At 36.4% G+C, this 57,671-nt stretch carries 48 protein-coding genes and 1 riboswitch (2 of these 49 running past the window's edge); of the genes, 42 read left to right on the top strand and 6 right to left on the bottom strand.

Features of this window, described 5'->3' with window-relative positions:
• Positions 1-774, top strand: a protein-coding gene (locus tag NST21_RS16015) for an IS3 family transposase (RefSeq protein WP_340888657.1) (it extends 560 nt beyond the left edge of the window). Within the gene, positions 1-774 belong to an annotated coding region that runs on past the window's edge; the region does not span the whole gene.
• Positions 775-879: 105 nt separating this feature from the next.
• On the opposite strand, the gene NST21_RS16010 is transcribed toward NST21_RS16015, so the two are convergent.
• From NST21_RS16010 to NST21_RS16000, 3 genes are all read right to left on the bottom strand, one after another.
• Positions 880-1,947, bottom strand: a complete 1,068-nt coding sequence (locus NST21_RS16010) for an AI-2E family transporter (RefSeq protein WP_340890162.1) — start codon at positions 1,945-1,947, stop codon at positions 880-882.
• A gap of 395 nt (positions 1,948-2,342) precedes the next feature.
• Complete coding sequence (locus NST21_RS16005) at positions 2,343-3,155, bottom strand: formate/nitrite transporter family protein (protein ID WP_057218929.1); 813 nt, start codon at positions 3,153-3,155, stop codon at positions 2,343-2,345.
• 624 nt (positions 3,156-3,779) lie between these two features.
• On the bottom strand, positions 3,780-5,048 hold the full coding sequence (locus tag NST21_RS16000) for an L-lactate MFS transporter (RefSeq protein WP_116820574.1): 1,269 nt from the start codon (positions 5,046-5,048) through the stop codon (positions 3,780-3,782).
• Positions 5,049-5,798: 750 nt separating this feature from the next.
• Between NST21_RS16000 and NST21_RS15995 the strand changes: the two genes are divergently transcribed.
• Positions 5,799-6,887 (top strand): branched-chain amino acid aminotransferase, encoded by a 1,089-nt coding sequence (locus NST21_RS15995; protein WP_056520638.1) that lies wholly within the window; start codon positions 5,799-5,801, stop codon positions 6,885-6,887.
• A gap of 51 nt (positions 6,888-6,938) precedes the next feature.
• Here the strand turns inward: NST21_RS15995 and NST21_RS15990 are convergent, their stop codons facing one another.
• A complete protein-coding gene (locus tag NST21_RS15990) occupies positions 6,939-7,625 on the bottom strand; it encodes a response regulator transcription factor (RefSeq protein WP_340890159.1) in 687 nt (228 codons plus the stop codon).
• A gap of 143 nt (positions 7,626-7,768) precedes the next feature.
• Between NST21_RS15990 and NST21_RS15985 the strand changes: the two genes are divergently transcribed.
• Positions 7,769-8,656 carry a R2-like ligand-binding oxidase gene (locus NST21_RS15985; protein WP_340890158.1) on the top strand — a complete coding sequence of 296 codons (888 nt, stop codon included), beginning with the start codon at positions 7,769-7,771 and terminating at the stop codon, positions 8,654-8,656.
• Between the two features lie 512 nt (positions 8,657-9,168).
• Here NST21_RS15985 and NST21_RS15980 read toward each other — a convergent pair.
• Entirely contained in the window at positions 9,169-9,426 is a 258-nt protein-coding gene (locus NST21_RS15980; RefSeq protein WP_340890155.1) for a small, acid-soluble spore protein, alpha/beta type, read from the bottom strand.
• Positions 9,427-9,779: 353 nt separating this feature from the next.
• Here NST21_RS15980 and NST21_RS15975 point away from each other — a divergent pair, with 353 nt between their 5' ends.
• The 8 genes from NST21_RS15975 (at position 9,780) to NST21_RS15940 (ending at position 21,553) form a co-directional block, all read left to right on the top strand.
• On the top strand, positions 9,780-10,511 hold the full coding sequence (locus NST21_RS15975) for a YqcI/YcgG family protein (protein WP_340890153.1): 732 nt from the start codon (positions 9,780-9,782) through the stop codon (positions 10,509-10,511).
• A gap of 277 nt (positions 10,512-10,788) precedes the next feature.
• Positions 10,789-11,430, top strand: a complete 642-nt coding sequence (locus tag NST21_RS15970; RefSeq protein WP_376183317.1) for an FMN-dependent NADH-azoreductase — start codon at positions 10,789-10,791, stop codon at positions 11,428-11,430.
• A 120-nt stretch (positions 11,431-11,550) separates the two neighbouring features.
• A complete protein-coding gene (pepF, locus tag NST21_RS15965) occupies positions 11,551-13,347 on the top strand; it encodes an oligoendopeptidase F (protein ID WP_340890151.1) in 1,797 nt (598 codons plus the stop codon).
• 245 nt (positions 13,348-13,592) lie between these two features.
• Positions 13,593-15,839, top strand: coding sequence for an AAA domain-containing protein (locus NST21_RS15960; protein ID WP_340890150.1), 2,247 nt, complete (start codon positions 13,593-13,595; stop codon positions 15,837-15,839).
• Between the two features lie 311 nt (positions 15,840-16,150).
• Positions 16,151-17,149 carry an LLM class flavin-dependent oxidoreductase gene (locus tag NST21_RS15955; RefSeq protein WP_340890149.1) on the top strand — a complete coding sequence of 333 codons (999 nt, stop codon included), beginning with the start codon at positions 16,151-16,153 and terminating at the stop codon, positions 17,147-17,149.
• A gap of 90 nt (positions 17,150-17,239) precedes the next feature.
• A complete protein-coding gene (locus NST21_RS15950; protein ID WP_340890146.1) occupies positions 17,240-18,262 on the top strand; it encodes an LLM class flavin-dependent oxidoreductase in 1,023 nt (340 codons plus the stop codon).
• A 105-nt stretch (positions 18,263-18,367) separates the two neighbouring features.
• A complete protein-coding gene (pabB, locus tag NST21_RS15945; protein WP_340890144.1) occupies positions 18,368-20,113 on the top strand; it encodes an aminodeoxychorismate synthase component I in 1,746 nt (581 codons plus the stop codon).
• 102 nt (positions 20,114-20,215) lie between these two features.
• On the top strand, positions 20,216-21,553 hold the full coding sequence (locus NST21_RS15940) for a D-serine ammonia-lyase (RefSeq protein WP_340890143.1): 1,338 nt from the start codon (positions 20,216-20,218) through the stop codon (positions 21,551-21,553).
• 43 nt (positions 21,554-21,596) lie between these two features.
• Here NST21_RS15940 and pdxR read toward each other — a convergent pair whose 3' ends face one another.
• On the bottom strand, positions 21,597-22,994 hold the full coding sequence (gene pdxR, locus NST21_RS15935) for a MocR-like pyridoxine biosynthesis transcription factor PdxR (protein WP_201185153.1): 1,398 nt from the start codon (positions 22,992-22,994) through the stop codon (positions 21,597-21,599).
• 374 nt (positions 22,995-23,368) lie between these two features.
• Here pdxR and pdxS point away from each other — a divergent pair, with 374 nt between their 5' ends.
• From pdxS to NST21_RS15780, 31 genes are all read left to right on the top strand, one after another.
• Entirely contained in the window at positions 23,369-24,256 is an 888-nt protein-coding gene (gene pdxS, locus NST21_RS15930; RefSeq protein WP_053346361.1) for a pyridoxal 5'-phosphate synthase lyase subunit PdxS, read from the top strand.
• A 1-nt stretch (position 24,257) separates the two neighbouring features.
• The gene (pdxT, locus tag NST21_RS15925; RefSeq protein WP_053346360.1) at positions 24,258-24,857 is read left to right on the top strand and encodes a pyridoxal 5'-phosphate synthase glutaminase subunit PdxT; all 600 of its coding nucleotides are present in this window, start codon (positions 24,258-24,260) and stop codon (positions 24,855-24,857) included.
• Positions 24,858-25,026: 169 nt separating this feature from the next.
• Positions 25,027-25,773 (top strand): SDR family NAD(P)-dependent oxidoreductase, encoded by a 747-nt coding sequence (locus NST21_RS15920; protein WP_340890141.1) that lies wholly within the window; start codon positions 25,027-25,029, stop codon positions 25,771-25,773.
• 173 nt (positions 25,774-25,946) lie between these two features.
• Positions 25,947-26,534, top strand: coding sequence for a TetR/AcrR family transcriptional regulator (locus NST21_RS15915; RefSeq protein ID WP_201185149.1), 588 nt, complete (start codon positions 25,947-25,949; stop codon positions 26,532-26,534).
• A gap of 425 nt (positions 26,535-26,959) precedes the next feature.
• On the top strand, positions 26,960-27,496 hold the full coding sequence (gene ssuE / locus NST21_RS15910) for an NADPH-dependent FMN reductase (RefSeq protein ID WP_340890140.1): 537 nt from the start codon (positions 26,960-26,962) through the stop codon (positions 27,494-27,496).
• A 331-nt stretch (positions 27,497-27,827) separates the two neighbouring features.
• A riboswitch (SAM riboswitch) is annotated at positions 27,828-27,936 on the top strand.
• A gap of 178 nt (positions 27,937-28,114) precedes the next feature.
• A complete protein-coding gene (locus NST21_RS15905; RefSeq protein ID WP_082527691.1) occupies positions 28,115-28,258 on the top strand; it encodes a YezD family protein in 144 nt (47 codons plus the stop codon).
• Between the two features lie 214 nt (positions 28,259-28,472).
• A complete protein-coding gene (locus tag NST21_RS15900) occupies positions 28,473-29,150 on the top strand; it encodes a phosphoadenylyl-sulfate reductase (protein ID WP_056528812.1) in 678 nt (225 codons plus the stop codon).
• A 28-nt stretch (positions 29,151-29,178) separates the two neighbouring features.
• Positions 29,179-30,327 (top strand): sulfate adenylyltransferase, encoded by a 1,149-nt coding sequence (sat, locus tag NST21_RS15895; RefSeq protein ID WP_053346356.1) that lies wholly within the window; start codon positions 29,179-29,181, stop codon positions 30,325-30,327.
• Between the two features lie 41 nt (positions 30,328-30,368).
• Entirely contained in the window at positions 30,369-30,968 is a 600-nt protein-coding gene (gene cysC, locus NST21_RS15890) for an adenylyl-sulfate kinase (RefSeq protein ID WP_201185142.1), read from the top strand.
• Positions 30,969-30,985: 17 nt separating this feature from the next.
• Positions 30,986-32,611 (top strand): nitrite/sulfite reductase, encoded by a 1,626-nt coding sequence (locus NST21_RS15885; protein WP_057218906.1) that lies wholly within the window; start codon positions 30,986-30,988, stop codon positions 32,609-32,611.
• 21 nt (positions 32,612-32,632) lie between these two features.
• The gene (locus tag NST21_RS15880) at positions 32,633-32,848 is read left to right on the top strand and encodes a DUF3906 family protein (protein WP_053346353.1); all 216 of its coding nucleotides are present in this window, start codon (positions 32,633-32,635) and stop codon (positions 32,846-32,848) included.
• A gap of 18 nt (positions 32,849-32,866) precedes the next feature.
• Complete coding sequence (gene cobA, locus NST21_RS15875; protein WP_053346352.1) at positions 32,867-33,643, top strand: uroporphyrinogen-III C-methyltransferase; 777 nt, start codon at positions 32,867-32,869, stop codon at positions 33,641-33,643.
• The gene (locus NST21_RS15870) at positions 33,643-34,404 is read left to right on the top strand and encodes a sirohydrochlorin chelatase (protein ID WP_340890138.1); all 762 of its coding nucleotides are present in this window, start codon (positions 33,643-33,645) and stop codon (positions 34,402-34,404) included. Before cobA ends, NST21_RS15870 begins: the two co-directional genes overlap by 1 nt.
• Positions 34,385-35,014 (top strand): NAD(P)-binding protein, encoded by a 630-nt coding sequence (locus tag NST21_RS15865; RefSeq protein ID WP_340890137.1) that lies wholly within the window; start codon positions 34,385-34,387, stop codon positions 35,012-35,014. Before NST21_RS15870 ends, NST21_RS15865 begins: the two co-directional genes overlap by 20 nt.
• Before the next feature lie 130 nt (positions 35,015-35,144).
• Entirely contained in the window at positions 35,145-36,044 is a 900-nt protein-coding gene (locus NST21_RS15860) for a sulfite exporter TauE/SafE family protein (protein WP_340890136.1), read from the top strand.
• 891 nt (positions 36,045-36,935) lie between these two features.
• The gene (locus tag NST21_RS15855) at positions 36,936-39,128 is read left to right on the top strand and encodes a helix-turn-helix domain-containing protein (protein ID WP_340890135.1); all 2,193 of its coding nucleotides are present in this window, start codon (positions 36,936-36,938) and stop codon (positions 39,126-39,128) included.
• Positions 39,129-39,305: 177 nt separating this feature from the next.
• Positions 39,306-40,871, top strand: a complete 1,566-nt coding sequence (locus tag NST21_RS15850) for a class I adenylate-forming enzyme family protein (protein ID WP_057218899.1) — start codon at positions 39,306-39,308, stop codon at positions 40,869-40,871.
• Positions 40,872-41,357: 486 nt separating this feature from the next.
• Positions 41,358-42,200 (top strand): YitT family protein, encoded by an 843-nt coding sequence (locus tag NST21_RS15845; protein WP_340890133.1) that lies wholly within the window; start codon positions 41,358-41,360, stop codon positions 42,198-42,200.
• A 390-nt stretch (positions 42,201-42,590) separates the two neighbouring features.
• On the top strand, positions 42,591-42,836 hold the full coding sequence (locus NST21_RS15840; RefSeq protein WP_340890132.1) for a hypothetical protein: 246 nt from the start codon (positions 42,591-42,593) through the stop codon (positions 42,834-42,836).
• A 659-nt stretch (positions 42,837-43,495) separates the two neighbouring features.
• Positions 43,496-44,170, top strand: coding sequence for a C40 family peptidase (locus NST21_RS15835; protein WP_056527327.1), 675 nt, complete (start codon positions 43,496-43,498; stop codon positions 44,168-44,170).
• A 762-nt stretch (positions 44,171-44,932) separates the two neighbouring features.
• Complete coding sequence (locus NST21_RS15830; protein ID WP_056527321.1) at positions 44,933-46,099, top strand: MalY/PatB family protein; 1,167 nt, start codon at positions 44,933-44,935, stop codon at positions 46,097-46,099.
• A 291-nt stretch (positions 46,100-46,390) separates the two neighbouring features.
• On the top strand, positions 46,391-46,909 hold the full coding sequence (locus tag NST21_RS15825) for a mismatch-specific DNA-glycosylase (RefSeq protein ID WP_056527318.1): 519 nt from the start codon (positions 46,391-46,393) through the stop codon (positions 46,907-46,909).
• A 32-nt stretch (positions 46,910-46,941) separates the two neighbouring features.
• A complete protein-coding gene (locus tag NST21_RS15820; RefSeq protein WP_056527315.1) occupies positions 46,942-47,682 on the top strand; it encodes an AzlC family ABC transporter permease in 741 nt (246 codons plus the stop codon).
• Positions 47,673-47,999, top strand: a complete 327-nt coding sequence (locus tag NST21_RS15815; protein ID WP_056527312.1) for an AzlD domain-containing protein — start codon at positions 47,673-47,675, stop codon at positions 47,997-47,999. The genes NST21_RS15820 and NST21_RS15815 overlap by 10 nt, the downstream gene beginning before the upstream one ends.
• A gap of 333 nt (positions 48,000-48,332) precedes the next feature.
• Positions 48,333-49,346 (top strand): glycoside hydrolase family 15 protein, encoded by a 1,014-nt coding sequence (locus NST21_RS15810; protein ID WP_340890130.1) that lies wholly within the window; start codon positions 48,333-48,335, stop codon positions 49,344-49,346.
• A 243-nt stretch (positions 49,347-49,589) separates the two neighbouring features.
• Entirely contained in the window at positions 49,590-51,530 is a 1,941-nt protein-coding gene (gene glgB, locus NST21_RS15805; protein WP_340890129.1) for a 1,4-alpha-glucan branching protein GlgB, read from the top strand.
• Entirely contained in the window at positions 51,530-52,696 is a 1,167-nt protein-coding gene (locus NST21_RS15800; protein ID WP_056527303.1) for a glucose-1-phosphate adenylyltransferase, read from the top strand. The genes glgB and NST21_RS15800 overlap by 1 nt, the downstream gene beginning before the upstream one ends.
• Before the next feature lie 17 nt (positions 52,697-52,713).
• A complete protein-coding gene (glgD, locus tag NST21_RS15795; protein WP_056527300.1) occupies positions 52,714-53,820 on the top strand; it encodes a glucose-1-phosphate adenylyltransferase subunit GlgD in 1,107 nt (368 codons plus the stop codon).
• A gap of 16 nt (positions 53,821-53,836) precedes the next feature.
• Positions 53,837-55,276 (top strand): glycogen synthase GlgA, encoded by a 1,440-nt coding sequence (gene glgA / locus NST21_RS15790; RefSeq protein WP_340890128.1) that lies wholly within the window; start codon positions 53,837-53,839, stop codon positions 55,274-55,276.
• Positions 55,277-55,388: 112 nt separating this feature from the next.
• Complete coding sequence (gene cls, locus NST21_RS15785; RefSeq protein WP_340890127.1) at positions 55,389-56,894, top strand: cardiolipin synthase; 1,506 nt, start codon at positions 55,389-55,391, stop codon at positions 56,892-56,894.
• Between the two features lie 74 nt (positions 56,895-56,968).
• Positions 56,969-57,671, top strand: partial view of an exodeoxyribonuclease III gene (locus tag NST21_RS15780; RefSeq protein WP_340890126.1) — the 5' portion only. Its footprint extends 53 nt past the window's final position; only the first 703 of its 756 coding nucleotides appear in the window; the start codon lies at positions 56,969-56,971; its stop codon lies off the right edge, out of view.

Here is a 57,671-nt window from a genome sequence, read left to right as displayed (position 1 = left end):
CCTTACCGTGAGCTTCGTGAAGAAGAGGATGAATTGGACATAGAATTGATCAGAAATATTTTCATCAGTAAAAAGGAAAAAGTAGGCGCCCTCCAAATCAAAATGATTATGGAGAATGACTACTCGGCCGTAATGAATCATAAGAAAATCAGACGGTTGATGACAAAATATAATCTCCTAGCGAAAATCAGAAGGGCCAACCCGTATCGGAAGATGGCCAAGGCAACCAAGGAGCACCTTACTTGTCCAAACCTCCTTAATCGTGAATTCAATCAGGAGGTGCCAGGGAAGGTCCTGCTTACTGACATTACCTATCTTTATTATGGGAAAGGCCAAAAAGCGTATTTATCCTGCGTAAAAGATGCCGCCACAAAAGAAATCGTTACGTACCATTTATCTACTTCATTAGAAATGGATATCGTTTACGAGACTTTAAATAAGCTAAAGCAGGCTGTGTGTCACGAGTTCCATCCGAGTGCAATCCTTCATTCTGACCAGGGGTTCCATTACACCCATCCGCTATTTCAACGCAAAGTGAAGGAACTTGGGATAACCCAATCCATGTCCCGCAAGGGAAACTGTTGGGATAATGCGCCAATGGAAAGTTTCTTTGGCCACTTTAAGGATTTGGCAGAATATAAAACATCTACTAATTTAACGGATGTGAAGGAAGAAATTGATCGAGTTATTGAAGAATATAATGAACATCGTTATCAATGGGGGCTAAAGAAAATGGCCCCGGTACAATACCGGGACCACTTATTAGCCGCTTAGGCACTTTTTTATACTGTCCGTAAAATGGGGCACAGTTCAGCTTTATGTATAGGCCTCTTTTTGTTTTATCAGTTGGAAAAGTTGATCAGATAGCAGATCTGTTAATTATGTATTCATCTTCCTTAACCTATAAAACTTTCTGAAGTTTCCTATAATCGTTTTAACCACAGAATAAGCAGGGATGGCTATAAGAATTCCAATGAATCCGTATATTGAACCGGCAGCAAGTAGCAATAAGATAATGGTTAATGGGTGAATATTAAGTCGTTTCCCCATAATATTCGGAGTAACGAGGTGGCCTTCTGCTTGTTGAACGACAGTAAGGACAATGAGTACTTTTACTGCCAACCCTACATCTTGCTGTAAGGCTATGAAAAGGGCTGGAATAACGCTGATTATTGGACCTAGAAAGGGTACAACGGTAAAAATCATTGCGAAAAGGGCTAATACGAGTGCATAATCGAGTCCAATAATTAGGTACCCCACATACATAAAAGCCCCTATTACGATTGAAACGATGAATTGGCCGATGATATAAGTTGAAAGGGTTTTATCTACATCTTTTAAAATCGCGTTCCCTTCAGGTTCAACTTCAGTCGGTATATACTTTAATAAAAACGGTCTTAGCTTATCTCCATCCTTCAAGAAATAAAATAAGATAAATGGTGTAATAACCAGTACAGTTAGAACACTTGTAATCGCAGAGAATATGGTATTAATATTTTCTATAAGTTTTTCAGAATAATTTTTAAAATGGGATATGCCATTTGCTTTCAAGTCTTTTATATTAACCATACCAAAATCATTTTGTTCTATCATGACTTCAGATTCCTTAGAGAATTCCTTGACTTTGCTTGGAAGGTTAGCAGATAATTTTTGGAATTGATCCATGACTACAGGACTTCCAAAGTAACTGCCTGTCCCGATTATTCCAAATATAACCAAGAAGACAATAAAAATGCTGACTGTCCTTGGTATAAATTTAGTTAAAAAGTTAACGACAGGTCGTAATATATAGTATAAGAGTCCAGCCACAATGATTGGGAAAAACATTGCTGTAATGATTTTTTGAATCGGCAAAAGAATATAATCAATCTTGCCTAGCAAAAAAATAATTAAAATTATTAAGATAATTCCACATGCATACTTAAAAAATGGTTTGTTTATCCACAAGACAATCCCCCCTAAATCTCATCTGCTACTTAATTCCCTTGTTTGGCTTAGAGTTAAACAATAATACCAACAGTAATAAATGATTAGGAGGGAAATAGATGTAATTTGACATTCGATGGTTCAATTACAGACTGTTTTCAAGCGAGATGTTGATTCTACCTTTAATTAGAATTCAAATATTTCGTAATTCGGAACAAAGGGTGTATTCTAAAGCAATTTCTAATTTAGGGCAGATGCATTCACCTCATTTACTTCACAGAATCATTGAAGTTCTTTAATAAACCAATATATTTCAAGTAAAGGGAAGCTGAGACCTCATATTAAAATACCAAAATTCCTTGGTTAAAATGAAAAACAAACCTCCATTGGAAAATGAAGGCCTTGTATTAAAAAAATTATGATGATTTTTTTATATACTTTATTTCTTCTACAACTTTTTTATCCTGACGTGCATAAGCTCCATAATAAAGACCACTTACGAGAATGGCACCACCAACAGCATTTCCAAGGAAGACTGGGATAAAGTTCATAAAATACTCACCCCAAGTAACGGCACCAACGAAAATTCCTGCTGGAATGACAAACATATTGGCAACAATATGCTGGAATCCAAGTGTAATGAAAGCACAAATCGGCAAGAACAATCCAATGATTTTTCCTGTAGTATCTTCAGCGCTATATGTAATCCAAATAGCCAGGGCTACCAGCCAGTTACAGCCGACAGCTGAAATGAATGCTTCGATAAAATTGGCATCCACCTTTGATTGTGCTGCAGCTATCGTTTTATTCAAAAAGATGTCAGTTTCGGTCAAACCAAGTAGATGTCCGAAAAAGTAAGCAACAAAAATGGCACCTGCGAAGTTGGTTATAGCAATTAAGATCCAGTTTATTGATAATTGTTTAACAGATACTTTTTTAGCAAGTGCAGCCATCGATACAGCCATCATATTTCCAGTTAATAATTCTCCGCCAGCAATAACAGTAAGTATTAAACCTAACGGGAATACTAAACCACCTATTAAGTTATTCAGTGTACCCCACTCATGTGGTAAGCCTGCGGTGACCCTTATGTTAAATAAATAGCCCAAAGCGATAAAGGCCCCACCTAGGAAACCTAGTATTATTAGACTAGTTAGCGGCAATGTTGCTTTCTTAGTTCCTGCTTTGATTGCAATTTTCGCCATTTGTTGCGGGTTATAATAACTCATATTGCTCCCCCTAGCTGATGTTTCAAAAAAATTTGTTAGAATGTGTTTCTTATTTAGTAGTAAAAACCCTTGGAAATACTTACTAAACAAAGATTACCAACAGTTATTATACATTAGTTTTAAAAATATGCTATAACGAAATAACTAATTTAGGATTTTTTAATAGAAAAACTAAGCCTTTATCACAGTTTAGGGTGGTTCAAAAATATATAATACAAAAAGAAAATGCTAATAATATAAAGCCTGAATTTTTAAAAGTGTAAATTATAGACTTCCTTCTAAATATGATAAAACGATTTTATTCCTTTGAGTTTGAGTTTGAGTGAGATAGGGGGAGTAGGGTAGCTAGTAATATGTATGAAAGGGAAGGGAGGGATTATGAATTTACTGAGTTTTCTAGAAGGAATAAAAGTACTTTTTTATTGAAGTTCCTGAAAAGTGCCCATACAGTAATTGTTTTCAATTTTTATAAAATATAAAGTCTGATGAAAATATAATAAAGAGTAAAATATAAAATGAAAAAGGCATTATCACAAGAAAATTCCCAATAAGGAAGTTACCTTGATAATGCCTTGATCTAATAGATTTATCTAACAAAATAGTCAGAAAAACTACTCTCTAAATTTATGATATTTTACTTAATTTATTAGTAAATCCTTGTTTCTGTTCTCTTTGCATTTTTTTGATATCTAAACGCAGCCAGATGGAAATCAAGAAAGCAATTGCAATTAATGCAGCGAAAACATAGAAAACTGGAATATAACTGTTTGTACTTTCTCTAATTGCGGTAACCAGCATTGGTCCACAAACTCCTCCAAGAGACCATGTTGTTAAAAGATAACCATGGATAGCACCAATTTCTTTTGTTCCAAATAAATCTCCAGCAAATGCAGGGAGATTTGAGAAACCTCCACCATAACAACTAACAACTAACAAAATAAGACCTTGGAACAATAACGAATTTGTAGTAGTTGGAAGTAAGAGGAACGCTCCGATTTGAATAATAAAGAAAATGACGAAAACATTTGGGCGACCAATATAATCAGAGGCTGCTGCCCAACCAAGTCTGCCTCCACCATTGAAGATTCCCATGATACCAACCAGAGTTGCTGCTCCAGCTACAGACAATCCAACTACGTCTTGAGCCATAGGAGAAGCCACAGAAATCATCATAATCCCTGCACTAGTATTAATTAATTTCATCGACCAAAGCATCCAAAAATGTTTTGTTTTAACCGCTTCTTTTGCAGTTAATTGTCTTAGATCTTTCTTAATTTCTTTTTTTCCTGACTCAATATCTTTTTTCATACCTTCAGGAATCCAATTCGCTTTTGGTGGTGCAATATATGAAGCACCTAAAAACATAAGAATGAAATAGCCTGCTCCTAAAATATAATAAGTAGAATAAATTCCAACGGATTCCATAAGGCTTGCTGCAACTGGGGCTGTAATAAGAGCTCCAGCACCAAAACCGAGTACAGCCATTCCTGTTGCTAGTCCTCTTCTATCAGGGAACCATTTGACAAGAGTAGATACTGGTGAAATGTATCCAATACCCATACCAAGACCACTTAATACTCCATATGTTAGTAAGTAAAGTGGAAGTGAATCGATCATGACAGCCAAACCAGAACCGGCTTGTCCTAAACCGAATAATACAGCAGCAACTAAGGCTGATTTTCTTGGACCATTCTTTTCAACAAATTTCCCAAAGAAAGCTGCAGAGGTTCCTGCAAGCGCCATCATAATTGTAAATGCTAAAGTTACTTCAGTTTCTGACCACCCCATAGTCTCAACTAAAGGTTTCTTGTATACGCTATATGCGTATGCACCACCAATGGAAAGGTGAATAGCAATAGCTGATAAAGCAATTAACCACCTGTTTTTTGTCATATTGTTACCCCTTTTCGTGAATTATAAGAGAGTGGCATGCGTTTTATCTATAATAATATGAGTTGCATGCATTTTATCTATCTCGTGGGATAAGTATATAAGATTATTATTTAGTAGTAAACTACTAAATTGAATTTTACTAAAAAAAATGTTGCTATAACATTCTTGTACAAATCCGAATCGGCTTAGGGAAAATTTTTATTTTATATCTTACTCACATAGGGAGTAGGAAGACAAATTTAGGTGAGAGGCATAAATTAGCAGCTGTAGAATGTTATATAAGAATCCCTTGTATCTTGATTGTGATTGGCATTTTGAATGTGGCAAATGCCCTTAATTCGCTCCATTCTATCTATTTTGAATCGGTAGTGATTTTCCTTCGCTATTGAAGGTCTTATGTAATCAAGATGGTAATCTACAACGGCAAAGATGCACACATTGGCATTATTCAATGATATTTGTTAAAATTAACCTAAGACTTTATAAAAGAATCTTCAGAATTCCAATCACATTAGAATTAAAGGATTTTAATAGGAATATTAAAAGTTTTTTTCTTACAAAAAAGGAATATTAGAGTCTTTTTTCAGGAATCATACGTAAAGTAATCAAAAAAAATCAAATTATTTTGAAAAAATTCCGAAAATTTAGTCATAAGGGCTTGAACTATGATTCCTGATAGGAGTAAACTAAGTTAAGATAGATTTTATGGAAGTGAAATCTTGTAAAAATATTCAACAAGGGGTTTTGGTAATGAAGGAACATGACATGCAAATCACGCTTAGTACAACAAAGAAAGAAAAACCACAAGCGGACCAGCTTGAGTTCGGTAAGAAATTTACCGATCATATGTTTATTATGGATTACACACGAGGGCAAGGGTGGCATGATCCAAGAATTGTTCCTTATCAACCGCTCGCATTAGAGCCGTCAGCTATGATTTTTCACTATGGTCAATCTGTTTTTGAAGGATTAAAAGCATATGTATCATCAGATGATGAAATTATTTTATTCCGCCCGAAAAAGAATTTTGAACGCTTAAATAATTCAAATAGTCGCCTATGTATACCAGATGTTGATGTGGATTTCGCGTTAAAGGCCTTAAAAACCTTAATTAGCGTTGATAAAGAATGGATTCCTCGAGCAGAAGGGACGTCCTTATATATTCGACCTTTCATTATAGCTACTGAACCTTATCTCGGAGTTTCTCCATCAGATCACTATCAATTTATCATCATTATGTCACCGGTAGGTTCTTATTATAAAGAGGGAATTCACCCTGTTAAAATAGCGGTGGAATCAGCTTTTACACGTGCCGTAAATGGTGGTACAGGAGAAGCTAAAACAGGCGGTAATTATGCATCAAGCCTTAAAGCTCAAGAGGAATCTGAAAAGATGGGATATTCTCAAGTGCTTTGGCTAGACGGAGTAGAAAAAAAATATATTGAAGAAGTAGGAAGCATGAATGTCTTCTTCAAAATCAATGGTGAAATCATTACTCCAGCTTTAAATGGTAGCATCCTTTCAGGAATTACTCGGGATTCTATTATTGAATTGTTAAAGCATTGGAATCTTCCAGTAACAGAACGGCGTATTTCTATGGAGGAAGTCTATGAAGCCTTTAAATCAGGACAATTAGAAGAGGCATTCGGTACTGGTACAGCTGCTGTGATTTCTCCAATTGGTGAATTCTTGTGGAATGGTGAAGAAATGATAGTTCAAAACGGAGAGACTGGTGAATTATCTAAAAAACTTTATGATACATTAACTGGTATCCAAACAGGTAAGGTTGAAGATGAATTAAACTGGACTACGAAAGTTGAAGAAAAAGTCACTCAATAATATTTTAAAACAAAAAAACCTTCTATGAAGGTTTTTTTGTTTTATATTCTTTTAAATAATTATCTTGTGCCGGATAGCGATAGCTACAGCCTCTGTACGATGATTGACTCCTAATTTCCTAATGGCAGAAGAAATATAATCCCTAACAGTGTATTCACTTACCCTCATCTTTGGTGCCATTTGTTTTAACCCTAGACCATTAGCTAAATATTGTAGGACTTCGACTTCACGATTACTAAGAAGGTATGAGGGGGGGGAGGATTCTAAAGTTGTACTGACTGCCAGTTTCAAATAATGGGAAAGCTTCATTAAATCATGCTTTGTAACAGGTTCGTTGGTCTGTATTGGGTCAACTAAAACAAAACCAATAACCATTTCATTGACTACAACCGGAATTACAGCTAATGAAGAGATTGCAAATCTTTTAACGTATTTTGCAGGTATGGATGATTTCGTATGTTTAATTGTTAAATATACTGGTTTGTTATTTATGAGAGCTTGGTGGATGGGGTATATATCATGAATATTTTCTTTGACATGATGTAACGAAATTGTTTCTTTACTTGTGCATGAGTATATACCTTCACCCATACCACTTAAATAAGAGTAACTGAACAAAGAGGCACGTTGAAATGAAAAAAAATCTACACAGCCCTTTACAATCATTTTGGATTTATTTCTCATATCTTTTTGTATGGAAATATTTTTAACATGATTCAACAAGGTTTCCTCAAGCATTCGACTTTATTCCTCCCTACATTTTCAGTGATAGGTAAAAACTTACTAATATCTTACAATATAAGGTAGGGCCTTACAAATTTGATTATCTCTGCTTAAGTGTTTACAAGTTTACGATTCCCTATTTTAAGGAGGATAAAAAAATGAAAAGAACGAATTTGACGACCAGCAGTCGAAGTTTTAGAGAAGATACCCTTCCGTTTAAACTCTATCAAAAGGCAAAAAAATTCGGTGTATGGAATCCGCGTGACATTAATTTCAGTCAGGATATAGAAGATTGGAAGTCGTTTACTAGTATTGAAAGAGAAGTTTTATTACGGATAATTTCGCTTTTCCAGGGCGGAGAAGAAGCCGTGACATTGGATTTACTTCCGCTTATTATGACTATAGCAAAGGAAGGTAGAATTGAAGAGGAAATGTACTTAACAACTTTCTTATTCGAGGAAGCAAAGCATATGGAATTTTTCCGTTATACTTTAGATCAAATTGGTGAAACAGGAGATCTAACGGTTTATCATTCAGAAACATACAAATCTATTTTTTACGAAATACTGCCTGAGGCGATGGAGAAACTAATACACGATCAGTCTCCTGAAGCATTGGCGGAAGCGGCCACTGTATATAATATGTTTACCGAGGGAGTGCTTGCTGAAACCGGGTATTTTGGGTTTTATCAGACACTCGAAGACAATAATATGATGCCTGGTTTATTAAAAGGGGTTGGCCTTTTGAAAAAAGATGAATCACGCCATATTGCATATGGCACTTTTTTGCTACAGAGGATTATCAGTGAGCATCCACATATTTTTAGACAAGTTGAAAAAAGAATGGCAGAACTTGCCCCACTTGCCATCGCGTTAAATATGGAAGGATATGATCGGTTTGGCAATCCATTTGATAATGATAAACAAGCTGTTTTAGATTTCACCATGAAACAATTAGCCGTTCGGATGGAAATATTGGCACGGGCCAAGGGTAAGAAAATTGAAGAAATCTATCAAAGTAACGAAAAGGAATATGGAGTTTTGTAAAAAGAATGAAAAATAGGATATGACTGTACGTGATGATGTAAAGAAATTTATTCATTTAAATAGGCGGTGGAGGTTATACAGCGCAATAATTTTTCAAGCAGTTTGGGAATCTTAATCGTTCCTGGCTGCTTTTTATTTTTAGCATTAAAGTCTAATCTATTAACATACATAAACCACAGGGTGTCTCCAATTATGGTTCAAGAAGTCATTAAAATTATAAAACAATTAATGGCAGAAGGAACGACAATGCTTCTAGTCGAAAAAAACTTTGCATGGCGCTGGAGCTTGCTGATTATATTTATATTTTGATAAAAGGTCCGTTGTTTTTGCAGGTACTAATGATCAACTAAACCGAGATGTAATGAATAAATTTTTAATTTAAAATTTATGAAAATCATTTATATATTTGAAATTTGAGCAAAAAGGAGGCGGGTATAAGGAAATGTCCGTCTCCTTCTATATGTTAAACAGATTTGAGTTTATATTTGTTAAGCAATCGTGATTCAATTGAATTAGTTACTGTTTTTTCCTAAGTTTTCCTGAGCCATCTGTATAAGTTCCTTGACCATACCTCCTCCTAACTTTCCACCAACTTTTCCAGCTTGCTTTGATGTCAGTTGACCGTTATAGTCTTTTTTCAGTGGTACGCCAACTTCTTTTGCAACTTCAAACTTTGCATCTTCATGATTCTTCGTACCAGCTACTTTGGCTTTTAAATCATCAAGACCTTTTCTAGCTCCCGCTACTAGGATTTTATTTCTTCTTGTCATATATAATCACTCCTTAGTTTTTAGGTTATCCTAATGTAAAGAAAATGATCATTATCCTGATTTATTTTAATCTTTTATTTAGGTTCTACTTTGTATTTCCCTTAACATTATAGGGAGATTTGCTTTAGTTTGATTTCTAGGAGTTTTGCCACAGACCAGTCCATTATAATAATTCATGAGATTGGATTTACTCTGCTTTTTTTGCAGACTAGCTCAGGCTGATACCGATGAAATCAAAAAAATTTGAATCTATTACAGCATCTTTTAATATGACGAGAGAATTAGCTGTTATAGACGTTTATTTTATCAAATTCTGGGTATAAGATAGTATATCAATTTGAAGGAGAAAAGAGATGCTGACTGCGAATTCATGTTTGTTAACGAAAGAAGATATGAAAAATCCTGATCGAGTACCTCTATGGTTAATCAAGGAATATCAAACTTTCCACAATACGGTGATGGATAAAACATTTCCTTGTTATTTTGGTATGAACGCGGAAAAAAAAGGTGAGCTTCGTTATGCATATATTACACAGGAAGATTGGTCCAATCTCCCAAAAGCTGTGGAAAGCTTTCTAGACTTATTCCAGGAACCTCCATATGTCAGACATGGTTTGTTTGTTTTTATGGAGCCAGAAAAGCAAGAAGGAGATTTAGAATTATATCGAAAACGATTTTGGGCTATCCTTCAGTATCTTCATATAAATGATAAGAGACCTTGGCCAAATGAAAAGCCAAAAGATCCGGATCATTATTTATGGGATTACCATTTTGCAGGGGAACCAATTTTTATCTTTGGTAATGCACCTGCATATAAACAGCGTAAAACCCGTGATTTAGGAAATAGTCTTGTACTGGGCTTCCAACCCCGAATGATCTTTGAAGGATTAGAAGGTACAGAAAAAGGCGGAATCATGTCACGTGAAAAGGTGCGTGAACGAGTAGAAAAATGGGATAATCTCCCGAAACATCCGGATATCAGCCACTTTGGCGATGTAAATCACAATGAATGGAAACAATTTTTTATTGGTGATGATATTGAACCGATAAAAGGAAAATGTCCTTTCAATCATAAAGAGTTATAAACGAGAGTATTTGCTCTCGTTTATTTATTTGCGCTTTTCTTCTATATTATATGCTTGTAACTGTTAAAAAGGGGATTTAGAAAGTTCACCATAACTCGAGAACTCCGATATTTATTTCTTTATATGTCTGTAAAGTATATGACCCCCAAAACATATATCTTGTTTTATTTTATTATCACAATTATAATGTGTATGTAGGAATTGCAGTTACTTCGAGATATCTTGATTAAATATTTCGATTGAAACTGTGCTATTCACATACACATATTAATTACAATTGGGGGAACCAACTATGTCTAAAGTATTATTAATCAAAGCAAACGACCGTCCAGCAGAGCAAGCAATCAGCGTGAAAATGTATGAATCGTTTTTAAGCACATATAAAGAAGCAAATCCAAACGATGAAATTACTGAATTGGATTTATTTAAACTCAACTTACCATATTACGGAAACACAGCAATTACAGCGATATTCAAACGCAACCAAGGTATGGAATTGACTGAAGAAGAATCAAAAGAAGCGGATAACGTGCAACAATACTTGAACCAGTTTCTTGCTGCTGATAAAGTAGTATTTGCATTCCCATTATGGAACGCTACGGTACCGGCTCCACTTGTAACATATATTTCTTATCTTGCTCAAGCAGGTACAACATTTAAATATACTGCGGAAGGCCCAGTTGGTCTTATTCCTGAGAAAAAAGTGGCTGTACTTAATGCTCGTGGTTCAGATTATGCTTTACCAGGAATGGATGCTGCTGAAATGGCTGTGAAATTTGTAACAATGAATCTAAACCTATGGGGGATAACGAACCCAGAAACAGTTGTTATCGAAGGGCACAATCAATATCCAGACCGCACACAAGACATTATTGCTGAAGGATTGGCGAAAGTTGTAGAAGCTGCAGCTAAATTCTAATTATATTTTATGTAATAACCAGTATGTATTTTTAGCATACTGGTTTTTTTATGCAGATTTTTCTGAAAGTCGCTTATAATAGAGGGTAAGCCTATAAGTATGAAAGGAAGTGCCAATAAAATGCAAACGTACAAAACACGTGACGAAATCAAAGAGGAAGAAACTTGGAATCTAAATGATATTTACGATAACAAGGATAAATGGGAAAAGGATTATCAAGAAGTCCTTAAGATGACAGAAAAATTAAAAACCTATGATGGACAAATTCAGACAGCTCAAGACTTGTTTGAGTATTTACGGTTAAGTGAGGAACTTGGTTACATTTATAATAAACTCTATGTATTTGCGATGCTGCAAACAGATTTGGATACAAGGGTTACTTCATCACAGGCTTTGCTTGATCGGGCAAGTCAGTTAGGCCAGAAAATTAGCAATGCTTCTTCATTTTTCATGCCATTTCTTTTAAGCCTAGAAGAAAAAACGCTAAAAGGGTACATAAAGGAAATCGAGGGTTTGAAATATTTTGAAGAAGATTTACTGGATTCTTATCGCTATAAAACCCATGTGTTAACGAAAGAACAGGAAGAGGTCCTTTCCCAAATAGGTGAAGCCTTTTCAGCACCACAAAAAACATTCGGGATGATCAACAATGCTGACATTAAGTTTGGTGAAGTGACAAATGGAGACGGCGAAAAAGTAGAGCTGACCCGAGGATTATATTCAAAATTGATTGAAGATGACAATCGTGATATTCGAAAAGAGGCATACATTGCTTATTATCAGCCATATGTACAACTGAAAAATACGATTGCTTCAACACTTTCAACAGCAATCAAGAATAACGTGAATCTCTCTAAACTAAGGAACTACCCTTCTGCATTAGAAAAATCATTGTTCGGTGATCAAGTTCCAAAAGAGGTATATGATAACTTAATTATGTCTACTAAACAAAATATAGGACCGATGCATAAATACATCCAGCTGCGGAAAGACCTTTTGGGTGTAAATGAATTGCGTGCATACGATTTAAGTGTGCCATTGGTCGAAGGTGCAAAAGAAGAAATATCATATGATGACAGTTTTGCTTTAATGATTGAGGCGTTGAAACCGCTGGGTGAAGAATATACGTCTATCTTAAAAACCTTTAAAGAAAAACGCTATATTGATGTCAGAGAAACACCTGGAAAACGGTCTGGGGCATACAACTTAGGACTTTATGGTGTTCATCCATTTATCTTACTAAATCACCGTGATGATCTTGACAGCGTATTTACACTTGCGCATGAATCTGGCCATGGGATGCATTCATACTATAGCTCAAAATATCAACCGCAAATAACAGCAGGCTATTCCATTTTTGTAGCGGAAGTTGCTTCTACGGTGAATGAAATTCTGCTGATCCGCCATTTAATTAATACAACAAAAGACGTTCAAAAGAAAAAGCACTTACTTAACCATTTTATCGATAGCTTTAAGGGAACTTTCTTCACACAGGTGATGTTCGCAGAATTTGAAAAGATCGTTCACGAGAAGGCAGAAAATGATGAACCACTAAATGCCGAGGTGTTTAACACAGCTTATGAAACAATTTTCCGAAAATATAATGGTGATGAAATAATTTTCGATGAAGAAGTGAAGTATGGCTGGTCACGCATTCCGCATTTTTATCGTCCATTTTATGTGTATAAATATGCTACAGGTTACGTTTCAGCTATTACAATTGCAGATAAAATTCTTTCCGGAGATCAAAAAACCCTCGAAAGTTATTTGACCTTCTTGAAAAGCGGCAGTTCTGAATTCCCGTTAGAACTGCTCAAGAAAACAGGCGTAGATTTAACTAAACCTGAGCCTATTGAAAATGCTATGAGGATTTTCAGTGATTTAGTAGAACAATTCACAGAGCTGACAAAGGGCTAATGTAAACCATTTCTTCCAAAAGAGCCCATGGTATGATGAAATAAAAAATGCTATAGTAAGACTATTGGCAAATGAGAGGCCCAATCTTTTGATTGGGCCTTATTTTATATGTTAAAGAAGAGATATTGTCACGGGGCAGGTTTTACATAAAAAGCCTAGAGCCTTGGTTATTCATCGCAATAGCGCCTAGCTAATGGGCCAGTTCTTTATACATCCAAAGGCATATTTTGTGAGGAAAGTGAAAAATGAATTCAACGGTTAACTATATAAAAGAATGGCAACAGGCACTTCAACTTGAAATTTTGCATTTGAAAAAATACGGAAGCACAAAATACCTTGTTTCGAATGGCCATTTACTTACAAGTGATGGTTCTTTCACCTACTATTTTGAAACAAGCTCCTCGATAAAAATTCCTGTAGGTTCCATTATTCGATTGGAATGGGGGGGAATAAAACAGGATGGGAGGGTCTTATCATCTGAAGGGAAAAGTATAATCATCGCTTTTGAACGATCATTAGGTGATTTAATCGGGGAAGCTTTTTTATACCATGATCCCTGGGAATTACTAGAACAATTGATTACCCGTCTAGATGAAATCAAGAGAAGCAAAAAGAAAAGGCTACGGATTAAGCGTCTAATGGATCCATCTATGCCCCAAAAACATCCGGTAAATGAAAAACAAAGCAGTGTAAAAGAATTATATGCACGTTCAAAATTTAATCCTGTCACTTATGTCTGGGGACCTCCAGGAACAGGAAAGACTTATACATTGGCACGTACGGTTGCAAATCATTATTTCCAAGATAAAAATATCCTGGTGCTGTCACATAGCAATCAAGCTGTCGATGTACTGATGGCTGAAATCTCTACATTTATTAAAAAGAAAGACCGTTTCCATGAAGGGGATGTGCTTCGCTATGGTTCACAAATAGGTGATTCTCTAGCTATCCATGATGATATTGTTACAGGTCAACTATTAGGGAAGCATGAACCGGACTTGATGAAAGAAAAAGAGCAACTTGCAGAAGAAAAGCGGTTGTTAAAGCAAGATTTAGCTGGTTCATTTAGCAAAAGAGATACCGATCAATTAATTGAATTAGAAAAAAAATTAGCTAAAGTATTAGAGAAAATTCGTCAAAAAGAGATGCTACTTGTGAAAGAGGCTAAAATTATTGGAATGACCTTGGCTAAAGCTGCTAGCGATGAAACGGTATACCAAAAAGAATATGATCTAATCATTTTGGACGAAGCCAGCATGGCTTACGTACCGCAAGTAGCTTTTGCGGCAGCCTTATCCAAACATATTATCGTTTGCGGTGATTTCAAACAATTGCCACCAATTGCTTCTGCACGTGACTCTCTAGTGAAACTTTGGCTGAAAGAAGACATCTTTCATCGCGCGGGGGTTGCACAATCAGTAGAAGAGGGGGAACTTCATCCTCATTTATTTCTCTTAAAAGAACAGCGCCGAATGCATCCAGAAATTTCGGCATTTACGAATCGTGTTGTCTATAACAATTTTGTTGGAGACCATGAAAGTGTTTTGACAAGTAGAGATAGCATAAGATCAGCGGAACCGTTTGCAAATCAGGCAGCTGCACTTGTCGATACAAGCTTTTCAGGTGAATATTGCATGACGGAACGCACTTCCCATTCGAGAATGAACCCATGGCAGTTGCTTTTGTCCTTTCAGCTGATTCATGAATCGTATGTTGGTGGGGCCCGATCCATTGGTTATGTTGCTCCTTATCGTGCCCAGGCTAACTTGATGGAAAAACTTTTGGATGACTTGTATAGTCAAGAAAGGCAAACAGCAGACATCATAGCTGCAACTGTACATCGTTTCCAAGGCAGTGAAAGGGATGTCATGATTTTTGACACGGTTGATAGTTATCCGCAAAATCGTGCAGGAATGTTGTTGACCGGAAGAGAAAGTGAAAGGCTAATAAATGTGGCGATAACAAGGACCAAAGGGAAGTTCGTACATGTTTGTGATACTTCTTTTGTTAATAAGCATGTTTATCGTAGCAAAACACTTCGTCAGCTTGTTGATCATCAAATCCAAAACGGACAGATGATCGCAAAGAAAGATATTGGAAAATGGGTGAAACTTCAGCATCCCCGACTGCAATGGATGCATGCCCGTAAGTTGGACAACTTAATAGCAGATATAGATTCCTCTAAACAAGAAATTATTGTGGCCGTGCCAGACTTTAAAAATTTGGCAGAGGAATGGAAGCTGATTCTAATGAAAAGAGACCCTGAAGTCAAATTGACTATCATTTCAGGGAATAGAAATCCGGAAATTTTTACAGATTATTTCATTTATATGCCAGTTTCCTTCTCTTTTATTATCATCGATGGTCATGTTGTCTGGTTAGGCTTGCCTATAGAATCGAATAATCGAGTGCAACCTCCCTTTGTAGCGGCTCGCTTGGATTCACCTATTATTGCAGAAGAAATCTTATCTCAGTTTAAAAAAAATGAATAATTTAAAGGAAAGGCCCTATTTTAGGGTCTTTCTATTTTTTTATTCAATAAATATTCCTTAAAACATCTCGTTAGAATATATGGTAAAAACAAATCGGGTTCCATCTATAAGAGTAATAAAAAATGATGTATATTTAAAAAATAACCTCGTTAGAATTTACAATTCACTCCTATTTACCAATCCAGAATATCCACTTATTATTTCAGCTAAGAGTTACAAACTAAACTAACAACAAGCGTATTAGGCGACATTTTATAGTCAATGTTTTACGATTATATAACTAAGAGAGAAATGGGAAGAAGGGAACCCTAATGAAGCTAAGCATTTTAGATCAATCACCAATCGCATCCGGTCAAACCGCGCAGCAGGCATTGAACGATTCACTTTTACTCGCACAAGAGGGAGATAGACTTGGCTATAGCAGGGTTTGGTTTACGGAACATCATGATTTACCAGGATTAGCCTGTTCAGCTCCGGAGGTGTTGATAAGCTATATTGGTGCGCAAACAAAAAACATTCGAATTGGAGCAGGGGCTGTTTTGCTTCCGCATTACAAGCCATATCGCGTTGCAGAGACCTATAATATGCTTGCAACACTTTTTCCGGGCCGAATTGATATCGGCATAGGACGTGCTCCAGGAGGATCGGCAGAAGCGACTATGGCATTATCCGATAATTATCTGCAAAATGTATACAAAATGCCTGACCTCGTAAAGGAACTATTGTATTTTCTTCGAGAGAAATTTCCAAAAGATCACCTTTTTGAAAATACTTCTGCTGCACCAATCCCAAAAATTCCACCTGTACCATGGGTACTTGGAACAAGTGAAAAAAGTGCAAAACTCGCGGCGGAAAATGGGGTTTCTTACGCATTCGGTGAATTCATGAGCGACAATGATGGGATTAAGAGTCTTGAGTATTATCGTGAACATTTTCAAGCAAAAGGGATCCTGAAAGCGCCTAAAACAATATTAACGGTTTCGGCCCTTTGTGCCGAAACCGAGGAACAAGCAAAAGAGATAGCTCTAAGCAATACACTCTGGAAAATCCAAAGTGGCTTTGGGAAAAGAAAAGTGGTCCCAAGTATAGAAGAGGCGAGGGAGTATGCATGGAATGCAAAAGAAAAAGAACTGAAGGGAAAGATGGATAAAAAAATGATTATGGGCACACCTTCAAAAGTAAAGCACCAGCTCTTGGAGTTACAGGAGGAATATCAAGCAGATGAAATCATGCTTATTACTATAACTCATAAGTTGGAGGACCGTCTGAAGTCGTATCGTTTGATTGCTAAGGAACTTCTGCTCAATTAATCAGGTAGAGCATTTTGTGTGCAATTTATCTGCATTTTCTATATGATGACTTTGGCGTCCAATTAATCATAATTGAAAGAAGTTGAAGATATGAATGCTGATCAGCCTGCAAAAAAACTTAGAGACATTTCTTTTTCCGTACTGGACCTAGCTTCTATTGTCGAGGGTGGTACAGTATCAGCAGCCTTTAAAAATACAGTAGATATAGCTCAGCATGTGGAGAAATGGAATTATAACCGTTTCTGGGTAGCAGAACACCATAGCATGCCTGGAATCGCTAGCTCTGCGACCTCTGTGTTAATCGGTTATGTTGCTGGAAGGACAGAAAAAATACGTGTGGGTTCTGGGGGCATAATGCTTCCAAATCATGCACCACTCGTCATCGCAGAACAATTTGGAACGTTAGAAGCTATGTATCCTGGTAGAATAGATTTAGGACTAGGTCGTGCTCCAGGAAGTGACCAATATACTGCAATGGCTCTCCGTGGCGATGTCCGTAATAATGGCCAAGATTTTCCTGAGCAGTTAGCGCAACTCCGCAGCTATTTAGATGCTGATTCAAAATATAATCGAGTCCGTGCTATTCCTGGTGAAGGGCAAGATATCCCGATTTGGCTGCTTGGTTCAAGCGGCTTCAGTGCGGCACTATCAGCACAGCTGGGATTACCATTCTCATTTGCAAGCCATTTTTCACCTGAAAATACTCAACCGGCTTTAGCACGTTATCGTAATAATTTTCAGCCATCCGACGTTTTAGATAAGCCGTATGTGATGGTCGGTGTCAATGTATTTGCAGCGGATACTACTGAAGAAGCACAAAGAATTGCTACCTCTTATCAGCAGCAATTTTTAAACTTGATTCGAAATACACCTGGACAAATGGCTCCGCCAGTTGATACGATGGAAGGTATTTGGACAGAATATGAAAAAGCCATTGTCATGAAACAACTGAACGCTTCTATTGTCGGAAACCCGAAAGAAGTTGAAGAACAATTACAGACCTTTTTAGATGAGACTCAGGCGGATGAAATGATTATCAACTCTGCCATTTATGATCATAACGCACGCCTTCGTTCCTATGAAATCATTGCAGAAGTTACTGGAATGAAATAAGTGTAAATGTGAATGAGCTTGCAGATTATGTGTCTGCAAGCTCATTTTCAATTACATACCATATCTAATTACTTAGAATCTTATAAATAAAGTAAGGAGAGAAGCATGAAACAGGAAGAACCTTTATCACTATTATTTCACTTCACAGATAAACAAGATGTTAAAAAACCGTTATATTTTACGGAACCGAAAGAAGTTTTTATCGCCCATTCTTTACAGGATGTCCTCCCTCAATTCCAAAAGGTCCAGGCAGCAATCGAGCAGGGATATTATGCAGCAGGCTATGTATCTTATGAGGCGGCGCCTGCTTTTGAAAAGTCTTTTAAAGTAAAAGAAGGAGCAAAAATGCCGTTATTGTGGTTCGGTATCTTTGAGAAACCGGAAGAGTTCCTAGGAAAAATAACTGGTTCATTTCAATTAAATGATTGGGAATCAGAAACGGATTCCCATACATATAATTCTGGGTTTCAAACGATAAAAGCTGAAATCGAGAAAGGCAATACCTATCAAGTGAATTATACGATGCGATTGCAATCTATGTTCGAGGGGGACGACTTTGCTTTCTATGATCGGCTAAAGAGAGCACAACGATCGAACTATAGTGCTTATTTGAATATCGGGACACATCGAATTCTGTCGGCTTCTCCCGAGTTATTTTTCCGCTGGGAGGATGGTCAGCTAATTACTCGTCCAATGAAAGGGACAGTCAAGCGCGGGGTTACCGTGAAAACGGATCAGGCAAATGCGGAATGGTTAGCATGTTCTGAAAAAAATCAGGCTGAGAATTTAATGATTGTTGATTTGCTCAGGAATGACTTAGGAATGATTGCTGAACAAGGGAGCGTTCAGGTACCGAAACTTAAGGAAATTGAAAAGTACCCGACTGTGTGGCAAATGACATCAACCATCACAGCTAAAACGAAACCAAAAACAACGATTATTGATATATTCAAGGCGCTCTTTCCCTGTGGATCGATAACAGGAGCACCGAAAATCAAAACGATGGAAATTATCACTGAACTTGAGAATTCTCCACGTGAAGTGTATTGCGGTGCAATCGGCTTTATTACCCCGGAATGTGAAGCAGTTTTCAATGTACCTATTCGGACGGTTGTTATCGAAAAGGAAACAGGAAAAGCTGAATATGGGGTAGGAGGGGGAATAACCTGGGATTCTGTCTTACTTGAGGAGTATGACGAAGCCTTTTTAAAAGCTAAATTATTGTCAGAGGAAAGACCTACCTATCAGCTGTTAGAGTCGATTAAGCTTGAAGATGGCCAGTATTTTTTATTGGATGAGCATATTGATAGAATGATGCAGTCTGCTGGATACTTTGACTATCAGTTTTCTGAAACAGAACTTAGAAATAAGCTCCAAAAATATGCAGATTCACATTATGATTCGATGCAAAAAGTACGGGTTCTGCTTTTTGAAAATGGAGATTTTGAAGTTTCAGGACAAATAATCAAGACAATGGAAGCAGAAATTTCAGCTATCATAGCCGAAAGTCCAATATCAACTGAAAATCCATTTCTCTATCATAAGACGACTAACCGGGAAGTTTATGAAAAATTTCAAACTAGGCACCCTGAGTTCTATGACGTTTTACTTTGGAATGAACAAGGATATATTACAGAGTTCACGAACGGAAATGTAGTAGTAAAGATAAATGGAGATCTGTTCACCCCTCCAGTAGAATCAGGATTGCTTGCAGGGACTTTCCGTCAGGAGCTATTAAGGAAGAAAGAAATAAAAGAAAAATTAATAACAAAGGCTGATCTTCATAATGCTGAGGAAGTTTGGTTTATTAATAGTGTGCGAAGGGGATTAAAAGTGAATCTTACATTTTAAACCAAAATTGTCCTAGAAAAAGAATACTGTATACGTACATAGCAATTTGCTAAGTTATAGTAGATGATAAATATTGTTACATATGACTAGGAGGGAAATGCTATGGAGAAACAAAAAATCGCAGGTTTATCTTTGATAGAGTGGAAAGAGAAATATCCTTTACTAAAAAAACTTATAAAGACAGATGAAGTTTTTTGGTTGAATCCCAATTATGGAAGCAATCAGGGCATTTCAATCCTCCAGGCCGAACATGTTAAAGCAGCAGAGGAGAGATTAGAGCGATTTGCCCAATATATTGTTCATGCTTTTCCAGAAACAAAACCAACGAACGGTATCATTGAATCACCACTAGTTGAGATTCCTTCGATGAAAAAAAGTATAGAAGAGTCGTATATGACAGATATTTCCGGTAAACTTTTACTTAAATGTGACAGCCATTTACCTATTTCGGGCTCTATCAAGGCACGCGGTGGTATATATGAGGTGTTAAAACGTGCAGAGGAAATTGCCATGGAGCATGGTGGTCTAAAGCAATCAGATAATTATGAGATACTTGCAAGTGATAAATTCAAAGAGTTATTTTCACATTATTCCATTGCGGTTGGTTCGACTGGAAATTTAGGACTGAGCATTGGGATAATTAGTGCCCGCCTTGGATTTAAGGTTACTGTACATATGTCGGCAGATGCCAAGCAGTGGAAAAAAGATAAACTAAGAAACCTTGGTGTCATTGTAAAGGAATATGAAGACGATTACAGTAAAGCCGTCGAAGAAGGTCGAAAAGAAGCATCTCTTGACCCAAATTGCCATTTTATTGATGATGAAAATTCAAAAGATTTGTTGCTAGGCTATGCGACAGCTGCAACACGTCTGAAAAATCAATTAAAAGGGATGTCGATCCCGGTTGACGAAGATCATCCTTTATTTGTTTACTTACCATGCGGAGTAGGTGGTGGCCCCGGCGGTATAACATATGGGCTAAAATTGGCCTTCGAAGACGATGTCCATTGCTTTTTTGCAGAGCCAACACATTCGCCGTGTATGTTGCTTGGATTGGCAACGGCACTTCATGACAAAGTCTCGGTACAGGATTTTGGAATTGATAACAAAACGGAAGCAGATGGACTAGCGGTCGGAAGGTCATCTGAATTAGTTTCTAGTATGATGACATCAATTCTAAGCGGCAGCTATACAATACAGGACAAAAGATTATTTGACTTGCTTCGAGAACTGGCTGAGACAGAAGGATATTATTTAGAGCCATCTGCCCTCGCAGGAGTATATGGACCAGTTCAATTGTTCAGTAGCGAAGAGGGAAAACAATATCTCAAGGATCAAAAACTTCAAGAAAAAATGAAACAGTCCACACATATTATTTGGGCTACAGGTGGCAGCATGGTACCAAAGGTCATGATGGAAGAATATTTAACTAAAAGTTAAAAAAGAAAAAGGAAGTTTACATTTGTGAACTTCCTTTTTCTTTTTAAAACCCCCAGGAGTTCAATAAAAGATGAATAGCTTTTTCCAATTCTGCTTCAGGTATCCCTGCAAAGCCTAATATTATTTTAGGAGGATGTTCATCTATTTTCTCAATGGAATAAGTAGAAAGTCCATATATTTTAATGTCGTCATCAGCCGCTTTTTGAATTAGTGTTTGTTCATCCATCCCATTTTTCACGGTGAGAACAATATGCAGTCCTGATCGTTCACCAATGATTGATATTTGTTGATGATAGGGTTTAATCAAATCAATCACTTTTTCTAATTTACGGCGGTAAACTTTCCTCATACGATTTAAATGTTTTTCAAAATCTCCCTCCCTCATAAACTCTGTTAAAACATGTTGGTCAATCCTTGATACGGTTGAATGGTAGAAAGATAATTCCTCTTGATACCTCTGTAACAACGGAGCTGGAAGAACCATATAACTGATACGAATTGAAGGCATCAATGATTTGGAAAACGATCCTAAGTAAATCACTTTTTCTCCAACATCCATACTTTGTAAAGAAGGAATCGTTTTTCCACTATAACGAAATTCACTATCATAATCGTCTTCGATAATATATCTATTTGCTGCCCCTTGGGCCCAATTCAACAATCGTGTACGTCTGTTAACAGACAGAATCGTTCCATAGGGGAAGTGATGGGAAGGGGTTACATAAACTACATCAATTGAAGACTGCTCAATAGGGTTGACCTTCACCCCTTCTTCATCAACTTCTAATGGATATACATCATTTGGATAGCTACGTAAAATACGATAAATCAAGTGATAACCGGGATCTTCGACTCCGTATATGGTGGTTTTATCAAAAAGAAGAACAAGCTGCTGTAGTAAAATTTCCAGTCCCGCACCAATGATAATCTGTTCAGGGACACATTGGACCCCACGAGCATGATATAGATAGTGGGCAATTTCACAACGTAATTCATATTCACCTTGAGAATCTCCCAGTAAAAGAAGGTCTTGATGAGATTCATCGATTTTATTTTTAATATACTTTCGCCATTTTTCAAATGGAAAGTTCTCAGTATCAATTTGGCTTGGGTGAAAATGATAGAGCAATTCCCTTACTTTATTATCATTCTGTTCTAAGGGAACATTGTCAGTTTGAGTATACTCTAAATCCTCAAATGTTTGTATGTAGTATCCCTTTCTAGGAATAACTTCAACGTATCCTTCAGCAGTTAATTGTTCATAGGCAGTCTCGACGGTATTTTGACTAATCTGCAGAAACTCCGCTAATTTTCGCTTCGATGGCAGCTTCGTTCCAAAGAGAAGACGTCCATCAATTATCTCTTTTTTAATATGCGAATATAATTGTTCGTATAATGGTTCTTCACTCATACGATTTAAGTTACAAGTTAACATATTCATTTTGCTTCCGCCTTTTTTAAATAATTCGTATCTGACCCCATTAAATTATTGAAAACTGATACTTTCAATACGGTCATCTATTTTTTATACTAATTAACAAATCTAAAAAATGCAAATATTAGGGGGGGAGCAGAGGAAAAATCATTAGGAACTGACCCCATTAAATTATTGAAAACTGATACTTTCAATACGGTCATCTATTTTTTATACTAATTAACAAATCTAAAAAATGCAAATATTAGTGGGGGAAGTAATGGAAAAATTATTAGGAACTGACCCCATTAAATTATTGAAAACTGACACTTTCAATACGGTCATCTATTTTTTATACTAATTAACAAATCTAAAAAATGCAAATATTAGGGGGAAAAGTAATGGAAAAATTATTAGGAACTGACACAGTAAAAAGAGGAATGGCACAGATGCAAAAGGGTGGCGTAATTATGGACGTCATTAATGCAGAACAAGCAAAAATAGCCGAAGCAGCGGGTGCTGTTGCTGTCATGGCTTTAGAAAGGGTACCTTCTGATATTCGTGCAGCTGGTGGTGTAGCAAGAATGGCAGATCCTCGAATCGTTGAGGAAGTATTGAATGCTGTTTCCATTCCGGTCATGGCTAAAGCAAGGATTGGTCACATTGTTGAAGCAAGGATTCTGGAATCAATGGGTGTTGATTATATTGACGAAAGCGAAGTGCTGACGCCTGCTGATGAAGAATATCATTTGTTAAAAAGCGATTTCACAGTACCTTTTGTATGTGGATGCCGTGACTTAGGCGAAGCTGCACGCCGGATTGGCGAAGGTGCATCGATGCTTCGTACAAAAGGAGAACCTGGGACAGGAAATATTGTGGAAGCTGTTCGACATATGAGAAAGGTTTTGTCCCAAATTCGTAAAGTGAGCGTAATGAGTGACGATGAATTAATGACAGAAGCAAAAATCTTAGGTGCTCCTTATGAGATTCTAAGAGAAATTAAGCGGACAGGTAAATTGCCTGTAGTTAACTTTGCAGCAGGTGGAATTGCTACTCCAGCAGATGCAGCACTGATGATGGAACTGGGCGCAGATGGCGTATTTGTGGGTTCAGGTATATTTAAATCAGAGAATCCTGAAAAATTTGCAACTGCAATCGTTCAAGCGACTACATATTATACTGATTATGAATTGATTGGCCGGCTGTCAAAAGAGTTAGGTAGTGCAATGAAAGGTATTGATATTTCTAAGCTTGCTCCATCAGAACGGATGCAGGAACGTGGCTGGTAATATGATAACCATCGGTGTTTTGGGTTTACAGGGTGCTGTTGAAGAACATTTAAATCAAATTAAAGCTGCAGGTGAACAAGCTATAATTGTTAAAAAACCTGAACAGTTAAAAGAAATTGATGGCTTAATTATTCCAGGCGGAGAAAGCACTACGATGAGAAAGCTCATGGATCGTTACGGATTTATGGAACCCATCAAAACCTTTTTTGAACTAAAAAAACCTGTCTTCGGTACATGTGCGGGAATGGTATTGGCCGCAAAGAAATTGACTGGGGATGAAGAGGCTTATCTTGGATTAATGGACATTTCCGTGAAAAGGAACGGATTTGGACGTCAGCGGGATAGTTTTGAAGCACAACTCTCGATCAAAGGAATGGAAGAACCATTTACAACTGTCTTCATCCGGGCACCATTCGCGGAAGAAATTGGTGAAGACGTAGAGGTACTAGCTCTTTATGAAGATCATGTTGTTGCTGCGAGACAAGAACATGTCCTGGTTAGTGCTTTTCATCCAGAATTAACAGGGGATAATCGTTTTATACAACTCTTCATCGAAATGGTGAAAGAATCTATCAGTAAAGTTGAAGTAAAAATGTGCTAAATATTAATGAGCTGTCCTATTTTAATAGGGCAGCTTTTTGTTTGCAATAAGATATAAAGGGAACTTTAAAAAAACATCATTTCGCTTGAAATTATAATTCAATAAATCTATAATAAATAAGTGAGTAAATACTTACTTATTTATTTTGAGCGTTGAAAGTGGAATTTATATGACAGCAAGAGTGGCAGTTATTACTGGTGGAGCAAGTGGAATAGGCCGTGCAACATGTCTAAAATTTGCAAAAAAAGGGGACAAAGTCGTTGTTGCGGATTTTAACGAAGCCATGGCAGAAGAAACTGTTGAACTGATTAAGGCAGAAGGCGGAGAAGCTATTTTTGTTAAAACTGATGTTTCAAAGCAAGAAGATGTGGAAGCATTGGTTAATATCACTGTAGATGTTTATGGAAGAATTGATATCATGTTCAATAACGCCGGCATAGGTGCGGGTGGCATGATTCTTGAACAAAATATGGAAGGGTACTTTAAATCGATCGGAGTAAACCAACATGGTGTGGCTTTTGGCATCATGGCAGCCGGACGTAAAATGAAGGAATTAGGAAGTAAGGGAGTTATTATAAATACTGCTTCGGTGTTTGGCTATTTAGCTTCACATGGGACTTTCGCATATCAGGCTTCTAAAGGCGCTGTAAGAATGATGACACAAACAGCGGCTTTGGAATTGGGTGCTTATGGAATACGAGTAGTAGGTATCGCACCAGGCGGTGTGGATACTCCAATTATCCAAGGTTATAAAGATATGGGAATCATCGATAAATTGAATGAAAGCCAAATGCGCGGCAAATTAATTAAGCCGGAAGCAATTGCGAATGCTGTTTATCTACTATCATTAGATGAAGCTGATGCAATTAATGGCAGTATTGTTATGGTTGATGATGGGTATGCATCTTTTAAATGATTTTGAAAAGGAAAACATCGTCCTAATCCGACGATGTTTTCTTTATATGTCTTATATGACTAATGCAAGTCTCATAGACCAAAGGTTATATTGACCGATTGGTATCATCAGGCTATTATGGAAAATAGATCGGACAAGCCGGTCTTATCTTTTTTAAAAGAAGGTTGATATTTTTGAAAAAAGGGCAGCAAACAAAAGAACGGATCATTAATGTAGCCCGGACTCTTTTTGCCAGTAAAGGTTTTGACATGACCAGAACGAATGAAATCGCTTCTGCCTGTAATGTTTCCGAAGCTACGATTTACAAATACTTTGACAGCAAAAAAGATTTGCTTTTGGCTACGATTACTCCTAGTGAAAAAGAAGATGCGGAAGTTGAGACTAGCCACCTTTCTACGGATGAGCTTGTAGAGAATCACGTTATCACATTGATAAAAAAAATTCTTGAAAATAAAGAACAGTATTCGATATTATTTCGAGAAACTCAATACGATCAAGAAATTTCTAAACAATATGTTGAGCAAATCTTCAAGCCAAATGCTAAGCTTATTGAACTTCAGAAGAGAATTGATACTGGAGAGATTCACTATATTTCCGATATTATCTTATTTAATGTAGGAATTATTTCTTTTACATTAGCTTTATCGACCCATTATGAGATTCATCAACAGAAAACGGAACCGTATTTTACTGAGGAACGAATAAAGAGTATTGCTCAGCTTTTAGTATATGGGATTCATGGAAAAAGCAATAATACATAAATGAACGGTCATATTTAAGGCGTATGAATCAACAAGCCGCAAATATGACCGTTGCTTTATCTACTATTAGTATTAGTTGTTCAAGCTTGTACCTCTAGACTTGACGATACATTGTGCAAACTAGTGTAAGCCGAAGAATGGAACTATACCTGTTATTTTGGAAATGCAAAAATTAAAAGGTCAAGGAAGAAACAATTTGAAATTTTAGGAAAAATAGTAGGGGATAACTGAGAAAAGTTTCTGAATAGGTTATTCACATTAATCCCGAGTTAAACACTTGACTTTTATTTTTCTGAATATTACGATGATTATATGATACATGACTTACCTAGGCAGGATTCTTATCCGATTTATTAGTGATTGAGTGATTTTTATTGAATCAGCAAGTCTTATCGCAGATAAGAAAATAATAGGAGGAAATTTATATGAGCGAAATCGTAATTTTATCAGGCAGTCCAGCGAGTCCATCAAGAACTGACATCTCTCTAAAACATGTTCGATCACTAGTTGAACAAGAGGGGTTTACCACTGCTTATTACTCTATAACGGATTTTTCCGCAGATGATCTATTCCAAGGCCGGTATAATAGTGAAGATATAATAAAGCTTTCAGAAAAAATTCAGGGAGCTAGAGGTATCATTATTGGTTCACCAGTATATAAGGCATCTTACACAGGCGTGTTAAAAGCTTTGATTGATTTGCTACCTGAGGGTGCATTTAAAAATAAGCCTGTTCTGCCAATTATGATTGGTGGAAGTAACAGGCATTTATTGGCGATTGATTACGCACTTAAACCTTTAATTTCAATTTTAAAAGGTGAGCCGTTGCAGGGCTTATATTTTGTAGATAAGGAAATAGATAAGCAGAATCCTGAAAGCCCAATTAAAGATGGCGAATTAGTTGATCGTGTGCAAAGTCAGGTGCAAGAATTTGTTGAAGCGATTCAATTAAGAAAGAATTAAATGCTGTTAATAGACGAAAAGTAAAGGCTTAAGGTTTTGAACTATTTTTATTTTCATGAGATTAAAGATTATTTATGTACAATCATAAAAACTAATTAACTTTAACAATTAGGCCTTAAACAATTGTAAAAAGAGGTAAGTAATGAAATAGACTCATTTTTTTAGGAGTTTCTCTTAAAAATGAGTCTATTTTCATATTTAACTGATACAATATCCGTTCAAGGAAAAGTGTGTATAATAATAACAGTTCACCCATTTTATTAATCCAAGTTATTTTATAAGAAAACTCCATTGACAAGGAATAAATATATGTTAATATTTAAAATAATAAAACTTATCCAGAGCGACGGAGGGAATTGGCCCTTTGAAGTCCAGCAACCTGCATGATGGATGCAAGGTGCTACATCCAACAAAATGTTGATCATTTTGGAAGATAAGGTAAAAAATATTACCTTGAAAATCTTTCCATCATGGAAGGATTTTTATTTCTGTAAAATTCGTTTGCAAACCATAGCATTGTAAGATGTTTTGGAATATATAAATTTAAGAAAATGCATTTTATAAACGGGTCAGCTATACGATAAGCTAGTCTCGGATTTTCTTAAAGGAGGAACTGGCTTGGAAAAAGAGAATCAGCTGGAGGAAATATTTGAACGCCTACAAGAAATGCTTAAGTCGATGAAATATGGATCCATAACACTTATCGTCCAGGATGGTAAAATTATTCAAATGGAAAGAAATGAAAAGCTGAGAATTAAATAAGGTATCTGCTGACTAGAAAACTAGAGGTGGATTTAACTGATAAAAAAGAGAGTATTAGTTAAATTCGTCTCTTTTTTCTAGGGTCTTTTAAGCGTTAGAAAACATCAGCGAGTATTAATCGCAAGTTACTCTATTCTGTGAAACATTTAGCAAGTTTTTAGAGGGGGCTTTAAGAGTGTCTGCATTAGTAAACTATGAAAATTTCGACACAGAGATTTTGCCTGCATTTCCTGAGGACAGTGAGACAAAAGGTGCTTTAGAAGTTCTTGAGTGGGCAAATTCCCAATATGGTAACAAACTCATTTATGCATGTAGTTTCGGCATTGAAGGAATAGTACTTACGGATTTATTGGCAAAGGTCAATCCTTCAGCCAAAATTGTTTTTCTGGATACGGATGTTCATTTTGAAGAGACTTACAAATTAATTGAACAAGTTAAAAAGCGCTATCCGCAGCTTTCAATTGAAATGAAAAAGCCGGCATTGACGCTTGAGGAACAAGCATCTGAATATGGAGATGAGTTATGGCTCCGTGATTCAAATAAATGTTGCAGCATACGTAAGATCGCGCCGCTTACTGAGGTACTTTCAACGGCAACTGCTTGGCTCTCGGGACTACGCAGAGAGCAATCTGAAACAAGAGCATTAACGGAATATATTAATCAAGATAATAAGTTTAAATCAATTAAAATATGCCCGCTTATTCATTGGACATGGAAAGATGTTTGGCGCTATGCCCATAAAAATGGACTTCCATATAATGTTCTTCACGATAATGGATATCCTAGTATTGGCTGTAAAACATGTACGGCACCTGCAATCAATGCCGATGATTTACGCTCAGGACGTTGGCAGGGCGCGCAAAAAACAGAATGCGGATTACATTTATCTTAATAAATAGAAAATTTAGGGGGAAATTAGCATGACAGTTAGCTTACCGCACGGAGGAACGTTGATCAATCGTTGGGAACCAGACTATGATATTACTAAAATAAACAACTCAATCGAAATTGATGAGATTGCTTTAAGTGACCTGGAATTAATAGGTACTGGGGCCTATAGTCCTATTAAAGGATTCTTTACAAAAGATGACTATCAAGCAGTGGTTAAGGATATGAGGCTTAGCAGCGGCCATGTTTGGAGCATCCCGATTACTTTGCCGATTACTGATGAAGTAGCAAAAGCTCTTACTCTAGGAGAAGAAGTAAAGTTGAATCATGAAGGAGAAACATACGGAGTTCTTATTGTTTCTGATATCTTCAGACCTGATAAACAATTGGAAGCCACATTAGTTTATCAAACGGATGATGAGAAACATCCTGGTGTGAAAAATTTGTATAACCGTGGTGAAGTATATGTCGGCGGGGATATTAAATTAGTTAAACGAATCGAACGTCCGCTATTCCAAGATCATTATTTGGATCCTGTTGACACAAGAAAAACTTTTGCTGAAAAAGGCTGGAAAACAGTTGTTGGATTCCAAACAAGAAATCCTGTTCACCGTGCACATGAATACATTCAAAAAACTGCATTGGAGATTGTAGACGGTTTATTTTTAAATCCGCTAGTAGGTGCTACTAAATCAGATGACATACCAGCTGATGTACGGATGGAGAGTTATAAAGTACTACTAGAGAAATATTATCCTAAGGATCGTGTCTCCCTAGCAGTTTTCCCTGCTGCCATGCGTTATGCAGGGCCAAGAGAAGCCATTTTCCATGCCATGGTTCGTAAAAATTACGGATGCACCCACTTTATTGTTGGCCGTGACCATGCCGGTGTGGGCGATTATTACGGCACTTATGATGCACAAAAAATCTTTGGTAATTTCAAACCTGACGAGTTAGGAATCACGCTATTATTCTTTGAACATAGCTTTTATTGTAAAACATGTGGAAATATGGCTTCTGCTAAAACATGTCCGCATGGTAAAGAAGATCATGTTATCTTATCCGGAACGAAGGTTAGGGAAATGTTACGTAATGGTGAAATTCCACCAGCTACCTTCAGTCGTAAAGAAGTCATCGAAGTGTTAATCGAAGGCCTGAAAAAGAATGAAGTATTTAACTAAACTAGTTTCAAATAAATGTAAGTAGTAAGAGGGGGATAATAATGAGTAATAGCACGAATGTAACTTGGCATGAAGCGTCTTTGACTAAGGAACTCCGTCGTAAGCAAAACGGACATGAGAGTACAGTTCTATGGTTCACAGGACTCTCAGGCTCCGGAAAATCAACGATTGCAAATGCAGTCGCTAAAGAGTTGTATAACCGAAATATTCGAAGTTATGTCTTGGATGGAGATAATATTCGCCATGGCTTAAATAAAGATTTGGGTTTTTCTGAAGAGGATCGGACTGAGAATATTAGACGGATCGGTGAAGTTTCCAAGCTTTTTGTGGATAGCGGGCAGTTCGTATTAACGGCATTTATTTCCCCTTTTCGAGCAGACCGTCAAATTGTACGCGATCTGCTTGAAGAAGGCGAGTTTATTGAAGTCTACATAAAATGTCCGATTGAAGAATGTGAAGTGCGTGATCCAAAAGGTCTTTACGATAAGGCACGTAAGGGAATCATTAAAGACTTTACTGGGATTGACTCTCCATATGAAGAACCTGAACAGCCGGAAATCGTTTTAGAATCCAACCAATATAGCGTTGAAGAGTGCGTCGAACAGGTAATCAACTATTTGACAACTAAGAGAGCGATTTAATCGAGGAGGAAAAAGTAGTGGTATATGAGAAGTTTTGGTCTGAAAATCCGGTAATTGCTAAAAACAAAACTGAAGTCTGGAAATTAGAAAAAGATGGTTTGAAGATCTTTGACGATATTCCTCATTATGCAGCAAATGGCTTTGAATCCATTCCTAAAGAAAAGTGGGATATGTTCAAGTGGGCAGGTCTATACTTGCAACGACCAAAAGAAGCGGGCTATTGGATGATGCGTGTCGTTATTCCTGGTGGTATCCTTACTTATGACCAACAAATCACACTTGCTAATATCGCGAAAGATTACGGTAGAGATGTTTATGACATCACAACTCGCCAAGCTATTCAGTTTCACTGGTTGACTATTGAACAAGTCCCTGATATTTTGAACCGTCTAGAACAGGTTGGGATGACTACTGCTGGTGCATGTGGTGATATTACACGGAATATAATCGGAAATGCATTAGCTGGAATCGATCCTGACGAACTTTTTGATACACGTGACGTCCTTTATAATGTATTTGAGTATTTCCGACTTAACGAAGATTTTTCAAACCTTCCAAGGAAATATAAAATGTCAGTCAGTGCTAATGTTCATAATGCTTCCAATGCTGAAATTAACTGCGTTTCATTTAATCCAGCTACGAAGGTTATTGATGGAAAGACAGAAGTTGGTTTTCACGTTAAAGTAGGGGGTGGATTATCCTCCGTTCCTATGCTAGCGGAAGAACTTGATTTATTCATTTTACCGGAGAAAACAGTGGAAGTGGCAGCCGCCATCACAACGATTTTCCGTGACTTCGGTTACCGTGAAAAGCGTCATCGCTCTCGATTGAAATTCCTTGTTGCTGATTGGGGTCCAGAGCAATTTAAGGAAAAATTGCTTGAATACACCGGTCCACTACCAGAAAAGGGAGAAAGTGCATTGAAGGAATGGAATGCTGGCTATTTCTATGGTATCCATAAACAAAAACAAGAAGGACTCAACTATGTTGGAGTCAATATCCCAGTTGGCCGTTTAACTCCAGACGAAGTCATTGAGTTTGCTGAACTTTCTAAAAAATACGGAAACGGTGAAATCCGCAACTGTAATTCGCAAAATCTAATTATTCCTAATGTTCCGGATGCAAAACTTGAAGAATTAAAACAAGAATCAATTTTTGAAAGATTTCCATATCAACCAAAAAAATTCATTGGTTATTCCGTTTCTTGCACAGGCATTGAGTATTGCAACCTGGCACTTGTTGAAACAAAAAAACGGATGAAAACTATTGCTGAAAAACTGGATAAAGAAATTGATTTAGATGTACCGGTAAGAATGCATATGGTAGGTTGCCCTAATAACTGTGGTCAACGAGCTATTGCTGAAATCGGGTTGCAAGGTATCAAAATGAAAAACCAAGACAAAAAAATGGTCGAGGCTTTTGAAATATACGTAGGCGGAACACTTAATGCTGGTGGGAAGTTCAATGAAAAATTAAAAGGGAAAGTGGAAGCTGAAAAGCTTTATGACGTATTAAAAGAGCTTATCCTGTTTTTCAAAGAAACAAAGCTATTGTCTGAAACTTTCTTGGATTTTGTAGAGCGAGTAGGAAAATCAGAATTACAAAGTAAACTTGATAATATTTTAACAGAGGTTGCTGTTTAAATAGCGGAAGGTAAGAAGAATATGAATCTATACCGTTTTGAAGTCACTATTAAAGAAGAACTAATTCATGTCATCATCGCCGCAGATTCGGATGAAAAGGCCTTCCAGCTCGTTGATATCGAGCTGGAAAAGCGTTTTTTGAAAATGCCTGAAGTGGATGATATATCATTATACGAAAAAAGAAAAATTAATAATGGAACAGGTTACGTATTATCGGAATTCGAAACAATTCTCTAAGGGAAGGCAGGTTGCATAATGGGGAAAGTATATCTAGTAGGAGCCGGTCCTGGAGATCCAGATTTAATTACAATAAAAGGATTAAAGTGCATTCAAGAAGCCGATGTCATTTTATATGACCGTCTTGTCAATAAAGAACTGTTGAATTATGCAAAAGAAGGAGTCGAATTGATTAATTGCGGTAAACTGCCGGATTATCATTTGTTGCAGCAAGATACAATCAATCGATTTCTAGTTAAATATGCAAAAAAGGGGAAAATTGTTACGCGATTAAAAGGTGGCGATCCCTTTGTTTTTGGAAGAGGCGGAGAGGAAGCTGAAGCCCTTGCAAAAAATGGCGTAAGTTTTGAAATTGTGCCAGGCATTACGGCTGGAATTGCTGCCACAGCTTATGCTGGAATTCCAGTGACCCATCGAGATCATGCTTCTTCATTTGCCATTGTTACCGGCCATCGGAAAAAAGACGAAGATGATAATATCAAGTGGGAATCTCTTGCAAATGGTATTGATACATTAGCTATATACATGGGAGTGAAGAATCTACCGTATATTCAAGGGAAACTTTTGGAGCATGGAAAAAACCCCAATACTCCAGTAGCTCTTATTCATTGGGGAACGTTAAAAACACAAAAGACAGCTGTCAGTACATTAGCTAATGTAGTAGAAACAGCCAAAAGTGAGCAAATTTCCAATCCTTGCATGATAGTTGTAGGAGATGTGGTCAATTTACGAGAGAAGATCAAATGGTTTGAACAAAAACAAGCGGAAAATTTGTTGGCAAATGAGGCCTTTTAATGGAAGCTATATTATATATTTGCCATGGAAGCCGTGTCAAAGAAGCATCTGCCCAAGCGATTGATTTTATTCATGTATGCATGGAAGGACAATCTAACACAATTCAAGAGTATTGCTTTTTAGAATTACAAAGTCCTACGATAGAAGATGCCTATGATCGATGTGTGCAACGCGGAGCGACGAAAATCATTGCTATTCCAGTTCTTCTGTTAACTGCTGCACATGCAAAATATGATATTCCAGTAATTCTATGTAAAATGAAAAAACAGTATCCAGAGGTAGAGTTGAAGTACGGAAGACCCATTGGGGTCAGTGATAAAATGGTTGACATCTTAGTAGAAAGATTGAAAGAGACAAGCGAAAAGGTAACGGAGAATTCACTAGTTTTATTAGTTGGAAGGGGCAGCAGTGATCCCGACGTGAAACGAGACTTAAGCCAATTAGCGGGTTTACTTAAGCGCAGGTTACCAAAAAGCCAAGTACAAGATTGTTATCTGACTGCTGCTTCACCAACTTTTGCAGAAGCATTGGAAATGGCTGAAGATTCCCAATCAGATCAAATTTTTATTATTCCTTACCTTTTATTTACCGGTATTTTAATGCAATCCATCCAAACAGCTATTAAAAAGATCCAGAAAAAAGGCAAACAGAATTTTGTTCTCTGCCGTTATCTCGGTTATCATCCGAAGATAGAAAAAGCATTATCAGAACGAATTCACGAAGTGTCTGAGGAGGGTGCTTATGTATCCAATTACTCTTAATATTGAGAATAGAAAGTGTATCATTATCGGCGGTGGTAAAATAGCTTACTTTAAAGCGGGCCCCTTACTAGAAGCAGGTGCTGAAGTAACTGTTGTAAGTCCTGAAATATGCGAAGGTTTCCAGAAGCTACAAGAGGAAGGGAAAATCCATGTTTTACTTAAAGAAGTAGAAGAAACTGACTATAAAGGTGCTTTTTTAATCATAGCTGCAACAAACTCCTCAGAAATTAACGAGCAAGTCTATAAGAACACATCTCATAGCCAACTTGTTAACGTTATTAGTAATCAAGAGCTGGGCAACTTTCATATACCAGCTACATTGAATAGAGGTAAGCTCACAATTAGCGTTTCTACCAATGGGGCAAGTCCAAAACTCGCTAAAAAAATCCGAAATGATTTACAGGAAGTTTATGGTGAGTCATATGAAGAATACCTTGAATTTCTTTTCGAAGTAAGGATGCATATAAAAAAGAGTTCATTATCAAAAGATGAAAAATCTCAGTTACTAAAAGATTCAATTGAGGATATTTATAAATATTCCCTTAAAGAAAGATATCGTTTTTTAGCTAGGCTTTTGCAAGTAGAAACTGAATATAAATCATTGGGCTGATCAGAAAAACTGAAGGCACCTAATCAAAATGAAACAATTATTTTGGTTAGGTGCCTCTTTGTGTCTGAAAATAAAATTTGAATGTTCTATTTACTAGCGGTTCTATCTAAGTAAAAAAAAGGGGGAAGTCATGAAAAAGTTAATCGTTTTAGCCTTTATCGGGTTTTTAGCCCAATTAATAGATGGTTCACTTGGAATGGGGTATGGAGTAAGTTCAACTTCCTTATTGTTGACATTCGGGATCGTACCTGCAGTAGCATCAGCATCTGTTCACTTATCGGAAGTAGTAACGACAGCTGTTTCTGGAGCATCTCATATCAAGTTTGGGAACGTAGATAAGAATATGGTCTATCGTTTGATTATTCCAGGTTCTGTTGGAGCATTTGTGGGTGCTTGTTTTCTGAGCAATTTGCCAGCTGAATTAGCAAAACCGTATATTGCTATCTTTCTATTTGGCCTAGGAGTATACGTTTTGTTTCGTTTTCTATTTATTTTCAAGCCGTCTAAGGAAAATGAAACCGTAACGCCATTAACAGCGAAACAATCTATCCCGCTAGGACTTTTTGCAGGGTTTTGTGATGCAACAGGTGGAGGGGGATGGGGACCGATAGCGACGCCTGTTCTATTGTCCAAAAAAGGAATGACTGCGAGGAAAGCTGTCGGGACAGTTGATACTAGTGAGTTTGCGATTGCTTTTTTTGGTAGCCTTGGTTTTATCATTTCTCTTGGATGGGAAGCGGTTAATTGGCTTTGGGTTGGAGCACTGATTATCGGTGGAGTAATTGCCGCACCGATTGCGGCCTGGCTTGTTCGTATGCTTCCTGCTCAATTAATGGGGGTTTTAGTAGGTGGTTTCATCATTTTAATTAATGTAAGAACCCTTTTATCTACATGGGTTCCAGACGATGCACACATCTATATTTATGCAGTTATTGTCATTGGATGGATTGCAGGGATTTATTTTACAATCAAAAAGATGTCTACGGCGAAAAAGCAAGGTTACGTGGAACAACAGCAGAATGTTTCTTAATAGCGGTAGAAGGCAGAAGTTGATATTACAGATTTGTTTTAATAACTAATGAAAAACTCGTAGGTACATAGAATACCTACGAGAAAGGTCTTTTAATAAAAGCAATATGTTTTTGAGTATGAAATCTACCTATGTATTCTTCTGTATAGTCTATACCTGTTACAATGCAATAATGTAAATAAACATTGAAATGGCAACTTTCATTAATAAAGGGAAGGGACGTATTCGACTTGCAATAAAGAGACCACGACTAAAACTATCGAACCAAAAGGCTACCAGACATGATGAGTTCTTAACGTTTCATTCTTGTTCAGACTTTATAGGACTGATTTGACCATTTCTGGAGTTCGTGTCTAAACGCCTCATTGAATACTTCAGCTCCTACATTATTAAACGAACATGTATAAAAATCTCATCCCAACTCTCCCTCATTCAATATTCCATTCTTTATTATAGATCCAATATATCGTTCCAATCTCTATTTACTGCTTTCAACAGAATGAATTTGATGAACCATGTTATAGCCCCGCTGCATAATCTGCTTTCCAAATAGTTTCAAAGTGAACTAAAAAGTGATTTCTCTTTATCGACAAAATTCCGTTCGTTAAACGCAATAAATTATAAATCTTCAAGTTTTTTCGATGTAGTATTCAAAAGCAAAGTATTGCTTACAAGAACTTTATAAGTATGATGCTGAATAGAAACAAACAAGTTAGGCATGGTACAAGAGCCGACATAATTATTATTAAAAGGGGTTAAACTGAAAAACTTCCAAATAAGAGGCTGATTATTAACTGAAATTTCTGTTAGTTTAGGAAAATATAAAATCGTTTGTTAATATTGGTATAAAAGGGTTTTGTTGTAAAGTTATATGAAAAGGGGGGGAATTGATTGGAGCTTACAAAGAGAGAAAAATTGATAAGAAGAATTGACCGTCATCTTCGTGTAACGGCTAGGCAACTTATTATGTTCGATACAGAAGAAGAGACGCTGAAGTTTCTAATAGATTCGTTTCAATTAGATTTAAACTGTGACTTTGTCTGTATTCTTTTGAATGAAGATGGATATTTAATTCCAAAGGTATTCAACGGTGAATCCGATTCATTCATAGAGAATTTCCCTATTAATATCAGGAATAACAGTTCTGACCTTTTAGAATATCCCTTGGCGTTTCCCGATTCGGAAGTAGAGAAAATACATGAACTTTCGGATGTGATTAGAAAAGAAAAGATACAATCATGGTTCACTGTCCCTTATAAAGGGGATTACGGAGTATCAGGTGTCTGTTTAATTGGTTTTAAAGATTTGGTTCCTTTATATCAAGAAATGGTATTGATTTTTACTGACTTTGGAAAAGATATTGCGGTTGCAATCAAATTAGCAAAGCAAAGAGAAGAACAGAAGAAAATTGGAATTGAGTGGATTACGGATAGTTTATCCGTTAATTCGCCAATAGAAAAAACTATTGGGAAAATAATAGAGAGAGCGGGAAAGGGAACGCAATCAAAGAGAGCTTGTGTTTATTTATATATAGAAAAAGATAATAGTTTCATTTTGCAAGAACCATGCTTTGGCCAACCACTGTCACTAAAAAGAATCGTTCCCCAGAATAATAAACTTATCGACTACTTTCCATATCTTGCTGCATGGGGAGGTAAAGCATTAACAGTCTCCTTAACGATGAATTTAAAAACGATTGGTGTGCTCCATGTAGAAGAGAAGGAAACTAACAACGGAATATATACAGCAGATGATTTACAAACTTTAAAATTAATGGCTCAACATATGGCTGCATTAATTGAAAATATCCGATTATTTGAAAGTGAAAAGGAGCATAAGCAAAGAGTGCATATGCTGCTAGATTATCAGCAGGCTTTGGTAAAAGAAACGATTGAGCAAGATAGTTTTGTTGGTATAACCAATACAATCAGCGAACTTTTCTCTAGTTCGGTCTTACTCTTTGATCGGTTCATGAGACCTATTGCCCATTCCATGCATCCATTAGATAACGCTGACGTTCAGTTACTTATTGAACAGGCGACTTACCAGGTATTTCAAGGGCGTAATCAAGAAATTAGGCAGGCATCCATGGGTGATACGAAAAAAAAACTAATGATCTGGCCAATTAATCACGGAGGAGATCTTCTCGGACATTTGGCTATTCATCTAGACCAAAATGACATGGATGACTTTTTTAAGCTCAGTGTCAATATCGCTAGAAATATATTCTATTTGCAATTTATTAAACAAAAGCTTGTGTTTGATACGAAAGAACAGGTTAAGGATGGTTTTATCAATAAATTGTTAGTGCCTAATTTGATAAATGAAGAAGAAATCATTCAATATGCAAATGTATTCAATTGGAATTTATTTTTACCTCACCGTATTTCTGTACTTTCTTTTAATTTTGGAAACAAAGTTGAATCTGAAAATGGAATTATTGAGTTTCAAGAGAAAAAAACCATGTTATTTAACCGGGTTAGGGAGTGGATTGCAGCATTTGATAAAGAAATTCTATTTGCAACTAAAGGGGAATTATTTATATTAATCGTCCCAATTTCAATAGAGAAAGATAACCCGAGGGAATTTTGGACTAAACTCTTTACCTATATCCAAAAGTGGAGCAAGACTGAACTGGCAAAGCCCTTCTATTTAGGCATAGGAGGAAAAACAGCAGCAATCGGTGACTATTTTGTTTCTTATCAACAAGCTGTGGAATCGCAAAACGTGATAATAAACCAGTTTAAAGAATCGAATTTTGTTCTTTATGATGATTTAGGAGCATACCCATTATTTCATCATTTGAAGAACAGTACATCGACCCGATTGTTCATAAAAAAATATCTAAGCCCTATTTTAAATAACTCTGATGACAAAAATAATACCCTTTTTCAGACACTGCGAGCTTATTTAAATAATAATGGAAGCATTAAAGAAACTTCTGAGGAACTTTTCATTCATCGCAGTACACTGCAGTACAGAATGGAAAAGATTCAGAGCCTGTTGGATATCGAATTGACTAGTTCTGAACAGCGATTTAATCTGCAGCTCGCATTTAAATTAAATGACATCATTGATTTGTAATTCGACATGATGATGAAAAACTAAATACTTTTTCCTTCACGGTGCAGGTATTTTTGACTGCCCTATTTTTTTATAATGAAAATACAGAATATACAATAGACAAGTGTGGTTTTTAAAAGGTTTAGTAATAAGACTTATAGAAAAAAATGAAAGCGATTACAGGGAGGGGCTAATAAGATGAAGGACATACAGACTATTCTTGAGAATGCTTACAAGGCTGAACCGGATAAGGAAGCTATATTCGATGGTTATAGGAGAATTACCTATAGGGAGTTATATTCAGATGTAGAAAATCTGTCATCAGCGCTTGCTCATTTAAATATTACAAAAGGAGATCGAGTGATGGTCTGCTTGCCAAATTGGCATGAATTCGTCACTATTACATTCAGCCTTGCTAAAATAGGAGCGATCATTGTTCCTTGTAATACAAGATATAAAGCAGATGAGCTCTCATACATATTAGAAAATTCGAGGTCAAAAGCAGTGTTTTTAATAGACAATAATGATCATATAGAGATTTTTAAGAATAAAGTGAATAACACAATAGAAAGTAAAGGACTTGAACAAATCTTTACGGTTCGATGTAAATCTGAAGGATATAGGTCTTTAGAAGAATTAATCGAGCTAGGTAGGGAAAAGTCTACCCCTAAAATCAGGATTGATTCTCGAGAAGATATATTTTCGATTCTATATACATCTGGTACGACTGGCAATCCAAAAGGTGTAATGCTGACTCATTATAATGTATTAAAAACTGCTCAATTAACCAATGTAGCATTGGAAAGTTCGAAGGAGGATGTATTCTTAATTCCTGTTCCTGTCTTTCATATATTTGGAATGGCTGCATCGATTGTGCCAGCCGTTGAGGCTGGAGCAAAAATGGTTTTGTTGGAAGAGTATAAAGCATTAAAAGCCTTAAGACTAGTAGAACAAGAGAAAATAACAGTCCATCAAGGAGTCCCAACTATGTTTATTTTGGAGCTTAATCACCCTGAATTTGCAGACATGGACTTATCCTCACTAAGAACAGGGATTATTGCTGCAGCTCCATGTCCCGAAGAAATTGTTAAAAAAATAAGAATCGAAATGGGTTGTAATATTGTTGTTGCTTATGGTTCTACAGAGACGTCTTCTACACTTACTGTAACATCCTTGGAAGATGATGATATAATCCGCTCTCAAACAGTTGGAAAGCCAACTTCCGGTTCAGAAGTAAAAATTATTGATGCAAACAGAAAAGAGATGCCTACAGGTGAAATTGGAGAGATAATCTGTCGGAGCCCTGGGGTCATGAAAGGTTATTTTGAGATGCCTGAAAAAACTAGTGAAGCCATTGATTCAGATGGCTGGTTTTATACGGGGGATCTTGGAACAATAGATGATCAGGGGAACCTCCGAATTGTAGGAAGGAAAAAAGAGCTGATTATTAGGGGAGGTTATAATATCTATCCACGAGAAGTCGAAGAATTGCTTTATCAGCATCATAGTGTATTAGAAGTAGCCATTATTGGTCTGCCAGATACTGTTATGGGTGAGGTGGCCTGTGCGGCTATCAAATTAAAACCGGGTAAAGAGGAAACAGAGGAATCCATTCGGGAATTTATTGAAGACCGTATATCAAATTATAAAGTACCTGACCGTTTTATCTTTTTAGATGAGCTGCCTATGACCCCTAGTGGGAAAATTAAAAAGTTAGCGTTACAGGAAGAATTGAGAGCGAAATTGCATTCTACTTTACGCTAAATATAATTCCTTATTCGAAGTGGATACTAAAATATTATTACGGTTTAATTGCCTGTTTCTACACTGAAAAGAGCTCAGTTTAACTCAGTAAAAATGTTGCAAATACATGGACGAAGCAGGTCTAATAAATGTGGAAACCATTGAAATAGTCATAAAAAAAGATTTCTAAACTGGTGGTATAAAAGCGGTCATATAAGTGTCTCTTTAAGGGAATGGGAAGATGTATTTTATTGAATGAATGAAGCCTAGAGATTTAATTCTCAAGGCTTCTTTATATTCAATAATAATAAAAGAAACAAGTCAAAAATGAGCGTCTGCCGACTAGCAGATGCTTTTTTTTAAGGAAGTGGTTTCGTATTTTGCATCAAACGGTCATGATTATTGAAGAGTTTCTTCCTAAAATTAGTAAACGCATAATCAAATTTTATTGTATAATTCTGAATGAGAATAATCTAATTTACCAAACAATTGGAGAAGGGATACAATATGAGAAATAAAGGAAAATACCGGATTGTTATTGAGATATTGAGTATTATATTTGGTAGCTTATTAATTGCTATTGGTGCAAATACATTGTTACTTCCAGCTAATTTACTGTCTGGAGGTGTCATAGGGATTTGTATGATTTTGTACCACTTTTTTCATTGGTCAGTGGGAGTACAATATTTTATCTATAATATCCCACTATTAATTTTAGGATATATCCATTTAGGGAAAAAATTTATCCTTTATACAATTCTTGCTGTCATTTCTGACACCATATTCCTTCATTTTATCCCCATTCGTCTAATGTGGACGGATAATATTATTTTAGCTTCTATTTTCGGGGGTATAATCTCTTTTGCTGGCGGAGCAATCATGCTTCGTGTAGGAGGCTCAAATGGCGGATTAGATGTCCTTGGACGGATCATTGCTAAACACAAAAATCTGTCCATTGCAAAATTTGGTCTTATCGTTAATCTGATTATTGTTGCTATTTCTGCTGTGATTTTTGATGTTCAGGCAGCCATGTTTACCATTCTTTCGCTATATGTTGGAGCTAAGACTTATGAATCCTTGCTTAATATGGCGGAAAGAAGTTCTGTAATTATTGTGACGGATAAGGGAGATGAGATATCTGAAGCTCTCAATCAAGCGTTCCATCGCGGTGTTACATCTTGGGACGCTTTAGGTGCCTACTCACATAGTGAAAAACAAGTCATACTTTGTGTGATTGTGAATATTCAATGGTCAGAATTATGTCAAACTGTACAAAGTATAGATGATCACGCATTTATTTCAGCCATGCCAGCTCAAAAAGTCATTGGTAATTTTAAAAATGTCTGGTAGAAAAAAGAAGTAGATATAAGGGAAGGTCCGTTCGTAAAAGTACAACTTTTGCGAACGGGTCTTTTTTTATAAAATGTTTTTTTTTACTTTTGTTAACGTACTAAATGAATGAGACATCTTTATAAAAAAAAAGGAGGGGATTTCAAGTAATTTCAATATCAATTATTAAAGCGCATGATTGGGAGCAGGAATGTTCTATACATTCATTCACAAGATCGTTTTGGCAGAAACAAAGAAGAAATCCATCAGGATTGGCATAAGATCACAAAAAATATCCAAGCGGATAACGTTGTCATGGATATTCCATTATTGGATATTACTTAATTTAAAGATAGCCAAGGTACATACATTGCGGATCTTGTTTTACAAATCAATTCCTAGATGGTGGAAGTGGAACAGGACCGTATTCGAAAACTACGGCATGGGGTAATTGATGTGGCTTTGCAAAATGGTGTGCTATTCGGACGACCGAAAATTCAAGAAACGGAAGAGTTTAATGAAGTCTATTATTTTTGGAAAGCAGAAGAGAAGACAGCTGGTAAAGCTAAAGACATGTCAGAACTAGGCATTATAAAGACGACTTTTTATAAGTTGGTTAAGGAATATGAAAAAGACTTTAATAAGAGCATTTTATAATAAAAGAAGCTCGACAATAAAAGAAGAAGGGTGTGCTCAAGGAAGCAAATGCTATTCACTGGTAAGAGAGAGGCTTTTGGAATTGCGGAAAAAACCATATTGAACCGAAACAAAAAGAAGAAAAGTGAAGGAATCAACGTTTCTAAAATCCAACATAACTTTTTGATTATTTATACTGAAAAGGACACAGATTTTATTATGATAGATTATAAATCTTCTTAAACTTCTAAAAAAGTTAGGGATGCAAATGTTAACTAAAGTATAGTTGCACCAATTGTTATCGGTGAATTAGTACAAGTTGCTGGCGAAAATCATGCGCTTTGGTGAAAAAATGTATCTAGTCGTTTAGAAATAGTCAAAGTAGAGAGAAATTAAAGCACCTATTACCATTTGTTGTTTTTTTATTTTGAAGAATTAACGAAGTACCCCTTTTGTCATTTTGATATTTTTGTTAAAGACAAGGTAAAAAGCCACATAGTATGTTCACAATTTGTTGACTTTCTCGACTGTAAGCAAAAATTACTAATATATTACCAAGTTTTGTAGTTTATGTCATATAAGATCAAAATATGCATGATTTTGTAATGAAACTGTAAAAAAAAGTGTCGTGAATGAGTGATAGAATTAAAAAAAGAGATTTTCTGGAGGAAAATATATATATGAAAAAAATTATAGCTGCATGTGTTGTGACCGGTTTGTTGCTATCCAATCCTTTAGTTAGTAATGCTGCATTAGGTGATCGTACGTTGAAAAGTGGAATGACGCATACCGAAGTTAAACAATTACAAGGGGTTCTGAAGAAAAAAGGATACTTCACTAGTAAAAACACGACTACATATTTTGGGACGGTTACGAAAAGTTCAGTAGTGAAATTTCAAAAAAGAAAAGGCCTAAAAGCAGATGGTATTGTCGGTTCGAATACCTATAAAGCTTTGGGGATAACCAAAAAAAACGCCCAACAAGCAAACAGTTATTCATCCGCTAAGCTGGTAAGTAACGCTAAAAAACATTTGAATGTCCCTTATGTATGGGGAGGGAGCTCGCCAAAAGGTTTTGATTGCAGTGGGTTTGTAAAATATGTTTTTAAAGAAAGTTCCAATGTGACTATGCCACGAACTGTTGGGGAAGTATACAAGAAGGGGAAAAAGGTTTCTTCCCCAAAAGCCGGGGATCTTGTGTTTTTTGAAACCTATAAATCAGGTGCCTCTCATATGGGGATTTATATCGGTGGAAACCAATTCATTCATAGCTCCTCCTCAAAAGGTGTATCAATTACTTCGATGAATAATAGTTATTGGTCGGATAGATATATAGGAGCAAAAACATATAAATGATAGGGTTACTTTTCTGACATATAAATATAGAGTTTAAGGCCAGTTCTGTTAAAAAAGGACTGGCTTTTGCTTTTTTTAGTACAATAGGGTTATTATATAGACCACTTCATTAGGTTTATTGAAAAATTCATGAACTTCTTTTTCTGCTTTTTTTATATTTAGGTTCGTGCCGGCTCCTCTTTTTTCGTAAACACCATCGTAACTTGTGAAAATGAGGTCTACTGGTAGTCTAAAGTCGTCGCCAGTCTGAATTGACCGTTTAGAAGCATAATGATTAGTGTTTGGAAGATAAAGGGTGTGGGAAGTCAGAAAGAGTAAAAAGTGAGTATGATGTGAAAATTATTAATGCAGTTATTTGAAGCAAATAATAATTCGAAGGGGCTCTGAAATGGGGACATCAAAAAAATAGGGATTTTGTTTATGATCTGTAGTATGTTTTTAAGTATCATCATTTATGTTGTTTAATCTAAGTCGTTATATATTTTTCGAGTAAAATTAATGAGATATGGATGTTTTGGGCATTACAAACGCCTGGCTTTGTTATTAACGCTTACTTAACGGGCATGCCTGTTTTTTTAGTTTTATTATTAAAGTTACTGCATTTTTTGATATATTATTATTTGTTGGAGATTTATGGACGAGGCTGCTAAGTTATTAACTGACTTTATTTAAGAAAAGCCAAAGTCACACCTACTATGTGCTTCAATTTCCTATATAATATGGTTGATTATCAATAGGGAATGAAAGTTAGGAGAGAAAGTCATGCAACTAGAAAAATTAATTGATCGAAGAAAAACACATTCGGTTAAATGGTATATAGAAGATCAAGATATTATTCCATTATGTATTGCCGATATGGATTTTCAAGTTTCAGAAGAAATAGTAAATGCCATAAGTCAAAAGGCACTGCACGGAATTTACGGCTATAGTACGTTTTGTGAGCGTTATTATGATGCTGTTCAGTATTGGTGGAAAACACAATACGATTGGGAGTTAAAACGAGAATGGATTTCTTTTAGCCCGGGAATCATTCCTGGTATTAATTTATTGTTAAAAGCATTAACACAACCGGGTGATGGGGTTATCGTACAAGACCCCGTATATTATCCGTTCTTTTCTACGATTGAAACACAAGGTTGTACCATTTTAAACAATTCTCTCATTTATTCGAATGGTACCTATGAAATGAATTTTGAAGATTTTGAGGAAAAAGCATCACAGCCAAATACGAAAGTATTTATTTTGTGTAGCCCTCACAATCCAGTAGGTAGAGTGTGGACTCCTGAAGAATTGAGAAAAATAGGAGAAATTTGTGATAAACATGGTGTCTTTGTTATTTCGGATGAAATGCATGGAGATTTAACTTACTCAGGTTATAAACACATACCATTTGCAACGGTTCATCCAAACCATTTAAAATTTTCTATTACATGTGCTGCACCGAGTAAAACATTTAACATTGCGGGAATGCAAAGCTCTATTTTTATTATTCCGAATAAAGATGTTAAAGAAAAGTATGAGGCGCTTTTAACAGGATATGGATTAATGCGTCCAAATGCCTTTGCCGTGGAAGGAACGATTGCTGCCTACTATAAAGGTTTACCTTGGCTACAAGAAGTAAAGGAGTATTTGGAAGAGAATCTTCAATATGTTTGTTCCTTTCTAAAAGAATATATTCCTTCAATTAAAGTTGTGAAACCAGAAGCAACCCATTTGATTTGGTTAGATTGTCGAGATCTAGGAATTCCACATGACAAATTGCATTCGTTCTTCTTAGAAAATGTAAGAGTTCGCCTCGATGAAGGTATGAAGTTCGGTAGCGGTGGCTATGGTTTTGAACGTATAAATATTGCATGTCCGCGTGAGGTTCTAACTGAGGCTTTACTTAGAATGAAAGCGGCAGTAAAAGGAAAAGAAGAAACCTGCTAACGATTTTAGCTAGCAGGTTTCTTCTTTATTTTACTCATGAATAAATCTACTACCTTTCCATTGTGTTAGGCGGGTGTTACTCCAGACTTTACAGAAAGGAAAAGACCCTTTCTGTAAAGTCTGGTGCGTGTCGATTCGGCATTATATGGCCCGAAAACCTCGGACTATATGGGTGGCGCCAACACTCCTAGTTACCTATTACATTTTCAGCAAAATAATGTCGGAAAAGGTAGGAAAATATTTTTCAGTTTTGTACAATAATATATAAGAGAATGGAAAAGAGGTTTTACAATGGAAGGCATATCCGATCATTTGAAAGAAAACCTAGATATTTTGTTTGTTGGCTTTAATCCAAGTATCCGTTCGGGACAGACAGGTCATCATTATGCGAATCCCAACAATCGCTTTTGGAAAATTCTCTTCGAATCCGGACTTACACCTAGAAAATATCACCCAACTGAAGATTCTTTATTACTAGATTTAGGCTATGGTTTTACAAATATCGTTTCTAGGCCTACCAAAGCTGCTGATGAAATCACAAAAGAAGAGTATAAAGAAGGAAGGAAACAATTAAAGAAAAAAATTGAAAAATACAAACCTTTACTAGTCTGTTTCGTTGGTAAGGGTGTCTATCAGGAATATCGGCAAATACGAAAAATTGCATGGGGACTCCAAAAAAATTCAGACGATATCGTGACGAAGGAATTTGTTGCTCCATCATCAAGCGGTTTAGTAAGAATGAGAATTGAAGAAATTATTGAAATATATAGTGAGTTGCCAGTACTTATCGACAATTTAAAATATAGTTAATGTTACATATTAAAACAAGGGTGGAGTTTTATATGAGTCAGGATAGTGCGGAATGGAAAAGTGGTACTTTTTCCGATGTTAAAGAAGGTGAAGGCTTTTGGCAGGGCGTTAAGGATTGTATTCCGACATTATTGGGATACTTAAGCATTGGTTTTGCAGCAGGGGTAGTCGAAAAAACGTCAGGATTAAGCATGATTGAAGTGGCACTTATGTCTCTTTTACTATATGCAGGATCCGGCCAATTTATAGCGGCAGGTATGATTGCTGCAAGCCATCCGGTATCGGCCATTATTTTCACGATATTTTTTGTTAACAGTCGTCATCTTTTATTAAGTGCAGCATTGGCACCTTATTTCCGACATCAAACCTCGAGGCAAAACCTGATAACAGGAGCCTTATTAACTGATGAAACGTTTGGAGTGGCTGTCACCCAAGCGCAGAAAAAGAAAAAACTTGATTTTAAATGGATGTTAGGCCTGAATCTAGCAGCCTATTTAAACTGGTTTGTTGCAAACATGGCAGGGGGTTATTTTGGCCAGTGGATTCCGAATCCAGAAAAATACGGGATGGACTTTGCCTTGCCTGCTATGTTTATTGGTCTATTAGTTTTACAGATTCTAAGTAAAAAAAAGTTTTTCATAGATCTTGTAGTCGCTTTAAGTGCCATTTTAATTGTGGTTGCTATAAGTTTTATCTTTCCTGGAAGTACAGGCGTTATAGTTGCAACAATATTAGCTTCAGCGATAGGGATGGTGATTGAAAGATGGAAATAACAGGTTATATCCTTCTTGTTATCTTAGGTACTTCAATTGTAACCTTCATCCCCAGAGTCGTTCCATTAATGCTGCTTAGCAAAATGGAGATTCCTGAGTGGGGAATCAATTGGTTAAAGCATGTACCAGTAGCCGTCATGGCTGCTTTGCTTGCACAAGAACTTCTTTTATCAGAGCAGGTCTTTTCAATTAAGGAAAATGCACTGAATTTAGCTGCGTCTATACCGACGTTTATAGTTGCCATTTTTACAAGAAGTTTATTAGTAACTGTTCTAATAGGAGTACTATCTTTGATGGTAATGAGATTTTTCTTTTAAAATAGGCAAAATAAAGACTAAACATTATAACGACAGGACAATATTACTAGTAGTGAGTAATCATTACTAGTTTTTTTGTGCTCAAATATAAATAGCAAAAAATATAAAGTTTTTTTCTTATCAAATAGGCATATAACGCTTTTTAGAGAACATTGAAAGCTTGATTATCAAAAGAGACCTTTAGTACATAAACTAATGTAAATGAACTTCTAGAATGTAGTTCTGATAACTGAATTGAAAGCGCTTCTAATTTAAAATAAATGACAAAGCGTTTAGAAAATGGAAGGCTGTCAACAATGAGAATAAGAAAATAGCTTCGGAGGTGTATAACTAATGAATGTAAACGGTGCACTAGAGGTTCTTGATCGTATGCGTCTTTCCAATGGAGCGTATACAGCGAGTGTTTCCAATGATTATAATTATGTCTGGATCCGGGATGTCGTATATACAGTATTGCCTTTTTTAAATGATACATCCGATCGTTATGAGAAAGCGTACCATGCTTTATTTGAGTTATTTCGAACCTACGAATGGAAAATAGATATTCATACTGAACAGAAACCCCAGTATCTTTTTGAATATATCCATTCTAGATATTCCACTGATCTTAAAGAACTTCCGGAAGAGTGGGGGCATGCTCAAAATGATGCGATTGGTGCCTTTTTATGGGGAGTTGGTGAAGGGTATCGGCATGGTAAAAAGGTGTTAAGAGATGAGCATGATTTACGGATTGTTCAAAAGTTAGTTAACTACTTGGAATGCCTTCAATATTGGCAGTCAGAAGATAATGGCATTTGGGAAGAAAATATAGAAATTCACGCTTCCAGTATCGGTGCCTGTGTAGCTGGTTTGAATTCCGTTAAAATGCTGGTCAACGTAAAAGAGGAATTAATTAAAAGGGGTGAGGAAACACTTCGTTTTTTGCTTCCAAGAGAAAGCTATACGAAAGAGACGGACTTAGCCCTTCTATCTTTAATTTATCCTTACCGTCTTGTCGATCGAGATACAGCCCTTAAAATATTGCAGAATGTTTCAGAACGTCTTGAAAGAACAAACGGCTGTATACGGTATGAAAGGGACCTTTATTATAATGAAGGTCAAGAAGCAGAGTGGTGTTTCGGACTTCCGTGGCTGGGATTATGCTATCATGAACTAGGTATGATGAACAAGGCAAAGGAATATATAGAGAAAACAAAAAATATAATACCAGAGAACTGGGAAGTTCCTGAATTATATATAGGAGGCAGTAATATTCCTAACGGAAATACTCCTCTGGCATGGTCCGTTTCTTTATCTTATTTATTCTTAACAAAAACTAAAATGATACGTACTGAACAAGTAACATGAAGTTTTCGTACATGGCTACTTAGAGCTCTTCCTAAAATATGGGAAGGGCTTCAATTTTGTGCTTTATTTTTACATAAAATGGTTATATTTTACGAAAAATGTTTTAAAATTTAAAAAAAGGACATTAATTACAATAACTTCACCTCCATTTGAAGGATTAATATAATTTTCATCGAATATATATAATATCTGGGGAAGAAAGGGAAAAATGCTATCGAGTTCATGTTGATGGAGGGGTAAAATTTGAATACAATTATCGACCAGCTACAAGAGATTTATCCAAGCGATTTTGATTTGTATTTATTTCATGAAGGCACCCTTTATGAAAGTTATAAAATGCTTGGGGCACACTTTGTTACATCATCAGGTAAAACAGGAGTCAGATTTGCCGTTTGGGCACCCCATGCCAAGCAAGTTTCAGTAGTCGGTAATTTTAATAATTGGGATGGAAATGATCATGCTATGGAGCGGATTGAGCGTTCAGGTATCTGGGTGTTGTTTGTACCAGGATTACAAGAAGGAGAGCTATACAAATACGAAATACATACACCCGGAAATAAACGTATCCTAAAGGCCGATCCTTATGCTTTTTATTCGGAAATAAGACCAAATACAGCCTCTATCATTAAAAGGTTGGATAATTTTGAATGGCAAGATTCGAAATGGATAGCCGATAGGAAAAAAGAAAATATTTATCATAAACCTATGTCGATATATGAAGTTCATCCGGGAACATGGAAACAGACAGAGGACGGGGAATTTTATTCGTACCGTGAACTGGCTGATAGATTAGTTGACTATGTGATTGATAATAGTTTTACACATGTGGAAATCATGGCCATATTGGAACACCCATTCGATAAATCTTGGGGATACCAGGTTACTGGATATTATTCAGTAAATAGCCGTTATGGCTCACCAGAAGATTTCAAGTATTTTATAAACCGCTGCCATCAAAATGGTATTGGTGTAATTCTTGACTGGGTTCCCGCCCATTTTTGTAAAGATGCTCATGGTCTTGCCCGATTTGATGGAACACCTCTCTATGAACCAATTGATCATACTAGAGCTGATCGCCCAATATGGGGAACATACAATTTCGATTTTACTAAACCAGAGGTAATTAGTTTTCTCATATCAAATGTGTTGTATTGGATGGACGTTTACCATATCGACGGGGTTCGTGTCGATGCGGTATCTTCTATGGTGTATTTAAATCATGATAACCCTTTGCCGGTAAAGTTAAAAAACCAAAATGGCGGTGAAGAAAACATTGAGGCAATACAATTTTTGCAAAAACTTAATGAAGTGGTTTTTAAGAAGTATCCAAACGCCTTAATGATGGCTGAAGAAGCAACAGACCGGCCACTTATAACATCTCCTACCGATATAGGCGGTCTAGGTTTTAATTATAAGTGGAATATGGGATGGACTAACGATATTCTTCGATATATGAAACTTGATACGAGTGAAAGACCAAATCATCACAGCCTTTTAACCTTTTCATTTTTCTATGCTTTTTCAGAGAATTTCGTATTACCCTTTTCACATGATGAAGTAGTTCATGGCAAAAGGTCTTTATTGAATAAGATGCCAGGTGACTATTGGCAGAAATTTGCGAATTTGCGTTTACTCTTGGGGTATTTTATGACTCATCCTGGAAAGAAACTTCTCTTTATGGGTGGGGAATTTGGTCAGTTTATTGAGTGGAAAGATGAGGAGCAATTAGATTGGTTGCTATTGGAATATGAATCACACACAAAGCTAGCACATTACTTCCGTAGCCTCCAAGAATTATATAGAGAAACTTCCTGCCTATGGAGACTAGATCATGATCAGGAGGGTTTTGAATGGATAGATCCTAACAATAGTAGTCAGAGTATTCTTACCTTTGTGAGAAAAGGTAAACGCAAAGGCGATTATTGTATTGTAGTCTGTAATTTTTCTGCTCAGACTCATAATCATTATAAAATCGGTGTACCATCTCAGGGGAAATATATAGAGGTCTTTAATAGTGATTCTGTAGCCTTCGGAGGGTCAGGTCAGGTCAATAAAGAACCCATAAATGTAAAAAAAGAGCCTTATCATAATCAACTATTCAGTATGGAAATAACAGTACCTCCATTAGGCGTATCGATTTACATGAAGCAAACCAAAAAAAGACGCGGGAGAGTGAACGATTAATGGGAGCGAAAAAATGGATTGCAATGTTATTGGCAGGAGGGCAGGGTTCAAGATTAGGTGAATTAACTATTGGGCTGGCAAAACCAGCTGTTCCGTTCGGGGGGAAATATAGAATCATTGATTTTCCATTGAGTAACTGCACTCATTCTGGTATTGATACTGTTGGGGTACTGACCCAATATCAGCCTTTGATACTTAATGATTATGTGGGTAACGGTAAAGCTTGGGATTTAGATCTAGATGTTGGCGGGGTTTCTGTTCTTCCTCCATATCAAGGGAAAAAAGGCGGCGAGTGGTATAAAGGAACAGCCAATGCTGTTTATCAAAATATCCAATACATTGATAACTATGATCCGGAACACGTGTTGATCCTATCAGGTGACCATATTTATAAAATGGATTACAGCAAAATGCTTGATTATCATATCGAAAAAAATGCAGAGGCGACAATAGCTGTCATTCAAGTACCTTGGCAGGAAGCAAGCCGTTTTGGCATTATGAATACGAATGAAGCCGATAGGGTTACTCAATTCGATGAGAAACCAAAATATCCAAAGAGTAACCTGGCTTCTATGGGTGTTTACCTTTTCAATTGGAAGACCTTAAGGAAATACTTAATTAACGATGAAAAAGATGTGAATTCATCCAATGATTTCGGCAGCAACATTATTCCAAAGATGCTGGAAGATCGAAAAAAACTTTTTGCCTATCGTTTTAATGATTATTGGAAGGATGTTGGAACCGTTGAGAGCCTTTGGCAGGCACATATGGATTTATTGGAGGAAACACCAAATTTCCAGTTGGATGATCAGCAGTGGAAGATTTTTGCTCGAAATGCAAATCACCCTCCACAATATATATCATCAGAAGCAGAGGTCAGCCAATCGCTTATTAATGAGGGCTGCATGATACATGGAAACATTGATCACTCAGTTTTATCCTATAATGTACAGGTGGGATATGGATCAACGATTAAAGATTCAGTCATTATGCCTAATGTTACGATTGGTGAAAACGTTCATATAGAAAGAAGTATTATTGCCAGCAATTGTGTTATAGAAGATGGTGCTGTAGTAGGCAATTCAGCCGTTAATTCTGAAATTACCTTGATAGGCGAAAATCAGACCATTACAAATCCAAACAAAAAAAAGATTACTCTTAACTAGAAAAAGGGGACGATGTTATGGATAACGTGTTGGGAATTATTAACTTAATCAATGAAAGACAACATTTAAAAGAGTTGACTGCTCATCGTAATGTAGCATCTGTGCCATTTGGCGGACGTTACCGTCTAATTGACTTTACGATGTCGAACTTCATAAATGCAGATGTATCGAAGGTAGCCGTTTTTCCTAAGGAAAAATATCTTTCTGTTATGGATCATCTTGGGTCGGGGAAAGAATGGAATTTGGATCGGCGTTCAGGAGGGTTGTTCATCTTGCCTCCTATCCATCCAGATGAAACTGTGACAGGTGATATGAAACAGTTTTATGATCATCTCAGCTTTTTTGAGAGGGCTGATGCAGAAACAGTTATCATTTCTCCTGGAAGTCATGTATGCAAAATAGATTTTAATGAAGTACTTGCTTATCATAAAAAACATAAAGCAGATATAACAGTTGTCTATAAAGATTATGTAGGGGAATTGATAGAAAAACCAATTTATCACACCTGCTCAGTTGATTCAGATGAAGATATCACGGACATTAGCTTTTATACGATACCTAGACCTGGAGACCATGTTTGTTTAGAAACCTTCATTATAAGTAAAACCCTTTTGGTGAAATTGATCAAAAGCTGTGTAGCTAGTGGGGAAAATGACTTCTTGAAAGATGCTGTAAAAGCTAACCTTCATCGTTTTAACGTTAAAGGTTACAATTTCACCGGGGATATGCCATTTATCCACTCGATTGAAAGTTTTCATTCAAGCAATATGAATTTTTTGAATCCCTCAGTTATCCGCTCTTTCTTCGGTGATACATGGGATGTTTATACAAAAATTAAACATGAAGCACCTACCAAATATTCAGGATCCTCTAAGGTTACCAATTCTTTAATAGCCAATGGTTGTGTTATTGAGGGGACTGTCGAAAACAGTATACTTTTTCGTGGGGTAAAGGTAAAAAAAGGTGCTATCATAAGGAATAGTATCATCATGCAAAAAGGTGAGATAGAAGAAGATGCAATCGTAGAAAATATTATTACTGACAAAGAAGTAAAAATTACTAGTGAGAAAACAGTTATTGGTATAAAACAACCGACTGTAATAAAAAAAGCAGAAATTATTTAATAGAGGAGGTGCGGCAATGAATGTTTTATTTGCTGCTTCAGAATGCGCCCCTTTTATAAAAACGGGAGGGCTAGGAGACGTAATAGGTGCGCTCCCGAAAGCGCTAAAAAAACAGGGAGTCCATGTAAGTGTTATTCTTCCAAAATTTGAGGATCTTCCTTTCCATTTTAAACAGGATATGAGACATATTACGAGTATCGAAGTTCCTGTTGGATGGCGTCAGCAATTTTGCGGAATTGAAAAGCTTGTTGCAAATGGAATTACATATTATTTTCTTGATAATGAATATTATTTCAAAAGACATGGAAGTTATGGGTTTTTCGATGATGGTGAGAGATTTGCCTTTTTCTCCCGTGCCATTTTAGAAGCTCTACCTTATTTAGAAGAAAAGCCGGACATCATTCACTGTCATGATTGGCAAACAGGCCTGGTCAGTGTCCTGAAGAAAGCTCATTATCACAATCATCCTTTCTACCAAGATATTAAAACAGTATTTACGATACATAATTTACGCTACCAAGGAGTTTATTCAAAAACTGTACTAGCAGAATTATTGGATTTAAGTGAATTGTATTTTAATATCGACGGACTAGAATTCCATGGAAATGTCAGTTATCTGAAAGCAGGTATTGCTTTCTCAAACATTGTCACAACTGTAAGCCCAAGTTATGCAGAAGAAATTCAGACAGCATATTATGGTGAGAATTTGAATGGTTTCTTAAGTAAACGAAGTGGCGATCTTAGAGGAATTATTAATGGGATTGATTATGAAGAATATAATCCTGTCACAGATGAATTCCTCTCGATTCCCTTTAACACCTATGATGGAAAGATGGAAAATAAACGTCAGTTACAGGAATCATTGAATCTCCCAGTCAATGATGGCATCCCTGTTATATCAATGGTAACCAGGCTGGTTGATCAAAAAGGAATTGACCTTATTCTTAATGTTTTTCATGAAATGATAAACCAAGGAATTCAATTCATTCTACTAGGTACCGGTGATGAACAATATGAATCGGTCTTCCGTAATCTGGCTGATCAATATCCAAATCAAGTTTCGGTGAATACATACTTTGATGAAGGATTGGCAAGACGGATTTATGCTGGATCTGATTTATTTTTAATGCCTTCTCAATTCGAACCATGTGGAATCGGGCAACTCTTGGCGATGAGGTATGGTACATTACCGATAGTAAGGGAGACCGGTGGGCTTCGGGATACGGTGATTCCATACAATCAATTTACAGACGAGGGAAATGGTTTTAGTTTTACGAATTATAATGCACACGATATGCTTCATACAATTGAGCAATCAGTAGGAATGTATAAATTCCAGCCGAAAAGGTGGAAGAAGTTGGTTGAAAATACAATGAAACTAGATTTTAGTTGGGCTTCGTCTTCCGTAAAATACCTTGACCTGTATGAAAGTTTAATTCCTGCAAAAATCAGATAAAGAAACAAAAACACTTACGAAATTTGTCTTCGTAAGTGTTTTTGTTTCTTTTGCAATGAAATATGGGTATATGACAGATATATAAAATATTGCAGTGTAGGAGAATGAAAAAATGAGAAGAAGAAGAATGGAATTTGTATTTTTATTTATTTTAATCGTATCGGTTTATATGATCGTTTTTAGTCAGGTTAGCTTCAACATGAAGCTATTTTTTATTGGGTTATATGTTTTTGTTATGTTTATTACAATATACTCACTGATGCTAGAAAATAGATTTGCACATGATACTCTTCTATGGATGTATGTGCTTTTATTTTTCCCTGTATTTGGCTATGTCTTTTACTTGTTTTCTGGCCAACTTTATTTAAAGGGGTATTTGTTCCAAAGTAAAAGAAAAAAAGACCGGGAAGAATGGAAAAGTCTTGTCACTCATGTATCTTCACCAGACCTTACGTTCTTGAACAATCATCAGAAGTCCTTTGCATCTTTTGCCAAGAATGCTTCTGAGACGACTATAAGTACAGCTTCAAAAACGGAAGTGTTGAAAAATGGAAATGAAACGTTTTCAGAAATCATTAAACAGTTAAAGAAAGCGGAAAAATTCATTCATATTGAGTATTATATTTTCCGTTCAGACAGACTTGGAACAGAAATTATAGATATTCTAATTGAAAAGGCAAAAAAAGGTGTAGAAGTTTTATTTATTTTTGATGCTGCAGGTAGTTTAAGTCTTTCAAATAATGAAGTTAAGCGGATGAAAAAGGCAGGTGTTAAAGCATATCCATTTTCGCCGTTAAAGCACGGATTTTTCAATCAAAAGTTTAATTTTAGGAATCACCGAAAAATCATCATCATAGATGGGGAAATTGGTTTTGTGGGTGGTTTGAACATTGGTGAGGAGTATTTAGGAAGAAATAAAAACATTGGATTTTGGCGTGATACGCATATGGTCCTTGAAGGGGAAGCCGTTTACATGCTTCATACGGTATTCCTGTTAGATTGGGAATATGTAAGTGGAGAAGATGTTTTAGAAGAACGTCCGGAGATCAATACCAGAGTTGAAAAAGGAGATGGAGCGGTTCAGGTTGTTGCCAGTGGCCCAGATACACAGCAGGGAATCATGAGTGATTTTTACTATTCTCTGATAACTTGTGCAACAAAATCAATCTGGATTGCAAGTCCATACTTTGTACCGAATCAAGCGATCAAAGCAGCGATTAAGCATGCTGCCTTAAAAGGGATACAAGTCCGACTTATGGTTCCTGCGGTAAATGATGGTTTTTTAACCCAATATGGGAGTCGTTCTTATTTCGGTGAACTTCTTCAATTTGGTGTAGAAGTTTACTCGTACAAAAAGGGTTTCTTGCATCAAAAACTTATTATTGTGGATGGTGATATTGCTTCAATTGGAACGGCAAACATGGATATGAGGAGTTTCCATCTTAATTTCGAGGTGAATGTCTTCCTTATGGGTAGCGGTTCCATTAACGATCTAGTCACTCATTATCAAGAGGATATGAAGGATAGCGAAAAACTAGATCCAGTAAGTTATAATAATCGTGGTTTGCTGGAACGCTCAAAAGAATCTTTTGCCCGGTTATTTTCCAATGTACTCTGATGGGCAAAAAATCAAATCAATAGTATAGTTGTGATAGAAAAGAAAAGTTTGCTATAAGGAGATTGTAAAAGAATATGAAATTGGTTTCTTGGAACGTAAATGGAATTCGAGCTTGTGTAAAAAAAGGATTTTTAGATTACTTTAAAGATGTGGACGCAGATATTTTTTGTCTTCAAGAAACTAAACTTCAAGAAGGGCAGATTTCACTTGAACTAGAGGGGTATCATCAATATTGGAATTATGCTTTGAAAAAAGGTTATTCAGGTACAGCCATCTTCACGAAGGAAAAACCGCTTTCAGTCAAATATGGTGTAGGGGAACGCGGTGAGGAAGCGGAAGGCAGAATTATAACACTTGAGTATGAGAAATTTTATATGGTTAATGTTTATACGCCAAATGCTAAAAGAGATTTATCAAGACTTGATTACCGTCTTGAATGGGAAGATGAAATTCGTAATTATCTGAGAGAGCTAGACTTAGTAAAACCAGTTATCTATTGTGGCGATCTAAATGTAGCACATCAGGAAATAGACTTGAAAAACCCTAAACCAAATGTTGGGAATTCTGGTTTCACATTAGAAGAACGAGGTAAAATGACTGATTTACTTGATGCAGGGTTTGTTGATACGTTCCGCCATTTTTATCCTGACCAGGAAGGTGTTTATACCTGGTGGTCATATATGAGTAAGGTAAGGGAGAGGAATATCGGATGGAGAATCGATTATTTTATTGTTTCCCAACGTCTCGTGGATTCTTTAATAGAGGCCAATATTCATT

This window comes from Peribacillus sp. FSL K6-1552 (assembly GCF_038005205.1).
Classification (GTDB): Bacteria; Bacillota; Bacilli; order Bacillales; family DSM-1321; genus Peribacillus; species Peribacillus butanolivorans.
The sequence above is the reverse complement of the archived record's forward strand: the minus strand, read 5'-3'. Positions and strand labels throughout refer to the sequence as shown.

Excerpts from the sequence above, each read along its gene's own strand:
- NST21_RS16005 (WP_057218929.1), bottom strand. The coding sequence starts at position 3,155 with ATGAGTTATTATAACCCGCAACAAATGGCGAAAATTGCAATCAAAGCA.
- NST21_RS16000 (WP_116820574.1), bottom strand. The coding sequence starts at position 5,048 with ATGACAAAAAACAGGTGGTTAATTGCTTTATCAGCTATTGCTATTCAC.
- NST21_RS15995 (WP_056520638.1), top strand. The coding sequence starts at position 5,799 with ATGAAGGAACATGACATGCAAATCACGCTTAGTACAACAAAGAAAGAA.
- NST21_RS15990 (WP_340890159.1), bottom strand. The coding sequence starts at position 7,625 with ATGCTTGAGGAAACCTTGTTGAATCATGTTAAAAATATTTCCATACAA.
- NST21_RS15985 (WP_340890158.1), top strand. The coding sequence starts at position 7,769 with ATGAAAAGAACGAATTTGACGACCAGCAGTCGAAGTTTTAGAGAAGAT.
- NST21_RS15980 (WP_340890155.1), bottom strand. The coding sequence starts at position 9,426 with ATGACAAGAAGAAATAAAATCCTAGTAGCGGGAGCTAGAAAAGGTCTT.
- NST21_RS15975 (WP_340890153.1), top strand. The coding sequence starts at position 9,780 with ATGCTGACTGCGAATTCATGTTTGTTAACGAAAGAAGATATGAAAAAT.
- pepF (WP_340890151.1), top strand. The coding sequence starts at position 11,551 with ATGCAAACGTACAAAACACGTGACGAAATCAAAGAGGAAGAAACTTGG.
- NST21_RS15960 (WP_340890150.1), top strand. The coding sequence starts at position 13,593 with ATGAATTCAACGGTTAACTATATAAAAGAATGGCAACAGGCACTTCAA.
- NST21_RS15955 (WP_340890149.1), top strand. The coding sequence starts at position 16,151 with ATGAAGCTAAGCATTTTAGATCAATCACCAATCGCATCCGGTCAAACC.
- NST21_RS15950 (WP_340890146.1), top strand. The coding sequence starts at position 17,240 with ATGAATGCTGATCAGCCTGCAAAAAAACTTAGAGACATTTCTTTTTCC.
- pabB (WP_340890144.1), top strand. The coding sequence starts at position 18,368 with ATGAAACAGGAAGAACCTTTATCACTATTATTTCACTTCACAGATAAA.
- NST21_RS15940 (WP_340890143.1), top strand. The coding sequence starts at position 20,216 with ATGGAGAAACAAAAAATCGCAGGTTTATCTTTGATAGAGTGGAAAGAG.
- pdxR (WP_201185153.1), bottom strand. The coding sequence starts at position 22,994 with ATGAATATGTTAACTTGTAACTTAAATCGTATGAGTGAAGAACCATTA.
- pdxS (WP_053346361.1), top strand. The coding sequence starts at position 23,369 with ATGGAAAAATTATTAGGAACTGACACAGTAAAAAGAGGAATGGCACAG.
- pdxT (WP_053346360.1), top strand. The coding sequence starts at position 24,258 with ATGATAACCATCGGTGTTTTGGGTTTACAGGGTGCTGTTGAAGAACAT.
- NST21_RS15920 (WP_340890141.1), top strand. The coding sequence starts at position 25,027 with ATGACAGCAAGAGTGGCAGTTATTACTGGTGGAGCAAGTGGAATAGGC.
- ssuE (WP_340890140.1), top strand. The coding sequence starts at position 26,960 with ATGAGCGAAATCGTAATTTTATCAGGCAGTCCAGCGAGTCCATCAAGA.
- sat (WP_053346356.1), top strand. The coding sequence starts at position 29,179 with ATGACAGTTAGCTTACCGCACGGAGGAACGTTGATCAATCGTTGGGAA.
- cysC (WP_201185142.1), top strand. The coding sequence starts at position 30,369 with ATGAGTAATAGCACGAATGTAACTTGGCATGAAGCGTCTTTGACTAAG.
- NST21_RS15880 (WP_053346353.1), top strand. The coding sequence starts at position 32,633 with ATGAATCTATACCGTTTTGAAGTCACTATTAAAGAAGAACTAATTCAT.
- cobA (WP_053346352.1), top strand. The coding sequence starts at position 32,867 with ATGGGGAAAGTATATCTAGTAGGAGCCGGTCCTGGAGATCCAGATTTA.
- NST21_RS15870 (WP_340890138.1), top strand. The coding sequence starts at position 33,643 with ATGGAAGCTATATTATATATTTGCCATGGAAGCCGTGTCAAAGAAGCA.
- NST21_RS15865 (WP_340890137.1), top strand. The coding sequence starts at position 34,385 with ATGTATCCAATTACTCTTAATATTGAGAATAGAAAGTGTATCATTATC.
- NST21_RS15860 (WP_340890136.1), top strand. The coding sequence starts at position 35,145 with ATGAAAAAGTTAATCGTTTTAGCCTTTATCGGGTTTTTAGCCCAATTA.
- NST21_RS15850 (WP_057218899.1), top strand. The coding sequence starts at position 39,306 with ATGAAGGACATACAGACTATTCTTGAGAATGCTTACAAGGCTGAACCG.
- NST21_RS15845 (WP_340890133.1), top strand. The coding sequence starts at position 41,358 with ATGAGAAATAAAGGAAAATACCGGATTGTTATTGAGATATTGAGTATT.
- NST21_RS15835 (WP_056527327.1), top strand. The coding sequence starts at position 43,496 with ATGAAAAAAATTATAGCTGCATGTGTTGTGACCGGTTTGTTGCTATCC.
- NST21_RS15830 (WP_056527321.1), top strand. The coding sequence starts at position 44,933 with ATGCAACTAGAAAAATTAATTGATCGAAGAAAAACACATTCGGTTAAA.
- NST21_RS15825 (WP_056527318.1), top strand. The coding sequence starts at position 46,391 with ATGGAAGGCATATCCGATCATTTGAAAGAAAACCTAGATATTTTGTTT.
- NST21_RS15820 (WP_056527315.1), top strand. The coding sequence starts at position 46,942 with ATGAGTCAGGATAGTGCGGAATGGAAAAGTGGTACTTTTTCCGATGTT.
- NST21_RS15815 (WP_056527312.1), top strand. The coding sequence starts at position 47,673 with ATGGAAATAACAGGTTATATCCTTCTTGTTATCTTAGGTACTTCAATT.
- NST21_RS15810 (WP_340890130.1), top strand. The coding sequence starts at position 48,333 with ATGAATGTAAACGGTGCACTAGAGGTTCTTGATCGTATGCGTCTTTCC.
- NST21_RS15800 (WP_056527303.1), top strand. The coding sequence starts at position 51,530 with ATGGGAGCGAAAAAATGGATTGCAATGTTATTGGCAGGAGGGCAGGGT.
- glgD (WP_056527300.1), top strand. The coding sequence starts at position 52,714 with ATGGATAACGTGTTGGGAATTATTAACTTAATCAATGAAAGACAACAT.
- glgA (WP_340890128.1), top strand. The coding sequence starts at position 53,837 with ATGAATGTTTTATTTGCTGCTTCAGAATGCGCCCCTTTTATAAAAACG.
- cls (WP_340890127.1), top strand. The coding sequence starts at position 55,389 with ATGAGAAGAAGAAGAATGGAATTTGTATTTTTATTTATTTTAATCGTA.